Source organism: Kitasatospora sp. NE20-6 (assembly GCF_045862635.1).
In genome coordinates this window covers 1-56,502 of sequence record NZ_BPRL01000063.1, presented here as the reverse complement: position 1 = coordinate 56,502, position 56,502 = coordinate 1, and the positions used below count along the sequence as shown (strand labels likewise).

The following is a 56,502-nucleotide window of genomic DNA, read 5'->3' as shown; positions in this document are numbered from 1 at the left end:
CGGCCGAGCGGCTCGTCCCAGACCAGGCCGAGCAGGTTGAGCGCCTCACGCTCCTTCTTGTCGAAGGACGCGGCCTTCCAGCGGGTGACGAGGTCCGGCCGGTTGGCGAGGGTGCGGGCGAAGGCCTGCTCACGTCGCCAGCGCGCGATCTTGCCGTGGTGGCCGCTGAGCAGGATGTCGGGAACGACACGGCCACGCCACTCGGCGGGCTTGGTGTAGACGGGGCCTTCGAGCAGGTCCGCCATCGCACCGGGGGCAAAGGAGTCGTCCCGGTGGGACTCGGCGTTGCCGAGCACGCCCGGCAGGAGCCGGGCGATGGCCTCGACCATGACCAGGACGGCGACCTCGCCACCGGCGAGGACGTAGTCGCCGATGGAGGCCTCGACGACCGGCATGCGCTCGGCGGCCTCGTCGATGACCCGGCGGTCGATGCCCTCGTACCGTGCCGGCGCGAAGGCGAGCCACGGGCACGCGGCGAGCTCCTGGGCGAGCTCCTGCGTGAACGGACGCCCGCTCGGGGTGGGGACGACCAGGGTGGGGGTGTGGTCGGCAGGGCCCGCGTCGAGCACTGCGTCCAGCGCGGCGCCCCACGGTTCGGGCTTCATCACCATGCCGGGGCCGCCCCCGTAGGGGGTGTCGTCCACGGTCCGGTGCACGTCGGTGGTCCAGCTGCGCAGGTCGTGCAGGTGAACGTCCAGCTGGCCGCGCGCCCTGGCCTTGCCGACGAGGGAGACGTTCAGCGGTTCCAGGTACTCCGGGAAGATCGTGACGATGTCGATGCGCATCTCACTCATGCCCCGGCACCGTTCTCCGGCCGGTCGTCGTCGGTCGCGCGCGCCGGCGCAGCGCCCTCGGACCCGGCCTCCGCCGGCCCTACCCCTGCCTCTGCCGTGTCGGACGCGACCGCGTCGATGAGGCCCGGCGGAGGGGTGATCACGGCCCGCTGTTCCTCAAGATCGATCGTCGGCACGATCTGCTCGACGAAGGGCACCAGCACCTCGGTGCCGTCCGGCCGCGTCACGGTCAGCAGGTCCTGGTACGGCAGGTGCAGGACCTCGGTGAGCTCACCCACGAGGGTGCCGTCGCTCAGCACCACGTCGAGGCCGATGAGCTGGTGGTCGTAGTACTCGTCCGGATCGTCGGGGCTCTCCTCCGGGTCGACCTCCGCAATGAGGATCGTGCCGCGCAGTGCCTCGGCGTCCGTGCGGTCCTTGACGCCGGCGAAGCGGAGCAGCAGCCGGCCGCTGTGCACCTTGCCGCTCTCGACGGTGAGCGGGCCGGCGGAGGCGGGGTCGGTGAGCAGGACGGCGCCCGGCCCGAGCCGGAGTTCAGGTTCGTCGGTGCGGACTTCGACACTGACGTCGCCCCTGATGCCGTGGGCGCGGCCGATCCGACCGACGACGAGCTGCACGGTGATCGTTCTCCTGGGTCTTCCCGCGCCGCGGGGCGCGTGTGGTGTGTCTGCGCTGTTCCTGCGCGCCCTCTCCGGGCGCTCCTGCATGCTGCTGTCGGTGCGGCCGCGACCAGGGCCGCCGGGGACCGCTGCCGGCCCACCACCGAACCCCTTCCGGCCCGGACGGCCCGAACTGTCAGGTCGATCCGAACTGCCCGGACAATCCGGGCTGCCGGGCTGCCGGGCTGCCGGGCTGCCGGGCTGCCGGGCTGCCGGGCGATGCGAACCACCCGAACACGGCCCGGAAACGCCGGCAGGGGCCGGCCGGGACGACGTGCGTCCCGGCCGGCCCCTGAATACCTGACGAGTGTCCGGTGGCCTGGTGTCAGCGAAGGCTGTCCACGTCGACCAGGTCGACCCGGACGTTCCGGCCGCCGAGCGCTCCCACCACGGTACGCAGCGCGCGGGCCGTACGGCCTCCGCGGCCGATCACCTTGCCGAGGTCGTCGGGGTGCACCCGGACCTCGATGGTGTTGCCCCGGCGCAGGTTGCGCGCGCGCACCTGCACCTCGTCGGGGTGCTCGACAATGCCCTTCACCAGGTGATCGAGGGCTTCCTCGATCATGCTCAGGCCTCGGTGGAGGGGGCCTCGGCGTCAGCCTCGGCCTTGTCCGCCTTCTTGGCCTTCGGGGTGATGGCAACACCGGTGGTGCTGTCCTCGAAGCCCGCGACGGCCTTCGCGAAGAGGTGCGAGAAGTCCTCGACCTTGGGGGCGGCGACCTTCAGCGGCTCCGGGGCGGGCAGGCCCTTGAACTTCTGCCAGTCACCGGTGAGCTTGAGGATGGCGAGGACGGGCTCGGTCGGCTGGGCGCCGACGGACAGCCAGTACTGGGCGCGGTCGGTGTCGACCTCGATCTTCGAGGGGTCGTAGGTCGGCTGGTAGATGCCGATCTCCTCGATGGCGCGACCGTCACGCTTGGTGCGGGAGTCCGCGACGACGATGCGGTAGTGCGGGGCGCGAATCTTGCCGAGACGCTTGAGCTTGATCTTGACTGCCACGGGAGTGGATTCTCCTGGTGTTGACGTGGGTGAGCGGCCGCTGTCACCACGTGGGGTTGCGGCGACCGGCCGTTCAGTGGACACGCCAGCCGTAGGAGAGAGGGGTCCTGCTCGGCTGCCGAGTACTCAGCTGTCTATTCTGCCACAGCCCGGCCGAGCGCCCGACATGGCCCGCCCCGGCCCACCTGCCCCGGGCCCACTGCCCACCGGCGTCCGGGCGCACCGCCCCCTGCTCCACGTAGCCGGTCCATCGGCCCGGCGGCAGGGCCCGGGCATCACGAGCGGGGCATCACGGGCCTACCGCCTCAGGGGCCTACCGCCTCACGGCCCGCAGCGGTCGTGCACCGTCCGCGGCACCACACACACGTCACCGCACACACGTCACCACCCCACCGCGCCGCGTCGGCGGGCGGTGGACCTGCACGGACCACGGGTGGCGGACGTCACGGAGTCCGCCGACCGGTCCGCACTGCGGACCGGCCCGACCGAGGGCCCCCGCCCCCGGTAGAGCCGAGCACAGCGAACGACCACCGACGGCGCTGGGCCGCCGGTGATCATCAACCGATCTTGAACGGCTGCTGGCAGGCACCGCAGACGATGGACGCCTGGGCGAGCACCGACGGAACGACGCGGACGTTGCGGCCGCAGCCGCACACGGCCTTGACGCGCACACCGCCGCCCGACGAACCGTGCCGGGCCGCCGGACCGCGGAAGGCACGCTGGGTGCCCTCGCCGGTGACGGCGAGCTGGTGCGCGCCGAGGGCGTGCTCCAGCCGCTCGATGGTGTCGGCGTATCTCTCCTGGGTCTCCTGGAGCATGGTCACCTGGGAGAAGCCGCTGCTGGCGTGCGGCTCGACCGGGTGGGCCAGCCCGAGCTCGGAGGCGAGCATCAGGAAGCGCCGGTTGTGGTAGCGCCCGGCCCGGGAGGTGTCGCGGATCTCCCGTGCTGCGGCCAGGCCGTGGGCGGCTTCGTGCAGCAGGCGCTCGAATCCGAGCCGGGTGCCGCACGCCGAGGAGGACTCGCCGATCAGGGCCTCGGGAGAGGCGAGGTCGGGGAGGTCCTGGTGGTGGGCCTGGATGTCGCTCCAGGCGGCGGCCAGTTCGGCCGCCAGGACGAGGGGCTGTGTCGTGCTCACGCTGGACCAACGAGGGAGAGCGTGGCGATGTTCCGCGAGTTCCCGTTCACCGGGAATTCACAGCGATCTCCCAGGAATGCACATGTGCACCTGAATTGCGTTGTTCTGACCTGACGCAAGACCAACCCCCTGCATCTGTGGGCCCGTCGAATCTCGGCGGGCTCTCGGCTATCGCCCGGGACGCGCACGCCGCCCCCGGGCGGACGGCCCGCAGCCCCGGTCGAAATTGACAGGGCCACGGGCCGTACACCGTACCGCTTGTTCAGCACCGCCGGGAGTTGACCGGCGAGTAGTCTCAACAACCAGTATGCAAACCGGGGTTAACATTCCGCCGAATCACCGCGGAAATACAACGGAAGTGCATCGGGAAGCGCTCGGGGCTTGCAAACATTCCCTGTCGTCCGGTCAGTTCCGGGGGTCGTGGAACCCCTCCGGAACTCTCCGTTCCCCCGCGCACCCTCCACGAACCGAACCGGCCGAACCGAACCGGCCCCGGCGGACCCGGCGGACCCGACAGGGTCTCCAGCCGGGTCCGACCGGTCCGGGCCGGGCCGGGTGGCTCAGTACGCGCGGGCGACGATCGCGATGTTGCCGTCCTGGTCGTCCGTCGCCGGCACGGAGCCGTCGGCGGCGACGATGCAGCGCACCGAGACGCCCTGCTCGGCCAGCTTGGCCTCGCCCGCCGGGCCGAGGTCGGCCCAGGAGATGCGGCCCCAGCCGGTGGCGGCGGCCTCGACGGCCTCGTCGATCGAGGCGACGTCGACCGTGCGGGCGATGCGGCGCTCGCGGGACTGGCTGAGCAGCAGCGCCTGGTCCTCCTCCAGGATCCCGGGCACGAGGGTGGCGAGCGCCTCGACGGAGACGGGCTCCTTGCCGCCGGCGATCCGGCGGACCAGCATCGCGGTGCCGTTCTCCAGGTCGCGCGGGCCGACCTCGATGCGCAGCGGTACGCCCTTGAGCTCCCAGTCGACGGCGCGGCGGCCGAACGGGGTGTCGGTGCGGTCGTCGACGACGACGCGGACGCCGGCGGCCTCCAGCTCGGCCCCGATCTCGCGGACCTTGGCGAGCACGGCGTCGTCGCCCTTGATGGCGAGGACGACGGCCTGCACGGCGGCCAGGCGCGGCGGGACGCGCAGCCCGTTGTCGTCGCCGTGCGACATGATCAGGCCGCCGACCATGCGCGTGGAGACGCCCCAGGAGGTCTGCCAGACGTGCTCGCGCTCGGCGCCCTGCAGCTGGTAGGTGGTGTTGAACGCCTTGGCGAAGTTCTGGCCGAGCTCGTGGCTGGTGCCCATCTGCAGGGCCTTGCCGTCGCCCATCATGCCTTCGAGCGTGAGGGTGTTGATGGCGCCGGCGAACCGCTCGCGGGCGGTCTTGCGGCCGAGCACCACGTCGATGCCGAGGATGTTGGTCATGAAGTCGCCGTAGACCTCGGTGTGGATGCGCGAGGCGTAGGCGCGGGCGTCCTCGTAGGTGGCGTGGGCGGTGTGGCCCTCCTGCCAGAGGAACTCGGTGGTGCGCAGGAAGACGCGGGGGCGGAGCTCCCACCGGACGACGTTCGCCCACTGGTTGATCAGCAGGGGCAGGTCGCGGTGGCTCTGCACCCACTTGGAGAAGTACTCGTTGATGATCGTCTCGGAGGTGGGGCGGACGACGACCGGCTCGTCCAGCTCCTTGCCGCCGCCGTGGGTGACGACCGCGAGCTCGGGGGCGAAGCCCTCGACGTGCTCCGCCTCCTTCGTCAGGTACGACTGCGGGATGAACATCGGGAAGTAGGCGTTCTGGGCACCCGCCCGCTTGATGCGGGCGTCCATCTCCTGCTGCATCCGCTCCCACAGGCTGTACCCGTACGGTCGGATGACCATGGTGCCGCGCACCGGACCGTTGTCGGCCAGCTCGGCCTTGTTGATGAGGTCCTGGTACCAGCGCGGGAAGTCTTCCGCCTGGGGGGTGAGAACGGGTGCCTTAGCCATGGGGCAGATGGTACGGGGATCGGGGCGTGGACCGTGAATCCGTTTCACCGGCGCACTGCCGGGGCGCACGCCTCGGCGCACGGACACTCCCTGCACACCTCTGGACGGCAGGCTCCGGCCGCTGTTCGCTGGGAGGCGGGGCGGAGCACCACCGGGGGAGCCGGAGCATGGGATGCACACACCGAATGGGAGGCCGCGATGGCTTCAGCGCAGGTGACCGGTACGACCGTGCAGCGCCCGCACGCGGGTGGCGGAGCGGGGTCACGCGGTCGGGCGCGCGATTGGGCGGAGATCCAGGAGCGGATGCTCGTACCGCTCTACCAGGCGGTTCACCAGCGGCTGGAGGTCGGGCCGGCGACGAGCCTGCTCGGCCTCGGGTGCCGCTCGGGGCTCGCTCTGCTGCTGGCGGCGGAGCGGGGTGCCCAGGTCGCCGGGTTGGAGTCGGAGGCGGAGCTCCGGGAGCTGGCGGAGGGCCGGCGGCTGCGGGTGTCCGACGCCGAGGGCGTCGACCGTCCGGGGAGGCCCGTCGCCCGCTCGGCGTATTCGCTGGTCACCGTTTTCGAGGAGCTCGCGTACGTGGGTGAGCCGGCCCGTCTGGTCGCCGAGGCGGCCGCGCTGACGCTGCAGGGAGGTCACGTGGTGCTGGCCGGCTGGGGGCCGCCGGAGCGGTGCGAGAGCGCCGCGGTCCTGGACGTCGCCCGCCGCCGGTCGGGCCGGATCCCGGCGTGCGACCCGTTCGCCCTGAGCGCGCCCGGCGCACTGGAGGAACTGTGCGCCGGGGTCGGGCTCCGGGCCGCCGGCAGCGGCCGGGTCAGCTGCCCGTTCGCCTACCCCGACCTGGACAGCGCCGTCCGCGGCATGCTGTCGACCGGCCTGTACGAGGCCGCGATCGAGGAGTGGGGTCCGGCGCTGGTCACCAAGGAACTGGAGGAGGCGCTGCACCCGTACGTGCAGCGGGACGCCTCGGTGCGGATGGCCAACGTCTTCCGGTACGTCGTCGCGGAGCAGCCGCACTGACGGGACGCCGCACCGCCGCAACCGCAACCACAGCACCGACCGGGCGGGCGGGCGGGCCGGGCAACCGGTTCCCCGGCCGGTCGGCCGACCTCCGGGGCCGAGCCCACGACCCAAACCCGGGCCCCGGACCACCGGGGAACCGGAAGCTCGACACCGCACCGGCCTCAGCTGTCGAGCGGTGTCCACTCCTCCGCGGTGAGCGCGAACCGCTCGTGGTCGCGCCAGGCGCCGGCGAGGAACAGCATCCGCGGGGTGAAGCCCTCGTGGCGGAACCCGAGGCGCCGGGCCAGCGCGACGGAGCGGGCGTTGTCGGGCTGCACGTTGATCTCCAGGCGGTGCAGGCCGAGGCCGCCGCGCTCGGGCGGCGCGAAGCAGCGGTCGATCACCAGGCGCAGGCCTTCGGTCATCCGGCCGGTACCGGCGAAGGGCACGTAGGAGTCGTAGCCGAGTGCGGCGTTGCAGAACCGGCCCATGACCATGTTGGCGACGTTGCACTTGCCGACGAGGCCGCCGGTGGCGGTGTCCTCGATGAGGAAGGTGCGCAGCCCCGCGCCTTGGCGCTCGATCAGCTCCGGCAGGCCGTCGGGCTCCACCGGGTTCCATCGCCCGATGTGCTCGGCGGACCGGCGGACGGCTTCTGCGTAGGGGCCCGTGTCCGCGGGCCGGGGCGCCCGGATCGTCACTCGCACACCTCCATCATCGGTCATGCGTACGGCCCGGCGCCGACCGGGCCCCGGGTCGGATGCGGGCTGCGGCCGACCGCCGCGTGCCCGCATCCACGACCGCCGCCTGCAAGCACCGCGCGGCCGCCGGGCGCCCGACGGTGCCGCAGGACGCCGTGGGGCCCGGAACGCCGCCGGCCCGCGGCCCCGGGAGGGGCGGCGGGCCGGCGGGCACGGGCGGTGGCCCGGAGGACCTCAGAGGAGGTCCTTGAACTCCTTGGGGAGCTCGAAGTCGGACGGGCCCTTGCCCGCGCCGAGGCCGAACGCTCCGCCGGGGGCGGCGGGCTGCTGCCCGGCGGCCGGGCCGAGGGCGCGGCGCTCGGCGGCCGCGGCCTCCTCCTGCGCGCGCTTCAGCGGGTTGCCGGACTTGCGCTTGCCCTTGGCGGCTGGGGCCTTCTTGGCGGACTTCCTGCCGCCGCCCATCCCGGGGATGCCCGGCATGCCGGGGATGCCCTTGCCGGAGGCCATCGCCGACATCATCTTGCGGGCCTCGAAGAACCGCTCGACCAGGTTGTTGACCTCGCCGACCTGGACGCCGGAACCCTTGGCGATGCGCAGGCGGCGCGAGCCGTTGATGAGCTTCGGGTCGGTGCGCTCGGCCGGGGTCATCGACTTGATGATGGCGCCGACGCGGTTGACGTCCTTGTCGTCGATGTTGTTGATCTGGTCGCGGATCTGGCCCATGCCCGGGAGCATGCCGAGCAGCTTGGAGATCGAGCCCATCTTCTGGACCTGCTCCAGCTGGGCCAGGAAGTCGTCGAGGGTGAAGTCCTTGCCGCCGCCCTGGAGCTTGGCGGCCATCTTCTCGGCCTCGGCCTGGGAGAAGGTCTGCTCGGCCTTCTCGATGAGCGAGAGCATGTCGCCCATGCCGAGGATGCGCGAGGCCATCCGGTCCGGGTGGAAGGCGTCGAACTCGTCGACCTTCTCGCCGTTGGAGGCGAACATGATCTGGCGGCCGGTCACGTGCGCGACGGAGAGCGCGGCACCGCCGCGGGCGTCGCCGTCGAGCTTGGAGAGCACGACACCGGTGAAGTCGACGCCGTCGAGGAAGGCCTGCGCGGTGGTGACCGCGTCCTGGCCGACCATGGCGTCGACGACGAAGAGCACCTCGTCCGGGGAGACCGCGGCACGGATGTCGGCGGCCTGCTGCATCATCTCGGCGTCGATGCCGAGGCGGCCCGCGGTGTCGACGATGACGACGTCGTACTGCTTCTGCTTCGCGTACTCGATGGAGTCGCGGGCGACCTTGACCGGGTCGCCGACGCCGTTGCCGGGCTCCGGGCCGTAGAAGGCGACGCCGGCGCGCTCGGCGACGACGCCGAGCTGGGTGACGGCGTTCGGGCGCTGGAGGTCGCAGGCGACGAGCAGCGGGGTGTGCTTCTGGCTCTTGAGCCAGTGGCCGAGCTTGCCGGCGAGGGTGGTCTTGCCGGCGCCCTGGAGGCCCGCCAGCATGATCACGGTCGGGCCGCTCTTGGCGTAGCGCAGGCGCCGGGTCTCGCCGCCGAGGATGCTGATGAGCTCCTCGTTGACGATCTTGATGATCTGCTGGGCCGGGTTCAGCGCACCGGACACCTCGGAGCCGAGGGCACGGTCCTTGATCTGCTTGATGAACGCCCGGACCACCGGGAGGGCGACGTCCGCCTCCAGCAGCGCGATGCGGATCTCGCGGGCGGTGGCGTCGATGTCCGCCTCACTGAGGCGGCCCTTGCCCCGGAGGTTCTTGAACGTCGCTGCGAGGCGGTCGGAGAGAGTGTCGAACACGTCGGTCGCGGGTCCCTTGCGGCATCGGTTGGCTACGGTCGTCGTCCCCCAGGGTATCCGGCCGTCCGGCGAACGGTCTCCACCCGGTGTCGGCCCGGCTTCTCCACTCCGGTCCGGGGCCCCTCGGCGGCGGCCCGGAGACCTGCCGGACCCGGCCCGGCGGCCGCCCGGAGCCCGGGGAGCAGCCGCACGGGAAGCCGGGAGCAGCACCGCGGGGGCCCGGGCCCGGCGGTCCCGGGCCCGGCGTGCGGGCTCACCCGAGGGCGGCCTGCACGGCTTTCGCCACCTCGCGGGCGTGCGCGGGCTCCAGCGGCCGGCCGGCCGGGTCGGTGACGTAGAACGCGTCGACGGCGTCCGCACCGAGGGTGGAGACGTGTGCGGTGCGCACCCGTACGCCAGCGGCGTCCAGGGCCCGGCCGATGCGGTGCAGCAGGCCGGGGGCGTCGTGTGCGCGGACCTCCAGGATGGTGGCGCTGGAGGACGCCCCCGGGGCGACCGACACCACCGGCGGCGGGGTCGCGATGCCGCGCCGCTTGGGTGCCGCGGCGTCGCGTTCGGCGAGTTTGCGGGCGACGTCGAGCGAGCCGTCCAGGGCGCGCCGCAGGTCCGCGCGGAGCCTGGCCGCCTCCGGCAGCTCGCCGAACTCGGCGGCGACGGTCCACGACAGCAGCAGCACGGGCCCGGCGCCGACCGGGTCGAGCTCGCGCAGCCCGGCGGAGCGGACGGTCAGCCGGTGCAGGGCCAGGACGCCGGCGACGGTGCCGAGCAGGCCCGGCTGGTCCGGGATGGCGAGGGTCAGCTCGACGCCCATCGGCTCCGTGCCGCCCTCGCCCTGCTCGGCCTGGGCCAGCAGCGAGAGCGCGGGGGCGCCGGTGCGGCCCGCCTCGACCGCGAGGCGCTCCTCCTCGGCGGTGGGGTCGCCCGCCGGGGGGTACGTGACGCCGCCGGCGAGGCGGGCGGCGGCGAGCCCTGCCAGGTTGGCGACCAGCGAGGCCCGCCAGGTGCTCCAGGCGGCGGGGCCGGTGGCGGTGGCGTCGGCCTCGGTGAGGGCGTGCAGCAGTTCGAGGTGGGAGAGGGTGCCGACGACCTTGGTGATGGCGTCCACGGTGGCGGGGTCGTCCGGGTCGCGCCGGGTGGCGGTGTCGACCAGCGTCAGGTGGTGGCGCACCAGCAGCGCGAGGGTGTCGGTGTCGTCCTTGTCGAAGCCCATCCGCACGGCGACGTCGCGGACGATCACCTCGCCCGCCTCCGAGTGGTCGCCCGGCCAGCCCTTGCCGATGTCGTGCAGCAGCGCGGCGACGAGCAGCAGGTCGGGGCGGGCCACGCGCCGGGTCATGGCGGCGGCCCGTACGGCGGTCTCGATGAGGTGCCGGTCGACCGTCCACCGGTGCACGGCGTTGCGCTGGGGGCGGCACCGCACCCGCTCCCAGTCCGGCAGCAGCCGGGTGATCAGTCCTTCGGCCTCCAGGGCCTCCCAGACGGGCAGGCAGGCCTCGCCGGCGCCGAGGAGCGTGATGAGCTGTTCCCGGGCCTCGTCGGGCCACGGCACCGGCAGCGGGCGGGTCTCGGCGGCGAGGCGCCGCACGGTGGCGTACGAGACGGTGAGCCCGGCCTGGGCGGCCGCGGCGGCGGCGCGCAGCGGCAGCACCGGGTCCTGGGCGGGGCGGGCGCCCTGGGCGAGGACGGCCTCGCCGTCCTGCTCGACGACGCCCTCGGCGAGCGGGCGGCGGTCGACGGTGCCCTTGGCGACCGCGCCGGAGCCCCGGCCGACGCCGCTGAACGGGAAGGCGATCCGCGAGATCCGCCGACCGCGGCCGCTGCGGGCGGCGAGCACCCGGTCGACGGCGCGCCAGGTGACGTCGGAGGCGTAGGTGATGGTGCGGGCGGCTTCGTAGACCTGGCGGAGCAGGGTGTCGGCGTCGAGGACGCCGAGGCCGGCGGCCACCTGGTCCTGGTCCTGGAGGCTGAGGCGCTCGGTGGCGCGGCCGGTGGCGAGGTGCAGGGCGTCGCGGACGTCGGCGAGGCGGGCGGCGGCGGCGTCCAGGCCGTCGCGCGGGGCGTCGGCGAGCCAGGTGGCGGCGATGGCGTTGAGGGCGACGACGTCGCGCAGGCCGCCGCGGGCCTCCTTGAGGTCGGGTTCCAGGAGGAAGGAGAGCTCGCCGTGGCGTTCGGCGCGCTCCGCGCACAGCTGCTGGAGTTCGGGCAGCCGTCGGGCGGCGCCGGCGCGCCAGTCGGCGAGCAGGGTGGAGCGCAGGGAGGCGGTGAGGGCGGCGTCGCCGGCGATGTGCCGGGCGTCCAGGAGGCCGAGCTGGGCCTTGAGGTCCTCGGCGGCGACGGTGCGGGCCTCGTCGAGGGTGCGCACCGAGTGGTCGAGGGCGGCGCCGGAGTCCCAGACGGGGTACCAGATGCGCTCGGGCAGCTGCGGGTCCACGGGGCCCTCGTGCACGAGCAGGACGTCGAGGTCGCTGCGGGGCGAGAGTTCGCCGCGGCCGTAGCCGCCGACGGCGACGAGGGCGGTGCCGGCGGGGGCGCCCGCCTCCCGGTACAGCCCGGTGAGCCAGCGGTCGCTGAGACGGGACAGGGCGGCCCGGCGTGCCGCTCCTCCGAGGCCGGGCTCCGCGAGCAGCCGGGCGCGGGCGGCTCCGTGGTCGTCGGACCGGGCGGGGTCGGAGGGGTGGGCTTCGGTCGTGGTCACGTCGCAGATCCCATCCGTGGGGCGGGCGGTGCCGGATACGCGTCCGGCGGACCTGCCGGTGGGCAGGTCCGCCAAGAGCGTGTGGTGCAGATGCTAGAGCGCGTCGGGCCCGCGCTCGCCGGTGCGGACGCGCACCGCCGTGTCGACCGGGACGCACCAGACCTTGCCGTCGCCGATCTTGCCGGTGCGGGCGGCCTTCACGACGACGTCGATCAGCTGCTCCGCCTCCTCGTCCTCGACGAGGATCTCGATGCGCACCTTCGGCACCAGGTCGACGGTGTACTCCGCGCCCCGGTAGACCTCGGTGTGGCCGCGCTGCCGGCCGTAGCCGCTGGCCTCGGTGACGGTCAGGCCGTGGACGCCGAAGGCCTGCAGGGCCTCCTTCACGTCGTCCAGGCGGTGCGGCTTGATGACTGCGGTGATGAGCTTCATCAGGCGTCGACCTCGGCCTTCGTGGCGGCGGGGGCGGGGGTGGCGGTGACGGTGCGGGCCAGGCTCGCGCCGACGGCGGTGAAGTCGTAGGCGGACTCGGCGTGCTCCGACTGGTCGATGCCGGAGACCTCGACGTCCTCGGAGACCCGGAAGCCGACCGTCTTGTGGATGGCGAGGCCGAGGACGTAGGTGACGACGAAGGAGTACACCGCCACCGCGACGACGCCGAGCGCCTGCTTGCCGAGCTGGTCGAAGCCGCCGCCGTAGAAGAGGCCCTTGGCGGTCTGGCCGACGTGGCCGGTGGCGAAGAAGCCGATCAGCAGGGAGCCGATGACACCGCCGACGAGGTGCACGCCGACCACGTCGAGGGAGTCGTCGAAGCCGAGCTTGTACTTGAGGCTGATCGCGGCGGCGCAGGCGACACCGGCGATGAGGCCGATGGCGATGGCGCCGAGCGGGGAGACCGAGCCGCAGGCGGGGGTGATGGCGACCAGGCCGGCGACGGCGCCGGACGCGGCACCGAGGGTGGTGAAGGCGCCGTGCTTGATCTTCTCGTAGGCGAGCCAGCCGAGGACCGCGGCGGCGGTGGCGACCTGGGTGTTCATGAACGCCATGCCGGCCAGGCCGTTGGCGGCGAGCGCCGAGCCGGCGTTGAAGCCGAACCAGCCGAACCAGAGGAGGCCCGAGCCGAGCATCACCAGCGGGAGGCTGTGCGGACGCATCGGGTCCTTCTTGAAGCCGATGCGCTTGCCGAGCACGAGGGCGAGGGCGAGACCCGCGACACCCGCGTTGATGTGGACCGCGGTGCCGCCGGCGAAGTCGATGACGCCGTTGCGGTCGCCGAGCCAGCCGCCGTTGCCCTTGTCGAAGGCGAACACCCAGTGCGCGACCGGGAAGTAGACGACGGTGACCCAGAGGCCCACGAAGAGCGACCAGGCCGTGAACTTGGCGCGGTCCGCGATGGCGCCGCTGATCAGCGCCGGGGTGATGATGGCGAACATCAGCTGGAAGGCCGCGAACCCGGTGACCGGGATGGTGCCGCTGAGGTCGTTCATCCCGATGCCGCGGAAGCCGAGGAAGTCGAGGTTGCCGATCAGGCCGGCACCGGCGTCGGGGCCGAAGGCCAGGCTGTAGCCGTAGAGGATCCAGAGCACGCTGACGATCGCGAGCGTGATGAAGCTCATGACCAGCATGTTGAGTGTGCTCTTGACCCTGACCATGCCTCCGTAGAAGAAGGCCAGGCCCGGGGTCATCAACATGACCAGGGCCGCACAGATGAACACAAAGGCGGTATCGCCCGCGCTGAAGCCGTCCGGCATCGGCGTCTCCTCGTGAATGGAAGCCGCACCACACCCGGGACCCTGTCCCGTACAACCCGGGGTGTCGGCGATGTGAAGGAGAGTGCCGAAGGCTGATTTCGGCCGATGCGGCTCGGTGTTTCGTGGCCGTGACGCGAGCGACGGACGCGTTACGACCACGTGAACCACGGCCGTGCCATGACAGATCTTGCGCTACCGTGCCGCGCACACGACAGCAGGTAGGCGGATGATCACCGACCGTGGAGGCCCGCGGCCCAAGGGGCGGGGGAGCCCGTACGGTGACGGGGCCGGGGAGGCCTCCACGGTCGGGGTTCGGGGGCGGGGGTGGCCGAAAGCGGCTCCCGCAGGGGCGGTGCGGCGCACACCGCAAATCCGGACGGGGCGACCGGACGGACGGGGCCGGCCCCGTCCGTCGGGTGCGTGCGGACGGTCAGACCGCCGAGGCGAACTCCGGGATGTCCTGCACGACGCGCTCGGCCAGCCGGGAGATCCCGGGCACGCCCGTGAACTGCCGGTTCGCGGCCTCGGAGGTCTTGCGGACGCGGGTGTTCAGCCGCTCGGAGCGCACCTTCGCGGCGATGTCGACGGCCTGCTCGGCCATCACCGCGGCCTGCTCGGGCTCGTTCTGCAGCAGGTGGACGCTGGCCATGCCGATCAGGTTGAAGGCGTAGCTGCGGACGTGCTCGCCGTCCTGCCGGAAGAGGTCGACGGCGCGTTCCATGACCGGCGCCGACATCGACGCGTACAGCTGGCTGCGGCTGGAGTGGTAGGCGAGGTCGCGGTAGGAGTGCGCGTTCTCGGCGTTGAGCTCGGCCTCGGAGAAGAACTTCAGCCAGTTCGGGTCGCCGTCGCCGGCACGGCAGTCGCTGAAGGTGTCCTCGGCGAGCCGGGCGGCCCGGGCGCAGCGGTTGACCTCGCCGATGGTGGCGTAGGCGCGGGCCTCCATCGCGTACAGCAGGGCCTGCTGGCGGGGGGTGGCGGTGTCGCGGCTGCCGTACTGGGCGAGGTGGATGAGTTCGAGCGCGTCCTCGCCGCGGTTGAGGTGGATCATCTGGCGGCTCATGTCGGTGAGGATGAGCGCGCCGAACGGCCGGTCGCCGGCCTCCTTCGCGGCGTGCAGCGCCAGCACGTAGTACTTCTGCGCACTGGGGTGCATGCCGACGTCGTACGACATCCAGCCCGCGAGGTGGGCGAGTTCGGCGGTGAGGCGGAACAGCCGCTTGGTGGTGGGTTCCGGGTACGACTCCTGCAGGAGGTCGGTGACCTCGTGGAGCTGGCCGACGACGGCCTTGCGGCGCAGGCCGCCGCCGTTCTGCGCGTCCCACTGGCGGAACATCACGGTGGTCTGCTCAAGGAGTTGGAGCTCCGGCTCGGAGAGCCGGCCTGTGTGCGGCTCGCCGCCGTTCGCGGCGGTGAGGATCGGGGTGGGAGCGCCGGACGGGCCGGGAGTGAGCCAGCGCTGCATCGGTTCGATGAGCGCGGCACCGGCCGTGAGGGCGAGTGAAGTGCCAAGGAAGCCACGGCGGTTGAGCATGAGGTCGCTGCGCGAGTACTCGCTGATCAGCTGGACGGTCTGGTCGCCGCTCCACGGGAGGTCGACGCCGCCGCCGACGGTCGAGACCGGCACGGCCGGCCGCAGGCCGAGGTCCTCGACGGAGACGACGGAGCCGAAGCGCTCGGAGAACAGCTCCGACATGATCTTCGGGATGGGTTCGCGGGGCTGTTCGCCGTCGAGCCATCTGCGCACCCGGGACGTGTCCGTGCTGACGTGGTGCGCGCCGGTCTGCCGGGCCCGGCGGTTGACCTGCCGCGCCAGCTCGCCCTTGGACCAGCCGCTGCGGGCGAACCACGACGTCAGCTTCTCGTTCGGTTGCTTCTCACCCATGGGAACGTCCCCATCCCGCCCGGCCCCGCCTCGGGGCCCCGCTCGTGGTGCCCGACGGTTCGGGCGCTTGCTCGACGTACCGTGCTGCTCGACTGCCCAGGACCGCACGGGAATCCAGGCCACTGTGGACTCTCCGCTGCGATCCGCGTGCCGAACGTAACGCGATTTCCGCCATCCGGGGGAGCACTGCCGTGGAAACGCCACCTTTCGCCACCCCTGCGGGTGAAGAAACGGTGACCTGGGCGCGCTTCACTGGTAACCGGGTCGGGTTGACCCCGGCACATGCCCGACGACTGGGCCACCCGCCCCATGGACGGATCAACTGCCGCCGATGCTACCGGCTTTGACGGCACCGGAGACGACGGAGGAATCCTCGTGCGAACGCGACGACCGGGTATCCGCAGCTCCGGGGCACGCCTGCTGCTGGAGCGCGCGACACGAATCGGAGCACGCCGCACGGCGCGCGCCGCCGGTGCGCCACCCGCACCGCCACGACCCTCGGACCGGATGTCACGGTCCCGTAACCACGGACCGGCAGAACCTGTTGGGGGAGGCATGGACAACCTGTTCGGCGAACTCCGGCTGCGGCACCTGCGGCTGGCGCCGCGCGGCACCCTGCGGCGCACCCGGGCCACGGCCCTCGACGCGGCCGGCGACTACACCGCCCGCCTCGGCTGGACGGTGGCCGCCGGCCGGGCCCGCGCCGCGCACCGCTCCACCACCGCCTGCGACTGCGGCACCCCGCACTGTGCGGCGCCGGGGCTGCACGTGCTCGCCGGCCCGAAGGCCGCGCCCGGCACCCCGGCGCACGAACTCCGCACCCTCTGGGCGTCCGACGCGCCCGTCCTCCTGCCCGCGGGCCTGCACTTCGACCTGCTGGACGTCCCCGAGCAGGCCGGCCTGCAGGCCCTCGTCCGGCTGGAGCGGATGGGCACCCAGGTCGGTCCGGTGATCTCCTCCCCCACCGGCCGGATGCTCTTCTTCGTCGCCCCCGGCACCGCCCGTCGGCTGCCCGAACTCCTCTACCGGACGGGCTGGGACGACGCCGCACTCGACCTCGTCTGCCACGGCGCCGGCACGTACGTCGCCGCTCCGCCGACCGTGCTCGACGGCCTCGGCCCGATGCGCTGGCTGCGCCGCCCGACCCGGGAGAGCGCCGCCTGCCCGCCCGAGGCACGGCTGCTGCTCGGCACCCTCGCGTACGCGTGCCACCGCGGCCGCCTCCGCAGCGCCGAACCGGCCTGGCCCGCCGCCTGATCCCCTCCTCCCCGCTCCTCCCCCGCACCGAGGACCGAGGACCGACCGGACCGGAAGCACCGGACGGCCGGAGACAGGCAGGACGGCCGGGGAGGCAGGACGGCCGGGGAAAAGCAGGACGGGCCGCCTCCCGCAGGAGACGGCCCGCCAGGACGGACGGTGGCGGACTCAGTCGCCGATCAGCGCGTCCACGAACGCGGCCGGCTCGAAGGGCGCCAGGTCGTCCGCGCCCTCGCCGAGGCCGATGAGCTTGACCGGCACGCCGAGTTCGCGCTGCACCGCGATGACGATGCCGCCCTTGGCCGTGCCGTCCAGCTTGGTCAGCACGATGCCGGTGATGTCGACCACCTCGGCGAACACCCGGGCCTGCACGAGCCCGTTCTGACCGGTGGTGGCGTCGAGCACGAGCAGCACCTCGTCGACCGGGCCGTGCTTCTCGACGACGCGCTTGACCTTGCCGAGCTCGTCCATGAGCCCGGTCTTGGTGTGCAGGCGGCCGGCGGTGTCGACGAGCACGGTGTCGACGCCCTCGGCGATGCCCTGCTTGACCGCGTCGAACGCGACGGAGGCCGGGTCGCCGCCCTCGGGCCCGCGCACGGTGTGGGCGCCGACCCGCTCGCCCCAGGTCTGCAGCTGGTCGGCGGCGGCCGCACGGAAGGTGTCGGCGGCGCCGAGCACCACCCGGCGCCCGTCGGCGACGAGCACCCGGGCGAGCTTGCCGGTGGTGGTGGTCTTGCCGACGCCGTTGACGCCGACGACGAGGACGACGGCCGGCCCCTCCTCGTGCTTGGTGGAGCGCACGGTGCGGTCGGTGTCCGTCCCGATCAGGGCGACGAGTTCCTCGTGCAGCAGGGCCCGCAGCTCCGCGGGGCTGCGGGTGCCGAGCACCTTCACGCGGGTGCGCAGGTTGTCCACGAGCTCCTGGGTGGGGGCGACGCCGACGTCCGCGGTGAGCAGGATCTCCTCGATCTCCTCCCAGGTGTCCTCGTCGAGGCGGTCCCGGGAGAGCAGGGCCAGCAGGCCCTTGCCGAGCGTGTTCTGCGAGCGGGAGAGCCGGGAGCGCAGCCGCACCAGGCGGCCGGCGGTGGGCTCGGGCACCTCGACGGCGGGCGGGGCCGCGGCCTCCGCCGGGGCCTGCTCCTCGGCTTCGGGGAGCGGCACCTCCTCGATGGTCTGGGCCGGCGCCTCGGTGGGCGGGGCGGACTCCTCGCCGACCTGCGGCTCGCGCGGCGGCGTGATGACGGGTGCCTCGGGCCTGGGAGGCAGCGGCTTGCGTCGTCTGCCGGTGACGACGAGGCCCGCGATCGCGCCGATGGCGACCACGGCGATGACTACGGCAAGGATCACGTATTCCATAACCCCCCCAGTATCGGCGACGCCCGCAAGGGCGGGGAGCAGCCGGACGGTGTGGCTCAGCCCGCGGGTGCCGCCGCGGGCCGTTCCCGGTGCCCGCCCCCGGCCGGGCGGGCGGGGGGCGTCCCCGTGCGCAGCCGCTGGCTGATCACCTGCGAGATGCCGTCGCCCTTCATGGTGACGCCGTAGAGGGCGTCGGCGGACTCCATCGTGAGCTTCTGGTGGGTGATGACGATCAGCTGGGAGCTCTCCCGGAGCTCCTCCATGATCGAGACGAGCCGGCGCAGGTTGGTCTCGTCGAGGGCCGCCTCCACCTCGTCCATCACGTAGAACGGGCTGGGCCGGGCCTTGAAGATCGCCACCAGCAGGGCGACCGCGGTGAGCGAGCGTTCGCCGCCGGAGAGCAGCGAGAGCCGCTTCACCTTCTTGCCGGGCGGGCGGGCCTCCACCTCGACACCGGTGGTGAGCATCGACGCGGGGTCGGTGAGCAGGAGGCGTCCCTCGCCGCCGGGGAAGAGGCGGGAGAAGACGCCTTCGAACTGTGCGGCGGTGTCGTGGAACGCGGCGGTGAAGAGCTGTTCGACCCGGGTGTCGACGTCGCGGACGATGTCCATGAGGTCGCGCCGGCTCTTCTTCAGGTCGTCGAGCTGCTCGCCGAGGAAGCGGTGGCGTTCCTCCAGTGCCGTGAACTCCTCCAGGGCCAGCGGGTTGACCTTGCCGAGCTGCTGGTAGGCGCGTTCGGCCGTCTTGAGCCGCTTCTCCTGCTCGGCCCGGTCGTACGGGCGCGGCTCGCCGGGCTCCTGGCCCTCCTCGGGGGTGGGCGGCGGCACCGGGGTGTCCGGGCCGTAGCCGTCGAGCAGTTCCTGGCCCTCGATGCCGAACTCGTCGAGTGCGCGGCCCTCCAACTGCTCGATGCGCAGGCGTTTCTCGGCGCGCATCACCTCGTCGCGGTGGCCGACGTCGACGAGGCGGTCGCGTTCGGCGATGAGGCCGCGGCCGTGTTCGCGGGCGGTGCGCAGCTCGGCCTCGCGGCCGGTGCGGTCCTGCTCGACGGCGGTGCGTTCGGCGTCGGCGGCGGCGAGGGAGGACTCCACGGCCGCGAGCAGTCGGCGGGCGCCGTCGGCGACGGCGGCGGCCGACTCGGCGTCCTCGCGGGCGCGGCGGCGGTGTTCGGCGGCGCGGGCGCGGCTCTCGCGTTCGGCGGCGGCGGCGCGGTCGAGCTGGTCGGCGCGGCCGGTGAGGGAGCGGGCGCGTTCCTCGTGGGTGCGGACGGCGAGCCTGGCCTCCAGTTCGCCCTGCCGGGCTGCGGTGCCGGCGGTGGCGAGGCGGTCGCGTTCGGCGGTGTCGGGCTCGTCCTCGCCGTCGGCGGCGAGTTCCTCGGCGGCCTCCAGGCGGGCGGTGAGTTCCTCCGCGGCCCCGGTGGCCTCGGCGAGGCCGAGTTCGGCGCGGTCGGCGGCGGCGGTGAGGCGTTCGGCCTCGCCCTCGGCGGCCCTGGCCTGGCCGGCGGAGCGGCCGAGGGAGCCGGCGAGCCGGGCCCGTTCCTTCTCGGCTCCGCGCCGGGCGGCGGTCAGCTGCTCGTGGGCGAGGGCGAGTTCGCGGCGGCGTTCGCCGGCGGCGGCCAGTTCCCCGGCCGACTGTGCGCAGCGGGTGTCGAGTTCGTCGATGAGGCGGGCGGCTTCGGCGACCTGGGCCTGGGTCTCCAGCAGGCTGGGGGCGCCGGCCGAGCCGCCCTGGACGAAGCCCGCCGTGAGGAGGTCGCCGTCCAGGGTGACCGCGGTCAGCCCGGGGTACCGGGTGACGAGCCGGTGGGCGGCCGCGAGGTCGGCGACCACGGCGGTGCCGGCGAGCAGGGCCGCGACGGCGCCGCGCAGGGCGGCCGGGGCCTCGACCGAGTCGGCGGCCCAGGTCGCGCCGTCGGGGAGGCCGGGTGCGGCCGGGGCGAGCGCGGGGGCGTCGGCGACGAGCAGGGCGGCCCGGCCGGCGTCCTGCTCGCGGAGCTGCCGCACGGCCGCGGCCGCGGTGTCGAGGCCGTCCACGGCGACGGCGTCGGCGGCGGCGCCGAGTGCCGCGGCGAGGGCGGTCTCGTGGCCCGGGCGGACGGTGAGGAGTGCGGCGGCGGAGCCGAGCACGCCGGGTGGTCCTCCGGCGGCGAGCAGGGTGCCGCTGCCGTCCTTGCGGCGCAGGCCGAGGGCGAGCGCCTCGTGGCGGGCGGTGAGGCCGGCGCGTTCGCGTTCGGCGGCGCCGGCGGCGTCCCGGGCGGCGGCGAGGGCGTGTTCCGCGTCGGCGAGCGCGGCGCGGGTGCGGGCGTCGGCGCTGTCGTGGTCCTCGTCGGCGGCTGCCAGGCCGTCCGCCTCGTCCTGGAGCAGCCGGTGCTCCTGCCGGGCGGCCTCGGCGCGGTCGAGGGCGGCGTCGCGGGCCTCGGCGAGCCGGCCGATCTCGGCGCCGGCGGCGGTGGCGCGGGAGCGGGCGGCGGCGACCTGGCCCTGGAGGCGGGCGAGGCCTTCGCGCCGGTCGGCGATGGCCCGGGCGGCCGTCCGGAGCCGTGCCTCCTCGGCGGTGAGGTCGCGTTCGAGGGTGCTGCGGGTCTCGACGGCCTCGGCGAGGGCGTACTGCGCCTCCTCCAGTGCGTCGGTGAGGGCTGCCTCCTCCTCGCGGACGCGGGCGGCCTCGGCGGCGAGTTCCTCGGGGTCGCGGCCGCGCCGCTCGTCGGTCCGGGCGGCGGTGCGGGCGTGGCGGACGCGGGCCTCGGCGAGGCCGATGGTGCCGCGGGTGCGCTCGGTGAGGGCGGAGAGGGCGTACCAGGTCTGCCGGACGGCTTCCAGGCGTGGTCCGAGCTGCCCGACCTGGGCCTCCAGGACGGCCTCGCGCTGGACGGCGGCGGCGAGTTGCTGCTCGACGGTGGTGCGGCGCAGTCTGACGGCGAGTTCGTCGGCGATCTCGGCCTCGACGGCGCGGCGCAGGGTGAGGAGGTCGTCGGCGAGCAGGCGCAGCCGGGCGTCGCGGAGTTCGGCCTGGATGCCGGCGGCGCGGCGGGCGATCCTGGCCTGCCGGCCGAGCGGGCCGAGCTGGCGGCGGAGTTCGGCGACGAGGTCCTGCACGCGGTTGAGGTTGCCCTGCATCGCGTCCAGTTTCCGCAGCGCCTTCTCCTTGCGCTTGCGGTGCTTGAGGACGCCGGCGGCCTCCTCGATGAAGGCCCGGCGGCCCATCGGGTCGGCCTGGAGGACGGAGTCGAGGCGGCCCTGGCCGACGATGACGTGCATCTCGCGGCCGATGCCGGAGTCGGAGAGGAGCTCCTGGATGTCGAGCAGGCGGCAGACGGTGCCGTTGAGCGCGTACTCGCTGCCGCCGTTGCGGAACATCGTCCGCGTGATGGTGACCTCGGAGTAGTCGATGGGCAGGGCGCCGTCGGTGTTGTCGATGGTGAGGCTGACCTCGGCGCGGCCGAGCGGGGCGCGCCCGCCGGCGCCGGCGAAGATGACGTCCTCCATCTTGCCGCCGCGCAGCGACTTGGCGCCCTGCTCGCCCATGACCCAGGAGAGGGCGTCGACGACGTTGGACTTGCCGGAGCCGTTGGGCCCGACGACGCAGGTGATGCCCGGTTCGAAGCGCAGCGTGGTCGCCGAGGCGAAGGACTTGAACCCGCGCAGCGTCAGGCTTTTCAGGTGCACCCGTCCGACCTCCTCGCCCGTGCGCCGGCGCCCTTCCGGCGACTGTATCCGGCCGGGTGCGGGACAGAAGGTGAGGAGGCGGTTTGGCCACGCCGTGGCAGGGGCAGCATTGGCGCGGGGAGGGCTGCCGGACACGACGAAGGGACGCCACACCGGACGTCCCTTGCAGGCTGCGATCCCTTTCGGGAAGCTCAGTGCACCGACTGCGTCGATCGTTCGGACGGGATCAGGTGAGCGCGGGCTCCCGGTGATCCATGCCGATGCTGGAGAGCAGCGAGTGCTCGTCAGCGACAGCGGCAAGAGCGTCGTTCTCGGACTGGAGGCGGGTGAGCTCGGCCTCCAGGTCCTGGACGCGCTGCTGCAGCCGTCGCATCTCGGAGAGCATTCGCGGGTCGGGGCCGCCGACGTACCCGAGAAGCGCCTTTGCCATGATGTATGGTCCTCCACGCTGAGTGACCGAACCGTTTTGCGGTACTGGTCTAGGGGGGAAGGGTGCGCACCCGTCCTCGCCCCGGGCGTGCTGGCTGGGCACATCAGGACGGCCGCAGTGAGCTGGGCACACGGCGACTCGACCCTTCCGGGGAAACGCAGACTGGTGCGCGGGCTTTCAGCGTCTCACCAAAGACCCTACGGGTCAACACGATCACCGCACGCTACCGCGCGCCTCTCACCTGCATGGCGGGACGGTCACACCACGGGCGGGGCGGGCCACCGGAGCCGGTGGATCACTGCTGGTGCGGAGTCAACCACGAGTCCGCCCGGATGGCAACCGGATGACACCGGCAGTTGCCGGAGGGTCTCTCCACCCTCCGGCAACTGCGGTGTGCTCAACGGATCGCGAACCCTTCGTACCCGCCCCCGGTCGCGGTCCAGATCTCGGTGACACCGCTGACCTGGCCCGGAGTGCCCGGGCCGCGCAGCAGGGCGAGCAGCGCCTCGCACTCGGCGTGCAGTCCTTCGGCCACGACCTGGACGCGCCCGTCGGCGAGGTTGCTCGCGTACCCGGTCAGTCCGATCTCCAGGGCCCTGGCCCTGGTCCACCACCGGAAGCCGACCTCCTGGACGCGCCCGCGGACCCACGCGGTGGCCCGGACGGGCCGGCGGAGGTCGAGCAGGTGGGCGTGGTGGCTGTCGTGACCGTGCATGCCACGACCATAGTCGGGCGTGGCGGGGGCGGGTCCGAGGGGTTTCACGGCACGTCCACCGCTCCTCCCGGACCTCCGCGCGCGAACGGCGGGTTTCACCCGGCCGGGTGCAGCGGGGGCCGGGGGCACCCGGCCGGGTGAAACGGAATTCGGGGCACCCGGCCGGGTGCAGCGGGGCCCGGGGCGCACCCGGGGCCGGGTCAGAAGCCGCCGCCGAAGTCGCCGCCTCCCCCGCCGTCGAAGCCTCCGCCGCCGCCGAACCCCCCGAAGTCGCCCTGCTGGAAGTCCGCGCCGGAGTAGTCGCCCCCGTCGGGGCCGCCGTCCGCCGCCCATGCGCCGGACGGGGACAGCACCGAGCCCATGACGGTGCCCGCGACCAGGGCGGGCAGCAGACCGGTGCCGTAGTAGCCGCCGGCCCAGGGGCCGTAGACCGGGCCGGCGTTCCAGTACGGTTGGCGGCCGCGCGCGGTCTGCACGGTGCGGGCGTCCGGTTCCTCGCCGGCCGCGAGCCTGAGCGCGTCGCGGGTGCAGACCGGCACCGCGCGCGGCGCACCGCCCTCCGGCGCCCAGTCGGCGTCCTTCACGGACGGGCCGTGCCGCGGGTCGAAGAAGCAGGGCGGGCGGCGCTCGGGGGGCGGGCGGCCCTCGCGGCGGAAGGCGAGCGCCACCAGGGCGAACCTGCCCTCCGCGAGCTCCTCGGTGACGGGTCCGACCTCCTGCGGCCGGGTCGCGGCGTCCATGCCGCGTCTGGCCTGCTCGTACGCGTCGAGGGCGCGGGCGTAGTCGGCGCGCTGGGCGTCGTCGGCGCCGGGGGCCGCGGGGTCGAAGTCGAGCCGGTCGAGTTCCTCGCCGAAGGCGGTGATGTCCTCGTCGACGACGGTGCGCAGCCGGGCGAGGTCGGCGCGGTTCTGCTCGTCCCGGCGCCGGCGGGACCGGCGCACGAGCAGGAACGCACCGGTGCCGGCGAGCGCGAGGAGCACCAGCGGTACGACGATCGCCGCCGTGCTCACGCCGCCGGAGGCGACGCCGTGGCCGCGGGTCTGGGCGACGGCCTGGGCGGTGAAGTCGTCGAGGGTGCCGGCGATGTCGCCGGGGTGGGCGCGGGCCGCGGCGTCGGCGATCCGGTCGGCGGCGGCGGGCGCGAGGGCCGCACGGTCGGAGAACGCCCGGAACTCGTCGCCGCGCCAGATCCCGTACACGCCGACGATGCCGGTCTCGGTGCGCAGGTCGCGGGCGACCGTGGCGGCGGGGTAGTCGTCGTCCGCGGGGACGACGGCAACAAAAACGGGCTTGTCGGCGTCGGCGATCGTGCGGGTGAGGGCGGCCGCGCGGGCCTCGGGGTAGCGGTCGGCCATCGCGGGGTCGACGTACACCTGTCCCTGTCTCAGGGCTGCGGCGGCGTCCGACACCCCGGCGTGCGCGGTGGCGGGCACCAGGAGCAGCAGCAGCCCGGCCAGCAGCGCGACGAGCGCCGCCGCCGGTCCACGCGAAACGGTTCTCATACCTCCGACGCTACGCCGGTCGTCGCCCGGGGCCCCCGGACGCGCGGCCGACGTACGACCCGGGGCCGGGACCACCCCCGCCGACCGGCCGGAATCCCCGCCGGTGCGTCCGCGCGGGGCCGCTGGCCCGGCATAGTGGTGCCTGCCCGTCCCGCCCTGATCGGAGTCCTCCTTGTTCATCGGTCTTGCCACCGCCGTCGCGGCCTCCGTCTGCTACGGCACCGGGTCGGTCCTGCAGGCGGTGGGCGCCCGCAGGTCGGCGCGCGAGGAGGCGGCCCGGGCCGGCGGGGCGTCCGCGGTGACGCAGCACGGCGGCCCGAGCCTCGCGTCGACCGCCAAGGCGGCGGTGACGTGGGAGTTCATCCTCGGCACGGTGCTCGACTTCGTGGGGTTCATGCTGGGGGCGCTGGCGGCGCGGCTGCTGCCGCTGTTCCTGTCGCAGACGATCATCAGCGCCAACCTGGTGATCACCGCGCTGCTCAGCGTCCGGCTGCTGGGCCTGCGGCTCAAGGGGATGGAGTGGGCGTCGATCGGCGTGCTGTGCGGTGCGCTGGTGATGCTCGCCGTGGCGGCCGGCCCGGAGGGGGAGCACCACGCGGCGCGGGCGGTGCACTGGTGGCTGCTGGCCGTGACGGTGCTGCTGATCGCGGGCGGCAGCCTGCTGGTGCGGCGGCTGGGGCGCGGTGCGGCGGTCGTGGCGGGTCTGCTGTCCGGTCTGGGGTTCGGCGCGCTGGGTGTCGGGGTGCGCATCCTGGACGGCGTCGAGCCGTTCGACCTGGTGCGGCTGCTGGCGGACCCGGCGCTCTACGCGGTCCTGGTGGGCGGCCTGGGCGGGATGTACCTGCACACGGTGGCCCTGCAGGTCGGTTCGGTGAACGCCGCGACCGCGGCGCTGGTGGTCGGCGAGACGGTGGTGCCGGGCGTGGTCGGCGTGCTCTGGCTGGGCGACTCGGCCAGGGCCGGGCTGGGCTGGCTCGCCGTGTTCGGCTTCGTGCTCGCGGTGGCGAGTGCGGTCGGCGTGGCCTGGTTCGGTGAGGACGAGGGCGCGCTGCACGGCGTGGAGCCGCAGCAGGAGGCGGCGCGGGCCTGACCGCGGGTACGGCGCCGCCCCCGGGCCGGGGGCGGCCGGGGGTCAGACCGCGCGGGGCGGCCGCTGGCAGCGGGGGCAGAAGTAGCTGGAGCGGTTCATCCAGGCGGCGCGCCGCATCGGCGTGCCGCAGCGGTGGCAGGGCTCGCCCTCGCGGCCGTAGGCGTCGAGGTCGCGGGAGAAGTAGCCGCTCTCGCCGTTGACGTTGACGTAGAGGCTGTCGAAGGTGGTGCCGCCGACGGCGAGCGCCGCGTTCATGACGTCCCGGGCGTGGCCGAGGAGTTCGGCGGCGCGGGGGCGGGGCAGGGAGGCCGTCGGCCGGTCGTAGTGCAGCCGGGCGCGCCAGAGCGACTCGTCGGCGTAGATGTTGCCGACGCCGCTGATCAGGGTCTGGTCGAGCAGGGCGCGCTTGACGGTGGTGCGCCGGGCGCGCAGGGCGGTGAGGAACGCCTCGTCGTCGAACCGCTCGTCGAGCGGGTCGCGGGCGATGTGCGCGAGCGAGCGGGGGGTGGCTTCCGGGTCGCCCGGTTCGGCGTCCTCGACGGCGAGGCCGCCGAAGGTGCGCTGGTCGACGAAGCGGAGTTCGCGCCCGCCGTCGGTGAAGCGGAAGCGCACCCGCAGGTGGGTCTCGTCGGGGGTGGCCGGGTCCTGCACGAGCAGCTGCCCGCTCATGCCGAGGTGGCCGACCAGGGTGTGGCCGGTGCCGTCGAGCGGCACCCAGAGGTACTTGCCGCGCCGCCGGGCCTCGCCGAGCGTGGCGCCGGCGAGGCGGTCGGCGAAGTCCTGGCCGCCCGCGAGGTGCCGACGGACGGAGCGCGGGTGCAGCACCTGGACGTCGGCGACCGTCCGCCCGCTCACCCAGCGGGCGAGCCCGCGGCGGACGACCTCGACCTCGGGGAGCTCGGGCATGGCGGCGGCCTCAGGCGGTGGTGTCGGGCGTGCTCTCGGCGTACTTGGCCTTGATCTCGCGCCAGGCGCTCTCGGCGGCCTTCTGCTCGGCTTCCTTCTTGGAGCGTCCGCTGCCGTGGCCGTAGTCCTGGCCGGCGACGCGGGCGGCGGCGTCGAAGTTCTTCTGGTGGTCCGGGCCCGACTCGGTGACGACGTACTCCGGCACACCGATGCCGACGGCGGCGGTGAGCTCCTGGAGGCTGGTCTTCCAGTCCAGTCCGGCACCGAGCTGCGAGGACTCCTCGATCAGCGGGTCGAACAGCCGGTGCACGAAGTCGGTGGCGGCGTCGAGGCCCCGGTCGAGGTAGACGGCGCCGATCACGGCCTCGACGGTGTCGGCGAGGATCGACGACTTGTCGCGGCCGCCGGTGCCCTCCTCGCCCTTGCCGAGGCGGATGAAGGCCCCGAGCTCCAGGGTGCGGCCGACCTCGGCGAGCGCGCGGGAGTTGACCACCGCGGCCCGGAGCTTGGCGAGCGTGCCCTCGGCGACCTCCGGGTGGAGGCGGTAGAGGGTGTCGGTCACCACGAGGCCCAGCACCGAGTCGCCGAGGAACTCCAGGCGCTCGTTGGTGGGCAGCCCGCCGTTCTCGTACGCGTACGAGCGGTGGGTCAGGGAACGCACCAGAAGGGCGCGCTCGAGTACGTACCCGAGGCGCCCTTCCAGGACGTCGTAATCGGTCGAAGCCGGCCCGCCGGGCCTGCCCCCGTTCGAGGGAGCCGACTTGCGGGAAGAGTTACCGTCCGACATCGATCCGTACACCCGCCGATCAGACCGAGAGGACCTGGCGACGGTTGTACGTGCCGCAGCTCGGGCACGCGATGTGACCCAGCTTCGGCTCGTGGCAGCGGTCGCACGCCACGAGGGCCGGAACGACGGCCTTCCAGTTGGACCGGCGGTGGCGCGTGTTGCTGCGCGACATCTTCCGCTTCGGAACAGCCACGGCTACTTCTCCTGGTTCTCGGCGAGACCCTCACGGGTGTCGCTGTTCTTGATTCCGTCACCCTCGTCGCCGGGGGCGGCGGAGAGTCCCTGCAGAGCCGCCCACCGGAGGTCGGCGGCCTCGTGGTGGTGGTCCGGGTCGTCGCTCAGGCGTGCCCCGCAGGCGGAGCAGAGGCCCAGGCAGTCGTCCTGGCACACCGGCTGCAGCGGCAGTGCGAGCACCACCGCGTCACGCAGCACCGGCTGGAGGTCGAAGAAATCGCCCTCCAGGCGGTAAGTCTCCTCGTCCGACTCCTCGTCGAGGACGTCGGCGACCGGCATCCGGGCGCGGTGGCGCTCCTCGGACTCCGGGTAGTAGTAGAGCTCCTGGAAGTCGACCTCCAGGTCGTCCTCCACCGGCTCCAGGCAGCGCGAGCACTCGCCCTCGACGTGCGTCCCGGCCGTGCCGGTGACCAGCACGCCCTCGACGACCGACTCCAGGCGGAGCTCCAGCGTGATCGGGCTCTTCCCCGGCACCCCGATGACGTCGGCGATGCCGAGGCCCTCGGGCGCCTCCAGGGTCCGGGACACCTTGCGCATCGAGCCGGGGCGACGGCCGAGCTCGTGCGTGTCGAACACGAGGGGGTCGCGGTGGTCGAGGCGGTTCAAGGTGTCCTGACTTCCTGTGGCGGCGCGCATCCCTGCGCGGCGCGGATCGTTCATGCGGTGTGCACGGCCCTGCGGTGTGCACGGTCCTGCGGTGGACGCGCAGCCCGTGTGCGGGCACGCGACGAGGCCGGTACGAACAGGCCGGAGTGGTCAGACTACCCGAGACTCCGGCCAGGCCCAAAGTCGGTGCCCGGCCCCCGCGTCAGCGGCCGCCCAGCTCCCGCAGCCTGGTCATGTCGATCATGCTGGTGTCGAAGAAGCTCGTCTCGTCCAGCCCGGGCTGCTGCTGGTGCGGCATCGGCGCCTGCTGCTGGGGCTGCTGCGGGTAGCCGTAGGCGTTGCCGTACGCGTCGGTCTGGTAGCCCTGTTGCTGCTGCTGGTAGTAGGGGTCGACCCCCTGCTCCTGGCCCTGGTAGGCCTCCTGCGCCGGGTAGCCGTCCTGCCCCTGGTACGCGGCGGCGGGCTGCTGGTAGCCGTAGCCGCCGTACGGGTCGGCCTGGCCGCCCGCCGCCGGGTCGTAGCCGCCGTTGTAGGCGTCCGCGTACTGCGGGGCGCCCTGGCTCGCGTACGGGTCCTCGCCGGGAGCCTGCCAGCCGGCCGCGGCCGGGGTCCGGTCGGGCCAGCTCTGCTGCTGCGGGATCTCCTCGCGGTACCAGGGCTGCTCCTCGCCCTCGGCGGCGAAGCCGGAGGCGACCGCCTCGGCGCGGTCCTTCGCCTGCTGCGCCTCGTCGGCGGCGGCGAGGTAGGCGCCGAGCTCGTCGATCGGGGCCTTGCCGAGCAGCTTGTCGCGACCCTTGCCGACCGCCTCCAGGGTCGCGCCGAGCACGGCCTGCAGGGTGGCGAGCTTCACGTCGACGTACTCGTCGGCCTCGGGGCTGGGGCTGACCCGCGGCTGGAACTCCTCGCCGTCGGCGTCGGCGTCCGCGTCCGGCTCGTAGACGCCGGCGCCGCGCAGCTTCTGCCGGCCGCGGCCGACGGCGCCGAGCGTCTTGGTGAGGACGACCTCGAAGTTGGCGAGCTTGGAGTCGACGTAGTCGTCGGCCTCGGCGCGCTTGGTCTCCACCTCGGCGCGGGCCTCGGCCAGGATGCGGTCGGCCTCGTTCTGCGCGCGCAGCACGACCTCGGTGTCGGAGATGAGCGAGCCGCGCTCGTCGTGCGCACCGCGGATGATCTGGTCGGCCTGGGCCTGCGCGTCGGCCACCACCTGCTGGTGGTCGGCGACGACCGACTGGGCCTGGGCGAGCTCGGCAGGCAGGGCGCCCTGGAGGTCGCGGAGCATCGAGACCAGCTCGGCGCGGTTGACCACGCACGAGGCCGACATCGGCATCGCGCGGGCGTTCTCGACCGACGCGACGATCTCGTCGAGTTTCTGCTGCACGTCCACGGGCGCTTCAGTCTTTCCGTGTGCCGCCTGGCTAGTGGCGGAGGCAGTCCCCGACGACACGGCGGCGCCGCGGGGCAGGACTACAGACTGTACGACCACAGGGGCCGCGGCTCACAACGTCCGGCACGGCCGGGCTGCGCCACCGCGGGCGGATTGCGACGGTTGACCGGAACTGTCCGTTTCAGCCCCGGCGTTCGGCGATCCGGTCGACCAGCCGGCGGTGCACCGTCTCGGGCAGCAGGTGCGAGACGTCGCCGCCGAGCGAGGCGACCTCCTTGACGAGGGTCGAGGAGAGGAAGCTGTACGTCGGCGAGGTCGGCACGAAGAGCGTCTCGACACCCGTGAGGCCGTGGTTCATCTGGGCCATCTGCAGCTCGTAGTCGAAGTCGCTGACCGCCCGCAGGCCCTTGATGATCGCCGGGATGCCGCGCTCCCGGCAGAAGTCGACCAGCAGGCCGGTGTGCGACTCGACCACGATGTTGCCGAGCTTGGCGGTGGTCTCCTCGATCAGCGCGATGCGCTCCTCGATGGTGAACATGCCCTGCTTGTTCTGGTTGACCAGCACGGCGACATGGACGACGTCGTAGAGCTTCGAGGCCCGCTCGATGATGTCGAGGTGTCCGTTGGTGATGGGGTCGAAGGATCCCGGGCAGACGGCGCGGCGCATGTCGTGTGCTCCCTAGGGGGTAACCGGTGCTACGAGTGTCGGTCGGCCTCGTCGGCGGCGCGACCGTACCAGAGCGTGCCCTCGCCGTACCGGCGCGAGCGCAGCGCGTCGAAGCCCTCCGGCCAGTCGAACTCACCGCCGCGTGTGCTGCGTTCCACGGTGACGAGTGCGTCCTCCGCGATCCAGCCCCCGGCACGGAGTGTGATCAGCATCTCGCACAGCTCCTCGTCCGTCACGGAGTACGGCGGATCGAGGAACACCAGGTCGTACGGGGTCTGCGGGGCCGGCCCGGCCGCCACCCGCTCGGCCCGGTCCGCCCGGACCTCGGCGCCCGGCAGGCCCAGGGTGCGGACGTTGTCACGGATGACGCGGGCCGCGACCGCGTCCGACTCGACCAGCAGCACGTGCTCGGCGCCGCGGGAGAGCGCCTCCAGGCCGACCGCCCCGGACCCGCCGAACAGGTCGAGCATCCTGGCGCCCTGCACGGTGCCGCGCAGCGCCGCCAGGGTGGAGAACATCGCCTCCCGGGCCTTGTCCGAGGTGGGGCGGGTGGAGCGGCCGGGCGGGACGGCCAGCCGGCGGCCGCCGGCGACACCGGCGATGACGCGGGTCATGGGGAGTGCGGTCCTTACGTGTGGTGGGGCGTGCCGGGCGCGGCGCGTCCGGCACGGCGGGAGCCCCGCCGGCAGGCCGGCGGGGCTCCCCCATTCAAGCGCGCCGGGCGGCGCGGTGCGTCACTCGGCGGGCGCGGTGGCCCCCAGCAGGGCGGGCGAGGCGAACCGCGACCACGACAGGCAGCCGTCGGGCGGGCAGTACTCGGGGCGGCGCGGGTCGTGGCCCAGCTCGCGCAGCTTGGTGCGGACGGAGTCGGGGGTGCGGCCGTACCGTGCGGCGATCCGGGCGACGGTGTCGCCCTCGTGGAACCGGCGGACCAGCTCCTCCTCGTGCTGCGGCACCCACGGCGCGCCGTGTCCGGGGTAGAGCTCGCGGAGCACGTCGCGGTCGGGGATCGGCTCGGAGACGTCGGCGACGATCGCCAGCGCCCGCAGCGCGCGGTTGAGCGCGATCCGCAGGCTGGCGACGTCCTCCACGGGCAGGCGGATCCTGCCGGAGGCGAGCGGGGTGGCGGACGCGCCCTCGCGCCAGCCGGCCAGGGTGAGGGTGACCTCGCGGTCGTCCTCGCTGGCGAGTTCGATCCGGAAGATCTTGTCGCCGAGCGGGAGCTCGTTGAGATGACGGAATGCCATGGGCTGGACCCCCAAGTGTCGTGCCGGGAACACACCTTGGGGGTGCGTCCCGAACACCTCCATTCTCCCTCCGGGCACTGACAATCCGCCCCGGCGGCCGGTGCGGCGCCGGGTCAGCCCTTTTCGAGGTACTCGGCGCGGTCCTCGTCGAGCAGGCTCTCCAGGGCGGTCCGCAGCTCCGGGTGGTCGGCCAGGTCGGGGTCGGCGGCGACCAGCCGGGCGGCCTCCGTCCGGGCGGTCGCGATGACCTCCTCGTCGTCCAGCACGGACAGCACCTTCAGCGAGGACTTCACGCCGGACTGCGCCTGGCCGAGCACGTCGCCCTCGCGGCGCTGCTCCAGGTCGATCCGGGAGAGCTCGAAGCCGTCCAGGGTGCCGGCCACCGCGTCGAGCCGTGACCTCGCCGGGCTCGCCGCGGGCATGTCGCTGACCAGCAGGCACAGGCCCGCCGCACTGCCGCGGCCGACCCGGCCGCGCAACTGGTGCAGCTGCGAGACGCCGAACCGGTCGGCGTCCATGATGACCATCACCGTGGAGTTGGGCACGTTGACGCCCACCTCGATCACCGTGGTCGCGACGAGCACGTCGACCGCGCCCGCCGTGAAGCGCCGCATCACGTCGTCCTTCGCCTCCGGGGCGAGCCGGCCGTGCAGGATCTCCACGCGCAGCCCGGCCAGCGGTCCCTTCGCGAGCATCTCCGCCGTCTCGACGACCGCCAGCGGAGGCCTGCGGTCGTCGGACGCCGCGCCCACGTCCTCCAGGTCGTCCCCCGCGGCCTTGCGCTTCTTCCCCTGCTCCTCCGGCTCGTCCCCGATCCGCGGGCAGACGACGTACGCCTGGTGGCCCTTGCCGACCTCCTCGCGCACCCGCTCCCAGGCGCGGGCCAGGAAGTTGGGCTTCTCCAGCGCGGGCACGACGTGGGTGGAGATCGGCGAGCGGCCGGCCGGCAACTGGTCGAGGACGGAGGTCTCCAGGTCGCCGAAGACCGTCATGGCGACCGTCCGCGGGATCGGCGTCGCCGTCATCACCAGCAGGTGCGGGGGGCGCTCGCCCTTGGCCCGCAGGGCGTCGCGCTGCTCCACGCCGAAGCGGTGCTGCTCGTCGACCACCACCAGCCCGAGGTCCTGGAACTGCACCTTGTCCTCGATGAGGGCGTGGGTGCCGATGGCGATCCCGGCGTCGCCGCAGGCCATGTCGAGCAGGGCCTGGCGGCGGGCGGGCACCCCCATCGAGCCGGTCAGCAGCACCACCTTCGTGCCGAGGTCGGAGCCGCCGAGCATGCCGCCCTCGGCGAGGTCGCCCATCATCTCGACGATCGAGCGGTGGTGCTGCTGGGCCAGCACCTCGGTGGGGGCGAGCAGCACGGCCTGGCCCCCGGCGTCGACCACGGTGAGCATCGCGCGCAGCGCGACCAGGGTCTTGCCGGAGCCGACCTCGCCCTGGAGCAGCCGGTGCATCGGGTGCTCGGCCGCGATGTCGTCGAAGATCTCCGCGCAGACGGTCTTCTGGCCGTCCGTCAGTTCGAAGGGCAGCCGTGCGTCGAAGGCGTCGAGCAGGCCGCCGGTGCGGCGGTGCCGCGCGGTGGCGGGCAGCGCGGAGTCCGCGGCGCGGCGCCGGGCGAGGGCGACCTGCAGGACGAACGCCTCGTCCCAGCGGAGGCGGCTCTGCGCGCGTTCGCGGTCGGCCTGGCTGCGCGGGCGGTGGATGAGTTCGAGCGCCTCGGCGAGCGGCAGGAGGTCGTGCTCGGCGCGGAGTTCGGGGGGCAGCGGCTCGCCGACGTCGCCGAGGTGCGTGTCGAGCGCCATCTCGACGCACTTCACCAGCTTCCAGCTGGGCAGTTGGGCACTGGCCGGGTAGACGGGGATGAGCCGCCCGGCGAAGGCCGTCGCGGTGCCGGAGTCGGCGTCCTCGTCGAGCAGCTGGTAGTCCGGTCCGGCGAGCTGCCGGGTGCGGTTGAAGAGCCCCACCTTGCCGGCGAACAGCCCCTGCGCGCCGGGGCGGAGGTCCTTCTGGCGCCAGCCCTGGTTGAAGAACACCAGGGTGAGCCGGCTGCGGCCGTCGGTGACGATCACCTCCAGCCGGTCGCCCTTGCGCCCGCGGAAGGGGATCAGCGTCACCTTCTCGATCCGGGCCAGCACGGTGACGTGCTCGTCGACCTCCAGCTCGTCGAGGCTGGTGAGCTGACCGCGTTCCACGTACCGGCGCGGGTAGTGGTGCAGCAGGTCGCCGACCGTGCGCAGCTTGAGGGAGTCGGCGAGCACCTTCGCGGTGCGGTCGCCGACCAGCTTGGTCAGTGGTTCATCGAGAGCGCCCATCAGGCCCTATTGGACACCACGGCGGCGACAGAACGGGCTACTCGACGCCGATGAGCAGCAGCTCGGACTCCTGGCCGCCGCGGTAGACGACCGTGTCGACCTCCGGACGCTGCCGCCGGGCGTGCGCGACGAGGTCGTCCGCCAGGCCGCCGGGGGCGCCCGCGCCGAGGACGAGGGTGACGAGTTCACCGCCCGAGGCGAGCATGCGCTCCAGCAGGGTGCCGGCGACGGCGGCCGGGTCGGCCCCGATGAGGACGACGTCGCCGTCGATCAGGCCGAGCACCTCGCCGGCCTGGCAGACGCCGGCCATCGTCCAGGACTCCCCCTCGGCGACGGCCAGTTCGGCGTAGCGGGTGGCGCCGGCGGCGGAGGTCATGGCGACCACGTCCTCGTCGAAGCGGCGCGAGGCGTCGTGGACGGCGAGCGCGGCCAGGCCCTGCACCGGCGAGCGGGTGGGCAGGACGGCGATCCGCAGGCCCTCCGCGCGCAGCTGGTCGGCGGCGGCGCCGGCGGCGGCGCGCAGCTCCGGGTCGTTGAGCAGCACGACGACCTCGGGGGCGGCGCAGCGGCGCACGGCGTCGGCGAGTTCGGCGCTGGCGGGCGGGCGGTCCGGGTCGGCGTGCAGCACCGCCGAGCCGGCCTGCTCGCAGAGCTCGGCGAGACCGTCGCCGCTGACGACGCTGAGCACCGCCCGGCCGGGCGCGGACGGCTCCGGGCGGCGGCCCGCCTCGCCGGCCCGCGCGGCGGCCTCGGCGAAGTGCGTGATCCGGATCCGGTAGGGGCGGCCCGCCCCGACGCCGGCCTCGACGGCCGCGCCCGCGTCGTCGACGTGCACGTGGACCCGCCACAGGCCGTCGCCGCCGCCGACGACCAGCGAGTCGCCGAGTGCGGCGAGCCGGTCGCGCAGGGCGGGCAGCGCCTCGTCCGGGGCCTCCAGCAGGTAGATCACCTCGAAGGCGGGGTGCCCGGCCGGGCGGGCGTGGCCCTCGCAGTGGCCGGCGTGGTCGGTGTGGCCGCCGTGGTCCGGGTGGCCCGTGGTGGGCAGGTCGGCGGCGTGCCGCAGGGCCATCGGGCCCATCGGCGTGTGGCCGAGCACGGTGTCGGCGAGCGCGCCGAGCACCGTGACGAGGCCGCGGCCGCCGGCGTCGACCACGCCTGCCTCGGCGAGCACGTCGAGCTGTTCGGGGGTGCGCAGGAGGGCGGTGCGGGCGGCGATGCACGCGGTGCGGGCGGTGTCGGCGAGGGTGCCGTCCTGGTCGGCGGCGGCCAGGGCGGCGGCGGCCGCGACGCTCAGCAGGGTGCCCTCGACGGGGTCCGCGACGGCCTGGTAGGCGGCTTCGGCGGCGCGCGGCAGGGCGCGGCGCAGGGTGGCGGCGTCGCCGCCCTCGGCGAGCACCTCGGCGAGGCCGCGCAGCCACTGGGCGAGGATGACGCCGGAGTTGCCGCGGGCGCCGATCAGGGCGCCGCGGGCCATCGCGGCGGTGGCGGGGCCGGGGCCGCCGCCCCCGGCGGGCTCCCCGGCGGCGGCGCCCGCGCTCTCCACGGCCTCGGTGGCGGCCTCCACGGTCAGGTAGAGGTTGGTGCCGGTGTCGCCGTCGGGGACGGGGTAGACGTTGAGCGCGTCGATCTCCTCCCGGGCCTGGCCGAGGGCGGTCAGCGCCAGGCGGCACCAGGTGCGGACGGCCGTGGCGTCGAGCGTGTCCAGCACCAGGTCTCCTCCGGGTGAACGCCACGGGAACGCGGACCGGCGGGGTGACGGCCGGACGCGGTGGGGTGGGGCGATGCTGGCAGGTTATCGGGGCCGCTCCCGGCCGTCGCGGCCGGGAGCGGGCCGGGGCGGGCCGTGTCCCGGCCGTGCACCGGCCCGTGCACCGGGCCGGGAGCCGTCCCCGGTGCCGGACCCCCGGGCGGGGCCCCGGCCGCACCCGCACGGCCCCGGCGCCAGCGACCACCACCCCCTCCGACGTGGTAGTTTCTTGGGGCGGGAACAGCCGTTGTATGCTCTTCCGGTTGCCTGGAACAACCCGGGCTCCCCCTTGATCCGATTCGCACCACGTGAGTGGTGCCGGTGGGTTCAGCCGGGGTTTTCGAACGTAACTGATCTGAAGTCTTGGAGTGACTCCTGTGGCTGCCAACTGCGACGTCTGCGGCAAGGGGCCGGGCTTCGGCAACAGCATCTCCCACTCTCACCGCCGTACCCCCCGTCGTTGGAACCCCAACATTCAGACGGTGCGCGCTGTGATTGGGCGGACGCCGAAGCGGCTCAACGTCTGCACCTCGTGCATCAAGGCCGGTAAGGTCTCGCGCTGACGCGCAGACCGGTACGCCGGTCCTCCGGCAAGCCGATCCACCCTCGGGTGGGTCGGCTTTCCTGCGTTGCCCCGGCCCCGGGAACCACCCCGGAAACCGTCCCGGGCGCCGGTACGAACACCGCCCCGGGCGCCGGCACGGACCCGCGCGGGGGAACCGGCGCCGGCCGGGGAACGGGCGCGGCCCGGGCCCGGTGAGACCGGACCGCGGGCCGGAGCGGCTCAGCGCGTGCGCCACGCGTGGTCGACGGGCCCGATGCCGGCCCCCAGGGCGAACCCGGCCCGGATCGCCCCCGTGACGTACTCCTTCGCCGCCGCGACCGCCCCGGGCACGTCGGCGCCCTTGGCGAGTTCCGCGGCGACGGCGCTGGCCAGGGTGCAGCCGGTGCCGTGGGTGTGCCGGTTGTCGTGGCGGGGCGCGCGGTACCAGTGGCGCTCGCCGTCGGCGCCGTACAGCAGGTCGGCGGCCTCGCCTTCGAGGTGTCCGCCCTTGACGAGCACCCAGCGCGGGCCGAGCGCGAGCACGGCCTCGGCGGCGGCGGGCATGTCGCGCTCGCCGGTGACCGTGATGCCGGTGAGCTGCGCCACCTCGTGGAGGTTGGGGGTGGCCAGGGTCGCGACCGGCAGCAGCAGTTCGCGGACGGTCGCGACGGCCTCGGCGGCGAGCAGCGCGTCACCGTGCTTGGAGACGCCGACCGGGTCGACCACCACCGGGGCGTCGACGCCGGCGAGCAGCTCGGAGACGGTCTCGACGAGCTCGGTCGAGGCCAGCATGCCGGTCTTCACGGCCTGCACGCCGATGTCGTCGACGACGCTGCGGAACTGCGCCCGGACGGCCTCCGCGGGCAGCTCCCAGTAACCCTGCACGCCCAGCGAGTTCTGCGCGGTGACGGCGGTGATCACGCTCATGCCGTGCACGCCGAGGGCGAGCATCGCCTTGAGGTCGGCCTGGATGCCGGCCCCGCCGCCGCTGTCCGACCCCGCCACGGTGAGCACGCGGGGCGGCGCGGCGGAGCCGGCGGAGGTCGGGACGTGGGGCGCGGCGGCGGTCGGTTCCATGACCGACAACCTACCGGGGGCCGGTCAGAGCACGGCCTCCGACTCCAGCCAGCGGTCCTCGGGCACGGTCTTCAGCTCGGCGACCGCGTCGGCGATCGGCACCAGGTCGATGTCGGTGCCGCGCAGGGCCGTGAAGTGCCCGAAGGCACCCTTGTGGACGGCCTCGACGGCGTGCCAGCCGAAACGGGTGGCGAGCACCCGGTCACGTGCGGTGGGCGTGCCGCCGCGCTGGGTGTGGCCGAGGATGACCGGCCGGGCCTCCTTGCCGAGCAGGTCCTCCAGCTCGTGCGCGAGCCGGTTGCCGATGCCGCCGAAGGTCTGGTGGCCGAACTGGTCGACGCCGCCGTGGTCGAAGCGCAGCGTGCCGGGCATCGGCCTGGCCCCCTCGGCGACCGCGATGATCGCGAAGGTCTTGCCGCGGCGGAAGCGGTCCTCGACCATGCGGGCCACTGCCTCGATGTCGAAGGGCTTCTCGGGGATGAGGATGCCGTGGGCTCCGCCCGCGACGCCCGCGGTGAGGGTGATCCAGCCGGTGTGCCGGCCCATCAGCTCGACGACCATCACCCGCTGGTGCGACTCGGCGGTGGTCTTCAGCCGGTCGATCGCCTCGGTGGCGACGTGCACGGCGGTGTCGAAGCCGAAGGTGACGTCGGTGGCGTCGATGTCGTTGTCGATGGTCTTGGGCACGCCCACCACGGGCAGGCCGGCGTCGCTGAACTTCCGCGCGGCGGTCAGCGTGCCCTCGCCGCCGATGGCGATCAGCGCGTCGATGCCCAGCCGGTCGGCCAGCGGACGGCACTCGCGCACGGCCTGCTCGATCCGCTCGCGCTGGACACGGGCCGAGCCGAGGATCGTGCCGCCGAGGGTGAGCAGACCGGTGACGTCGTCGTGCGAGATGGGGCGGGCCCGGCCCTCGATGAGGCCGAGGAAACCGTCCTCGATGCCGACGATCTCGTCGCCGTGGACGTCGGTGCCGCGATGCACCACGGACCTGATCACCGCGTTGAGGCCGGGGCAGTCGCCGCCACTGGTGAGGACGCCGATTCGCATGGTGGCCTGCTCTCCTTCGGGGCCGGCGGCCCCGATTCCGTACGGCCCGGGCCGGTCGGCACCGGGGCGGCCGGGCGTGGCGGACTCACCCGCCCGGCTCCAGCGCAAGACTACGCGCTGCGGCGGGGGCTTCCGGACCCAGCGCGCCCGGGTGCGGCCTGCCGGCCGGCGGTCACTGCTCCGCGAAGTGGTCCCAGCCGCCGGCCCGCTCCCACGGGGCGCCGTCGACGGTGACCCGGCCGCCGCGGCCGGGGCGGGCGGTGCGCGCCACCTCGCCGACCACCCGCCAGCGGGCCGGGAGTTGGACGCTCCGCGGGAAGGTCGCGACGATCGCGTGGTCCTCGCCGCCGGAGAGCACCCACAGCAGCGGGTCGACGCCGACGGCCTGCCCGATGTCGGCCATCTGCGCGGGCACGTCGAAGTCGGCGGCGTGCAGGTCGATGTCGACGCCGCTGGCGGCGGCCACGTGCCCGAGGTCGGCCACCAGTCCGTCGCTGACGTCGACCATGGCGGTCGCGCCGAGGTCCGCCGCGGCGGGGCCGGCGTGGTACGGCGGCTCGGGCCGCCGGTGCGCCTCCACGAAGGCGCGCGGCGAGCGGAAGCCCCGCTGCAGCACGGTGAGGCCCGCGGCCGACCAGCCCAGCCAGCCGGTGACCGCCACGACGTCGCCGACCTGGGCGCCGGAGCGCAGCACCGGGGAGCGGCCCTGGAGGTCGCCGAGGGCGGTGATGGCCAGCGTGACCGTGTCGCCGCGCACCACGTCGCCGCCGACGACGGCGGCCCCGGCGACCTTGCACTCGTCGCGCAGGCCGTCCATCAGCTCGGTGGCCCAGGTGGCGGGGAGGTCGGCGGGGGCGACGAAGCCCAGCAGGATCGCGGTCGGCACGGCCCCCATCGCGGCGACGTCGGCGAGGTTCTGCGCGGCGGACTTGCGGCCGACGTCGTAGGCGGTGGACCAGTCGCGGCGGAAGTGCCGGCCCTCGATGAGGACGTCGGTGGTCGCCACGACGCGCCCGTCGGGGGCCTTGACCACGGCGGCGTCGTCCCCGGGACCGAGTACGACGGCGGGCGTCGGTGTCAGCCGGGCGGTGAGCTCCCTGATGAGTCCGAACTCGCCGAGTTCGCCCACGGTCCCCTGCATCTGCCGTCCTCTCGACTCGAATGAAGCGGTGTTCGCGCGCCCCCGCGCGCAGCGTACGCCCTCCGGCGGTGCACGGGTCTCCCCTCCCTGCGGAGGGGAGCGGTAGCGTGGTGATCAGGCTGGCCCGCCCACCCCCAGCCGCCCGGAGGTCTCCCGTGGTACAGGCGTACATCCTGATCCAGACCGAAGTGGGGAAGGCCACCTCCGTGGCCGAGTCCATCGCGAAGATCCACGGCGTGGTCCAGGCCGAGGACGTGACCGGCCCCTACGACGTGATCGTCCGGGCCGAGGCCGACTCGATCGACGACCTGGGCCGGCTCGTGGTCGCCCAGGTGCAGCAGATCGAGGGCATCACGCGGACGCTGACCTGTCCGGTGGTGCGCCTGTAGCGCGCGGCTACCATCGGCGGGTGGCCCTCTCGCGTCCGTCCTCCCTGCCCGCCCCCGTCCGCTGGCTCGCACCGCCCGCGGCGCTGCTGGGCTGCGGCCTGCTGCTGCTCGGCAACCTCGGTTCCGGGGACGTCGCGCCGCCGGTGCCGCCGGCCGGTGCGGCGCCGCTCTGCGCCGCGCTCGACCGCGCCCTTCCGCAGAGCGTGCAGGGCCACCGCCGGCAGGACCCGTCGCCGGCCTCGCCGTACACGGCCGCCTGGGCGAGTTCGCCGCGGACGGTGCTGCGCTGCGGCATCGCCCGCCCGGACTACCTCGACGACGACCCGCTGGCCAACGCCCCGGAGATCAACGGCGTGCAGTGGGGCTTCACCTCGGACGGCGCGGGCGGCCACCGCTTCGTCACGACGCTGCGCAGGGCCTACGTCGAGGTGACGGTGCCCGAGGGCGCCTACCCGAACTACGCGGACCCGCTGCCCGCGCTGTCCGACGCGGTGAAGGCGACGGTGCCGGAAGGGCTCTAGCCCGCGGAACGGCCCGCGCCCCGCCGGAGGGCGGGGACGCGGGCCCGTGGTGCGGGGCGGGCGTCAGCGCAGGCCGGTGGAGCGGCGCAGCGCGGCGGCCAGCAGGCGGTCGATCAGCTCGGGGTAGGGCACGCCGGTGGCCTCCCACATCTTCGGGTAGGCCGAGATGGGGGTGAAGCCGGGCATGGTGTTGATCTCGTTGACCATCCAGCTGCCGTCCTCCAGCAGGAAGAAGTCGACCCGGGCGAGGCCCTCGCAGCCGAGCGCCTCGAACGCGGCGACGGCCTGGCGGCGGATCTCGGCGGTCTCCTCCGCGCCGAGCTTCGCGGGGATCTCGACGTCCGAGGAGTCGATGTACTTCGCCTCGAAGTCGTAGAACTCGAAGTCGCCGCCGACGAGGATCTCGGCGGGCACGCTGGCGCGCGGGCCGTCCTCGAACTCCAGCACGGCGCATTCGATCTCGCGGCCGGTGACGCCGCGCTCGACGATGACCTTGGGGTCGTGCCGGCGGGCCTCCTCGATCGCGGTGTCGAGGTCGGCGAGGTCCTTGACCTTGGTGATGCCCATGGACGACCCGGCCCGGCAGGGCTTCACGAAGAGCGGCAGGCCCAGTGCGGCGATCCGCTCGCGGGCGGCGGCGCGGCCGTCCTCGCTCTCCCACTCGCGCGGGCGGACGACGGTCCAGTCGCCGACCCCGATGCCGTGCGAGTCGAGGACGCGCTTGGTGAACTCCTTGTCCATGCCGACCGCGCTGGCCAGCACGCCGGAGCCGACGTACGGCACCCCGGAGAGCTCCAGCAGGCCCTGGAGGGTGCCGTCCTCGCCCCAGGGGCCGTGCAGCAGGGGAAGCACCACGTCGACGTCGCCGAGGGCCTTGGGGGCCTCGCCGGGCTCGCTCCAGACGACCTCGCGGCTGCCCGGGGAGAGCGGCAGGGAGACCTGGCCCTCGACGGACTCGGCGACCTGGGCGACGTCGGGCATCCGCCCGTCGGTGATGGCCATCCGGGACGGCTCGTCACCGACCAGCGCCCAGCGGCCCTCGTGGGTGATGCCGATCGGCAGCACCTCGTACTTGCTGCGATCGATGGCGCGCAGCACGCTCGCGGCGGTGACGACCGAGACGCCGTGCTCGGAGCTGCGGCCACCGAAGACGATCGCGACCCGGGGCTTGCCGGGCTGGTTCAGGGAGGTCTGTTCGATGCTCATATCGGCTGTGAGACTACCGTGCGACCGCCGCTGTTCCCGTCACCGTCGCTCCGCCTTCGCCGAGCGCGCCATGAGGCCGGCCAGCACCTCCTGGGTGGGGCGGCCGTTGTGCACCACGTCGACGACGGCCTGCACGATCGGCATGTCGACGCCGTTGCGCCGGGCCAGGTCGAGCACCGACTCGCAGGACTTCACGCCCTCGGCGGTCTGCCGGGTCGCCGCGACGGTCTCCTCCAGGGTCATGCCGCGGCCGAGGTTCATGCCGAAGGTGTTGTTGCGCGACAGCGGGGAGGAGCAGGTCGCGACGAGGTCGCCCATGCCGGCGAGGCCGGCGAAGGTGTGCGCGTCGGCGCCGAGCGCCAGCCCGAGCCGGGTGGTCTCGGCGAGGCCGCGGGTGATCAGGGTGGCCTTGGTGTTGTCGCCGAGCCCCATGCCGGCCGCCATGCCCACCGCGAGGCCGATGACGTTCTTGACGGCGCCGCCGAGCTCGCAGCCGACCACGTCGGTGTTGGTGTAGGGGCGGAAGTACGGCGTGTGGCAGGCCTTCTGGAAGCGCTGCGCGACGGACTCGTCGGTGCAGGCGACCACGCTCGCGGCCGGCTGGCGGCGGGCGATCTCCGGCGCCAGGTTGGGGCCGGAGACGACGGCCACCCGCTCCGGGCCGACCCCGGCGACCTCCTGGATCACCTCGCTCATCCGCTCGGCGGTACCGAGCTCGATGCCCTTCATCAGGCTGACGAGCACGGTCTGCGGCTCGATCAGGGGCGTCCAGGCGGCGAGGTTGGCGCGCAGGGTCTGCGAGGGCACGGCGAGCACCGCGAAGTCGGCGCCGGCCAGCGCCTCGGCGGCGTCGGTGGTGGCCCGCACGGACGGCGGCAGCGGCACGCCGGGCAGGTAGTCGGGGTTCTCGTGGGTGGCCCCGATCGCGTCCACCAGCTCCTTGCGGCGGCCCCACAGCACGACCTCGCAGCCGGCGTCGGCGAGGATCATCGCGAAGGCGGTGCCCCAGGAGCCCGTCCCGAAGACGGCGCAGCGCGTCACTCGGCGCTCCCCTCGGCGTCGCTCGTCCTGGCCCGGTCGCCCTTGGCCGCCGCGGCGGCGGCACGCTCCCGGGCGGCCTTGCGCATGTCGTAGCGCTCGGCGGGGGCCTCCTCGCCGCGGATGTCCTCCAGGACGGCGGTGATGGCGTTCATGATGTCGGTGGTGGCGTCCCGCAGCACCTGGGCGGTGAGTTCCTGGCCCTGGTAGCGGCTCAGGTCGACGGGCGGGCCCGCGGAGACGATCACCTTGTGCCGGGGGAAGAGGTTGTACTTGTTCGGGCCGCGGCCGTACGGCGGGACGATCTCGTGCGCGCCCCAGTGCGCCACCGGGATGACGGGTGCGCCGGTCATCAGCGCCACGCGGGCGGCGCCGCTCTTGCCGGTCATCGGCCAGAGGTCGGGATCCCGGGTGAGCGTGCCCTCGGGGTAGAACTGCACGCACTGGCCGCCGTTGACGGCGTCGATCGCGGCGCGGAACGCCTCCGCCGCGTCGGTGGACTCGCGGAACACCGGGATCTGGCCGGTCTTGCGGAGCATGAAGCCGATGAACGGCACGGAGAACAGCTGGGACTTGCCGAGTATCCGCGGCGGGCGGCCGCTGTTGTACTGCCAGTGGGCGTAGAACACCGGGTCGACCACCGAGTTGTGGTTGACGACCGCGAGGAAGCCGCCCTTCTTCGGCAGGTGCTCCCAGCCGCGCCAGTCGGTCCTCGCCAGCGCGTTGGTCACCGGCTTCACGAGCACGGCCGCGAAGCGGTACCAGATCCCGTAGTCGGCGTTGCCGAACTTGGCGTACGAGCGGCGGGCCACTCCAGCTCCTGTCCATCCGTGCGGCACGCGGTGCCGCGGTCGTCCGTCGCCTCCCGGTGTCCCGGCAGGGCCCCGGTGCACTCCCGGAGCGGCGTTCGCCGCCGCGTCCGGGCGATGTGACCTGCGGCTCCCCGGCCGGGGGCCGGGAGGCCCGGGGGCGCCGACCAGTCTCACCCGCGGGCGGACCGGCTGTCGAGCAGCCGCCCGGCCGGGCGCCGGGCGAGTGACCAATCGCACGCAGGAGGCGGTTGCCTGGTCAGGGCCTGGCAGCCGGAGCCACAATGGCGCCGATGACCGAGGACACCGTACGCCCCGCCGGGCCTCCTGCGCTGCCACCCGCCCGGCCCGGCTGGTCGCTCGTACTGCCGGTGAAACCGCTCGGGCTCGCCAAGAGCCGGCTGGCGGACTTCGCCGGCGCGCACCGGCCGCGACTCGCCCTGGCCTTCGCCCTGGACACCGCCGCGGCGGCGCTGGCCTGTCCGGCGGTGGCCCGGGTCCTGGTGGTGACCCGGGACGACGAGGCGGCCGCGCAACTCTCCCGGCTCGGGGTGCTGGTGGTCGGCGACGAGCCGGGCGGCGGGCTGAACGCCGCCCTCGCGCACGGCGCGGCCCGGGCCGCGGCGATCGCCCCGCACGCCCCGGTGGCCGCCCTCTCGGCCGACCTGCCGGCGCTGCGGCCGGAGGAGCTGGCCCGGGTGCTGGCCGCGGTGCCGCCCGCCGCGCGCGCCTTCCTGCCGGACGCCCCCGGCCTCGGCACGACCCTGCTGGCCTGCCCGCCCGGCGGTCCGCTGCGCCCGGCGTTCGGCGACGGCTCACGGGCCCGGCACGCCCGCGGCGGGGCGCGCGAGCTGAGGCCCGCGCAGGTCGCCTCGGTGCGCCGGGACGTGGACACCGGCGACGACCTGATGGAGGCGCTGGCGCTCGGGGTGGGCCCGCGGACGGCGGCCGCGGCGGCCGCCCTGGTCTGAGCCCCGCCGCACGGCCGCTCGCTATGCTGTCGGCCATGCAGGCCACCGCGTTCACCTTTGACCCCGGCACCCGGGCGGGCTCCGTGCTCCTCGACGACGGCACGCCGGTGCCCTTCGACTCCGCGGCCTTCGACGCCGGCGGCCTGCGACTGCTGCGGCCCGGCCAGCGGGTGCGGATCCGCACCGAGGGCGAGGGCGCCGGGCGCCGGGTGGTCTTCGTGACCCTGCAGACGTTCCCCGACCCGGGCGCCGAGGGCTGAGAGCGCCCGCTCCCGGACGAGAAAATGCGGCGGCCCGCACCCGGTGTCCCGGTGTGCGGGCCGCCGCAGCCGTCGCCGAGCTCTGACCGGCCGTCGCCCGAGGGGCCGGCAGAGGCTACTTGGCGGCGGTCTTGCGCGCGGTGGTCTTGCGCGTCGTGGTCTTCTTCGCGGGCGCGGTCTTCTTGACCGCCGCCGTGGCCTTCTTGGCGGTGGCGGTGGTCTTCTTGGCCGCCGCAGCCGTCGTCTTGGCGGGAGCCGCCTTCTTGGCGGTGGCGGTGGTCTTCTTGGCCGCCGCAGCCGTCGTCTTGGCGGGAGCCGCCTTCTTGGCGGTGGCGGTGGTCTTCTTGGCCGCCGCAGCCGCCGTCCTGGCGGGAGCCGCGGTCCTGGCAGGAGCCGCCTTCTTGGCGGCGGTCTTCTTGGCGGCGGCGGTGCCGGCGGCGGCCGCGACGCGCTTGGTGGCGGCGCGCTTGGCCGCAGCGGTGGTGGCACCGCTCTTGCCCGGGGTGAGCGAGCCCTTGGGGGCCTTCTTGACCGACGGACCCTCCTTCGGCAGCTTCTTCGAGCCGCTGACGAGGTCCTTGAAACCCTGGCCCGGGCGGAAGCGCGGCACCGAGGTCTTCTTGACCTTCACGCGCTCGCCGGTCTGGGGGTTGCGGGCGAAGCGCGCGGAGCGCTCCACCTTCTCGAAAGTGCCGAAGCCGGTGACCGAGACCCGGTCACCGGCCACGACGGCACGCACCATGGTGTCGAGCACTGCGTCGACGGCCTCTGCGGCAGCCTTGCGACCGCCCAGCTGCTCGGCCACCGCTTCGACAAGCTGAGCCTTGTTCACGTCTTCCCCTTCGGAAACGGGCGCCGGATGAATCCATCCGTTCATTTCGCACGTTAGGTATGTATCTGCGGACTTTCAATTACCAAACGCGTGAATCACCCTAGTGTCGCAATGGATTTGCGCGTTCGCGACCTCAGCCGAGCGGCGGGCGCCCTGCGTCGAGGTCCTGCACAAAGCGACTCAACCGCCGGGCCGCCCCCGGGAGATCACGCTTGGCGGTCTCCGTGACGATCAGCAGTTGACGGGTGAGAGCGGTCTTTGCATCCGTTGACACGTTCAGCGCAGATACGCGAGCGTGCGCTTGCTTCAACCGCTCGGCCACGAGCGCGTAGAGCGCCGCGACTTCCGGGTCGTCCGGTTCCTCGGCAGGTGAGGTCTGGTCGTCCGTCCGGTCGTCGTTCCGACCACCGGCAGCACCGCCGTTGCCCTCCGGATGCGCGGGTTCGCCACCCGCGTACGGAGGTTCATCGTGCCGGTGCATGCAACGATTGTGCCATCTGTTGCGAGATGCCCTGCGCAAGGGGCCTCTTGGGCAAATGCCCAGTCCTATCCGGAGTGCGTGTCAGACCCGAACTCCGGCCCGAACTCCGGCCCGGGCCCCGCTCCCCCGGTCGGCGGTACCGCCCCCCGCGGCACCCCGAACGGCGGATGGCCCGCCCCCCCGAGGGGAGCGGGCCATCCGGCGTACGTACGGGAGTGCGGGCGGTCAGGCCACCGGCAGCGTGCGCGGCTTGAAAGAGGGCCGGGTCGCCTCGAAAGCGGCGATGTCGCCCTCGTTCTGCAGGGTGATGCTGATGTCGTCCAGACCGTTCAGCAGCCGCCAGCGGACGTTGTCGTCCAGCTCGAAGGAGGCGACGATGCCCTCGGCACGGACCTCGCGGGCCTCCAGGTCGACGGTGATCTCCGCCGTCGGGTCGGCCTCGGTCAGCGCCCACAGCTGCTCGACGGTCTCCTGCGGGAGGACGACCGTCAGCAGGCCGTTCTTCAGCGAGTTGCCGCGGAAGATGTCGGCGAAGCGCGAGGAGACGACGGCCTGGAAGCCGTAGTTCTGCAGCGCCCAGACGGCGTGCTCGCGGGAGGAGCCGGTGCCGAACTCCGGGCCGGCGACCAGGACGCTGGCGCCCTGGCGCTCCGGGCGGTTGAGGACGAAGTTCTCGTCCTTGCGCCACGCCTCGAACAGCCCGCCCTCGAAGCCCGACCGGGTGACCTTCTTCAGCCAGTGGGCCGGGATGATCTGGTCGGTGTCGACGTTGGAGCGGCGCAGCGGGACGGCCCGGCCGGTGTGGGTGGTGAACTTCTCCATGGCTGCTCAGACCTCCACAGCGACGTTGGACGACAGGTCGGAGGGCGACGCGAGCGTGCCCAGCACCGCGGTCGCCGCGGCGACCTGGGGCGACACCAGGTGGGTGCGGCCGCCCTTGCCCTGGCGGCCCTCGAAGTTGCGGTTCGAGGTCGAGGCGCAGCGCTCGCCGGGGGCCAGCTGGTCCGGGTTCATGCCGAGGCACATCGAGCAGCCCGCGTGGCGCCACTCGGCGCCGGCGGCGGTGAAGACCTTGTCCAGGCCCTCCTCGACGGCCTGCAGGGCGACGCGCACCGAGCCCGGCACGACCAGCATCCGCACGCCGTCGGCGACCCGGCGGCCGTCGAGGACGGCGGCGGCGGCCCGCAGGTCCTCGATCCGGCCGTTGGTGCAGGAGCCGACGAAGACGGCGCCGACGGCGACCTCGCGCAGCGGGGTGCCGGCCTCCAGGCCCATGTACGCCAGGGCGTTCTCGGCGGCGATCCGCTCCTGCGGGTCCTCGAAGGACGCCGGGTCCGGCACCGAGGCGCCGAGCGGGGCGCCCTGGCCCGGGTTGGTGCCCCAGGTGACGAACGGCGTGAGCTCGTCGGCGTTGATGAAGACCTCGGCGTCGAAGACGGCGTCCTCGTCGGTGGTGAGGGTCTCCCAGTACGCGACGGCGGCGTCCCAGTCCTCGCCCTTGGGGGCGTGCGGGCGGCCCTCCAGGTAGTCGAACGTGGTCCGGTCGGGGGCGATCATGCCGGCGCGGGCGCCGGCCTCGATCGACATGTTGCAGATGGTCATCCGGGCCTCCATGGAGAGGCTGCGGATCGCCGAGCCGCGGTACTCCAGGACGTAGCCCTGGCCGCCGCCGGTGCCGATCTTGGTGATGATGGCGAGGATCAGGTCCTTGGCGGTGACGCCCTCGGGCAGTTCGCCCTCGACGGTGATCGCCATGGTCTTGAAGGGGGCCAGCGGCAGCGTCTGGGTCGCCAGCACGTGCTCGACCTGGCTGGTGCCGATGCCGAACGCCAGCGCGCCGAAGGCTCCGTGGGTGGAGGTGTGCGAGTCGCCGCAGACCACCGTGGTGCCGGGCTGGGTCAGGCCCAGCTGCGGGCCCACCACGTGCACGACGCCCTGCTCGACGTCACCCAGCGAGTGGATGCGCACACCGAACTCGGCGGCGTTGCGACGCAGCGTCTCCAGCTGGACCCGGGAGACCGGGTCGGCGATCGGCTTGTCGATGTCGAGGGTGGGGGTGTTGTGGTCCTCGGTCGCGATCGTGAGATCGGTACGGCGGACCGGTCGGCCCGCCAGCCGCAGACCGTCGAAGGCCTGGGGGCTGGTGACCTCGTGGAGCAGGTGCAGGTCGATGAACAGGAGGTCGGGCTCGCCCTCGGCGCGCCGGACGACGTGGTCGTCCCAAACCTTCTCTGCGAGTGTCCGTCCCATCGCTTTCCCTCCAGCCGGCCGCATTGCCGGCCTTCTCGTGTGTCCGAGGTCTTGTCCCATGCCGCCCTGGTGAGGCTCGCTGCGAGGCGTGACCTGCACACCGGATCGTCGTGTCCAGGATGTGGACACCTTGGTGAGGGTCGATCCTGGACGTCTCCCGGGCTGCTCCATCAAGAGTGACGCTTTTCTCGGCAGATTGAACTTGCGTCTCGCCCACTGAGACTGCAGTATCGAGACATGGACAACACTAGCGGCGTCGGCGTTCTCGACAAGGCCGCTCTGGTGCTCAGCGCACTGGAGTCGGGCCCCGCCACGTTGGCGGGGCTGGTCGCCGCCACCGGTCTGGCGCGGCCCACGGCCCACCGGCTCGCCGTCGCACTCGAACACCACCGCCTGGTCACCAGGGACATGCAGGGCCGCTTCATCCTCGGCCCCCGACTCGCCGAACTCTCCGCCGCCGCGGGCGAGGACCGGCTCCTCGCCACCGCCGGGCCGGTGCTCACGCACCTGCGGGACGTCACCGGCGAGAGCGCCCAGCTCTACCGCCGCCAGGGCGAGATGCGGATCTGCGTCGCCGCCGCCGAGCGCCTCTCGGGTCTGCGCGACACCGTGCCGGTCGGCTCCACGCTGCCGATGAAGGCCGGCTCCGCCGCCCAGGTGCTGCTCGCCTGGGAGGAGCCCGAGCGCCTGCACCGCGGCCTCCAGGGCGCCCGCTTCACCGCCACCGCCCTGAGCGGCGTGCGGCGCCGCGGCTGGGCCCAGTCGATCGGCGAGCGCGAGCCGGGCGTGGCGTCCGTCTCCGCCCCCGTGCGCGGCCCGTCCAACCGCGTGGTGGCGGCCGTGTCGGTCTCCGGTCCGATCGAGCGGCTGACCCGCCACCCGGGCCGGATGCACGCCCAGGCCATCATCGAGGCCGCGAACCGCCTCACCGAGGCGCTGCGCCGCGGCTGACCGCCCGGCGCGTCCGGCGCACCCCGCGCGGAGGCCCGTACCGGAAAAGGACCCGTACCGGAACACCGGACGGGTCCTTCGGCGCGCTCCGGAACCGTTCGGGGGCCCGGGCCGGAAAAACAAAAAAGCCCCGGTTTCCCGGAGCTTCATTGGCTGGGGTACCAGGACTCGAACCTAGACTAAATGAACCAGAATCACTCGTGCTGCCAATTACACCATACCCCAAAAGTACCCCCGACCGGATTCGAACCGGCGCTACCGCCGTGAGAGGGCGGCGTGCTAGGCCACTACACAACGGGGGCCCGCACCATCACTGGTGCTGAGTACCCCCGACCGGATTCGAACCGGCGCTACCGCCTTGAGAGGGCGGCGTGCTAGGCCACTACACAACGGGGGCATACTCGTATTCACTCTGCAATTGTAAGAACTGCGTACCCCCGACCGGATTCGAACCGGCGCTACCGCCTTGAGAGGGCGGCGTGCTAGGCCACTACACAACGGGGGCGTGTACTGCTCTGTACTGCGCTGGGGTACCAGGACTCGAACCTAGACTAACTGAACCAGAATCAGTCGTGCTGCCAATTACACCATACCCCACCAGAGTTCAACCCCTGCGGGCCTTCCTCGGTGTCTCGCGCCACCCTGCCCGGGCGGCGCAGAAAGAACATTACCCGCCCCCGGGCCCCGCGCCAACCCCGCGACGCGCCGGCAGCGCCCCCGGCGGCTGCGGGCCTGGTCAGCGACCGGGCCCGCAGCCGCCGGGAGAAGGGCTCAGGAGGCCGGTACGAGCTCCAGCGCGGCGGCGAGCCGGCGCAGCGTCTCGGCGCGGCCCAGCAGCTCCATCGACTCGAAGAGCGGCGGGGAGACCCGGCGGCCGGTGACGGCCACCCGCAGCGGCGTGAAGGCGAACTTCGGCTTGATGCCGAGCCCGTCCACCAGGGCCTCGCGCAGCACGGCCTGGATCGGCTCCGGGGTGAAGTCCTCCAGGGCCTCCAGCGCGGCGACCGAGGCCTCCAGCACCGGGCGGGCGTCGGCGACGAGCACCTTGGCGGCGTCGTCCGGGTCGACGGCGAAGTCGTCCGGGCCGACGAAGAGGAAGCCCGCCATGCCGACGATCTCGCTCAGCACGACCATGCGCTCCTGCGTGAGCGGGGCCACCTTCGCGAGCAGGTCGAGCTGCTCCGCGGTGGGCTCCGCCGGCAGCAGGCCGGGGGCCTGCAGGTACGGCACCAGGCGGCGGACGAAGTCCTCCGGGGCCAGCGCGCGCAGGTGCTCGGCGTTGATCGCCTCGCACTTCTTGAGGTCGAAGCGCGCCGGGTTGGCGTTGACCTTGGAGACGTCGAAGGCCGCGACGAACTCCTCCATGGAGAAGCGGTCCTGGTCCTCGGAGAGCGACCAGCCCAGCAGCGCCAGGTAGTTGAGCAGGCCCTCCGGGATGAAGCCGCGCTCGCGGTAGAGGTTGAGCGAGGCCTGCGGGTCGCGCTTGGAGAGCTTCTTGTTGCCCTCGCCCATCACGTACGGCAGGTGGCCGAAGAGCGGGGTGGCGCCGGGGCCGACGCCGATCTCGGCGAGCGCGGCGTACAGCGCGATCTGACGCGGCGTCGAGGAGAGGAGGTCCTCGCCGCGCAGCACGTGGGTGATGCCCATCAGCGCGTCGTCGACCGGGTTGACCAGCGTGTAGAGCGGTGCGCCGTTGGCCCGGACGATGCCGTAGTCGGGCACGTCCTTGGGGTCGAAGGTGACCGGGCCGCGCACGAGGTCGTCGAAGGTCAGCGCGGTGTCGGGCATCCGGAAGCGGAGGATCGGCGTGCGGCCCTCCTGCTCGTACACCGCGACCTGCTCGTCGTCCAGCGCACGGCAGTGGCCGTCGTAGCCGGACGGCCTGCCGGCCGCGCGGGCGGCCTCGCGGCGGGCGTCGAGCTCCTCGGTGGAGCAGTAGCAGCGGTAGGCGTGGCCGGCCTCCCGGAGGCGGCGGGCGACGTCGGCGTAGACGTCCATCCGCTGCGACTGCCGGTACGGCGCGTGCGGGCCGCCGACCTCGGGGCCCTCGTCCCAGTCGAAGCCGAGCCAGCGCATGGCGTCGAGCAGCTGGTCGTAGGAGTCCTCGGAGTCGCGGGCCGCGTCGGTGTCCTCGATCCGGAAGACCAGCGTGCCGCCGTGGTGGCGGGCGAAGGCCCAGTTGAAGAGGGCGGTGCGGACGAGCCCGACGTGCGGGTTGCCGGTCGGGGACGGACAGAAACGGACCCGGACGTCGGAGCCCTGGGCGGAGTTAGCCACGCTTGATCACCTTGTTGGCGAGAGTGCCGATGCCTTCGACGGAGACGGCGACCTCGTCGCCGACGTTGATGGGTCCGACGCCCGCGGGGGTGCCGGTGAGGATGACGTCGCCGGGGAGGAGCGTCATCGCCTCGGAGATGTGGACGATCAGTTCGGCGATCGAACGCACCATCAGGGAGGTGCGGCCGGCCTGCCGCAGCTCGCCGTTGACCGTGCACGTGACGGCCAGGTCCGACGGGTCGAGCTCGGTCTCGATCCACGGGCCGAGCGGGCACGAGGTGTCGAAGCCCTTGGCGCGCGCCCACTGGCCCTCGCGCTGCTGCACGTCGCGGGCGGTGACGTCGTTGGCGCAGGTGTAGCCGAGGATCACCTCGGGCACCCGCTCCGCCGGCACCTCGCGGCACATCCGGCCGATCACCACGGCGAGCTCGGCCTCGTGCTGCACGTCCGAGGAGAAGGGCGGGTAGGCGATGGCCTCGGTCGGGCCGATCACCGACGTGGACGGCTTGAAGAACGTCAGCGGCACGTCCGGCACGTCGTGGCCGAGCTCCGCGGCGTGCGCCGCGTAGTTGCGGCCGACCGCCACGATCTTGTTCGGGAGCATCGGGGTCAGCAGCCGGACGTCCTGCATCCGGTAGCTCTCACCGGTCAGCTGCGGCGGACCGAAGGGGTGGCCGGCCAGCGCGTGGACGACCAGGGAGTCGGGTTGCGCCGCATCGCCCTCGACGACACCGAAGGAGACGCTGCCCGCGGCAGGACTCCCTTCCCGGACGGAAAACCTGGCGATTCGCACCCTGCAGCCTCTCGGTTCGTCGACCTGCTCGATCGTCCCCAGGCTATCGCGTGGGCCGCCCCCCGCCGGGCCGCACGGGCCCGGGAGCACGGCGAGGGGCACGGGCCGTACGGCCCGTGCCCCTCGGTGTGCGCCGGCGCCCCCCGGGGGCGCGCCCGCGGCGGTGCGATCCTTCGGCCGCTCAGTCCTGCGGAGCGCGCGGGGCCGGGGCCACCGTCAGCTGGGTGCGCCGCGGGTTGGCGGTGACGGCGGGCAGCTCCAGCCCGTACTCGCGGGGCTCCTGCGAGGCGGCGACGCCGGGGAGGAGCGCGAGGTCCTCGACCGCGGCCAGGGTCGTCCGACGCGGGTTGGCGGTGGCCTGGTCGGAGAGCGTGGACTTCGTGGCCGTGGTCGGCTGCGACATGGGCGGGGCACCTTGGTTTCCGGGAGGAGGACTTTTACGGCGACGGGAGCCGGGCAGGCTCCCCGCGACCGTGCCAAGGGTAAGGATCTCCTGTCACAGGAGCCGTGACCAAAGCTACACATCAAGCTGTGACTTTGCTCACAATTTGGCATGCATTTCGGTCGCGCAGGGCATTCTGCATCGCCTCGACATTCCGACATTCAGTACATCTCGGACATTTTTCGCACATGGCGGGACGCCGCAGACTTGGCATGCAACCGCTGGGTGTCCGAAAAAGGCCGTATTACCGACCGGTTACCACACACTCCGTGAGATGGTGCGCGCGGTCAGTAGCTCAGGACACCGTGTCATAACGCCCCTTGTTGGACTTCCCGCGCTGTGCTGGAATGCCACGGAAAAACTCGACACCGTCCCCCTCCGCGCCAGCGGGGAGGGGCGCCCGGTCCAGAGGTTGCGACGCCAGTGCAGGGACGTTTCAAGAAGGGCAGCGGCGCCGCGGGTGACCCGGAGTCGCGCGAGCCCGCCGCAGGCCCCCACCAGGCAGCGCCGATGACGGGCCAGGGCGACCGGCCGCCCACCGGCAGCGCCGAGCCGGCCACCGACACCGTCACGGACGGAAGTGATCAAGCCGACAAGCGGGACGCCCGCGGGCGGCTCCGCAGCACGCTCACGTACCGCCGGGCCACCGGCCTCAACAGGTTCGCCCTGCGCAACTGGCGCATCCGGACGCGCCTGATCGCGCTGCTGCTGCTCCCCGTGATGGTGGCCCTCGTGCTCGGCGGCCTGCGGGTGCAGGTCTCCATGGAGAACTCCCGCCAGCTCGCACAGATGACCGACCTCGCGGACCTCGCCCGCAAGGCGACCGCGCTGGCCGACGCGCTGGAGACCGAGCGCGACATCAGCGCCGGCCCGCTCACGGTGAACCAGGGCAACCGCCAGGACCCGGACATCGTCGACTCGCAGAAGACGACGGACCAGCTGAGCAAGGCCTTCGCCGCCAGCGCCGACAAGTTCGACGAGCTCGACCTCGCCGGTGGCAAGGCGCTGCTGCTGCAGGTCCGCAAGGACCTCAACCAGCTCTCCGAGGCCCGTGGTTCCGCCTACAGCAACCACGACAACATCCAGGCGACCGTCCTCAACTACGACGTGATCATCAAGGGTCTGATCGGGATCACCGAGGAGATCGCGATCGCGTCGAACTCCACCGAGCTGATCAAGATCACCCGGGCACTGAGCCAGTTCGCCCTCTCGAAGGAGAACAGCTCCATGCAGCGGGCGCTCATCGCCGCTGCCCTGGCGCGCCCCGAGAAGGCCGACCTCACCGGTTCCGACGAGACCTTCGGCATCCGCCTCCAGGTCTCCGAGGAGAGCGCCCTCGCCAACTTCACCGCCATCTACGGCGATGCCGAGGCCCGCAGGCTGCGCTCCAGCCTCAGCTTCAACCAGACGATCGCGGACACCGACCGGTACACCCAGCAGGTGCTGAACACCAACGGCATCCGCCAGACCGACCCGCGCAGCTACCAGGACTGGTACGAGGCCGCCAGCGTCAAGATCAACGCCGAGCAGCGGATCGAGAGCCAGCTCCTGGAGGTGCTGGACGGCAAGGCCCAGCAGCTGCAGTCCAACGCCGACACCGAGGCGCTGCTCAACGCCGCGCTGATCGCCGTCGTGCTCATCGTCGCCATCGCCGGCGCGGCGATCGTGGCCCGCTCGATGGTGCGCTCGCTGACCCGCCTGCAGGCCGCGGCCGAGGACGTCGCCGAGCGGCGGCTGCCCGAGCTCGTCAAGACCCTCTCCGAGAGCGACCCGCACGACGTCGACGTCACCGTCGAACCCGTCGGCGTCGACTCCGCGGACGAGATCGGCCACGTGGCCCACGCGTTCGACATGGTGCACCGCGAGGCCGTCCGCCTCGCCGCCGAGCAGGCCCTCCTGCGAGGCAACATCAACGCGATGTTCACCAACCTCTCGCGCCGCAGCCAGGGCCTCATCCAGCGCCAGCTGTCGCTCATCTCCGAGCTGGAGAGCCGCGAGGCCGACCCGGACCAGCTGGCCAGCCTCTTCAAGCTGGACCACCTCGCGACCCGTATGCGCCGCAACGGCGAAAACCTCCTCGTCCTCGCGGGCGAGGACCCGGGCCGCCGCTGGACCCGCCCCGTCCCGCTGGTCGACGTGCTCCGCGCCGCGGCCTCCGAGGTGGAGCAGTACGAGCGCATCGAACTCGCCGCGGTGCCGTCGACCGAGGTCGCCGGCCGCGTCGTCAACGACCTCGTCCACCTGCTCGCCGAGCTGCTGGAGAACGCGACCTCGTTCTCCAGCCCGCAGACCCGCGTCCGGGTCACCGGCCACGCGCTGCCCGACGGCCGCGTGCTGGTCGAGATCCACGACACCGGCATCGGCCTCAGCCCCGACGACCTCGCGGACATCAACGAGCGTCTCGCCAGCCCGCCCACCGTGGACGTCTCCGTCTCCCGCCGCATGGGCCTCTTCGTGGTCGGCCGCCTGTCCCTGCGACACGGCATCCGCATCCAGCTGCGCCCCAGCGACTCCGGCGGCACCACCGCGCTGGTCATGCTGCCCGTCGACGTCACCAACACCGCCGACCGCCGTGGCGCGGGCCGTCCGGGCGGTGCGGCCGGCAAGGGCCGCGGCGCCGGCCCGACGCCCCGCCAGCAGGGCCGTGCCAGCACCGCCGAGGCGCTCGCCGGACGGGCCGCGGCCGCGCTCGGCCAGTCCCCGGCCGCCCCCTCCGGCGGCCCCGGTGGCCGGCCCCAGCTCGGCCAGGGCCCGATGGGCGGCCAGCAGGGTCAGCAGAGCCAGCAGGGCCAGCCCCCGCAGCAGCAGGCACCGCAGCAGCCGCAGGGCGGCCGTCCCGCCGGCGGCCTGCCGACCCGTGAGGTCGGCCAGGCGATGCGCGAGGGTGCCGCCCCCGGGCAGCAGCCGCGCCGCGTGCCCGGCGCGTCCGGTGCCCCGGGTGGTCCCGGCGCCCAGGGCGGTCCCGGTACGCAGGGTGGCCCCGGTGCCCAGGGCGGTCTCCCCCGCCGTGGCCAGGAGCAGGCGCCCGGCGCCCGCCGTCCGATGCCCGAGCGCCAGCGGCCGGCCGACGGTCCGGAGACCCGCGGGCAGCGCCCCGGCATCCCTGCCCAGCAGGACCCGCAGCGCCGCCCGCAGGCGCCGCTCCCCCAGGGTTCCGACGACCAGCAGCCGGTCGACTCGACCGTGCAGTTCTCCCGCCCGCGCTTCGAGGCCAGCGACATCGACCCGCGCGACCCGCTGGGCCTCGGCCTGGTCGCACCGGTCCTGCCGGACCCGTCGCAGGCGTCCGGCCCCGGCCAGGCGTACGGGCAGCAGGCTCCCCAGCAGGCCCAGCAGCAGGCTCCGCAGCAGCAGAACCGGCCGATGGCCCTGCCGACCGGCCCCGAGGACACCCAGCAGTGGTTCCGTCCCGAGGACGCGGCCCAGGGTGCCCCGCAGCAGTCCCGGCCGCGGCCGCAGCAGGAGCAGGAGCAGCAGTACCGTCCGCAGCGTCCCGGCACCACCTCGCCGGCCGCTGCCCCGCAGGGCCGCCCCGCCCCGCAGCAGCAGGCGCCCGGTCGGCCGCAGGCCCCGCAGCGTCCGCAGGCTCCTCAGCAGCAGCCGCCGCAGGCCCGCCCGCAGGGCGGTCCCCAGGGCGGTCCCCAGGGCGGTCCCCAGGCCCGCCCGCAGGGTGGTCCGCAGGGTGGCCCGCAGCAGGGTCAGGGCCGGCCCGGCGGCGAGCCGCAGCGGGACCGTGAGGCGGCGGACGCCCCGTGGCGTCCGTCGGCGAACGACGAGCGCTGGCGCCGTGCCGAGCAGGTGCGCGAGCCCTCGACCGGTGGGCTGACCACGTCGGGCCTGCCCCGGCGCACCCCGCAGGCCAACCTGGTCTCCGGCACCGCCGAGGCGGCACCGCTGACCGGCCCGCAGGTCTCCCGGAGCCCCGAGGAGGTGCGGGGCCGTCTGACGAACCTGCGCCGGGGCATCCAGCAGGGCCGGCAGGCAGGCCAGGGACAGGGACAGAACTTCGGCCAGCAGCCGCAGGGCTTCGACGGCTTCGGCCAGAACCACCAGGAGCGATGAGTTGAGTCAGATGAGCCAGGCCGCACAGAACCTGAACTGGCTGATCACCAATTTCGTGGACAACACCCCCGGGGTGTCGCACACGGTGGTGGTCTCCGCAGACGGTCT

Annotated in this window: 51 protein-coding genes and 5 tRNA genes (1 of these 56 only partly in view); 11 read left to right on the top strand and 45 right to left on the bottom strand. The window is 73.6% G+C overall.

What is annotated here, in order from left to right:
- The 6 genes from trmD to proS all read right to left on the bottom strand — a co-directional run.
- Nucleotides 1-785, bottom strand: partial view of a tRNA (guanosine(37)-N1)-methyltransferase TrmD gene (gene trmD / locus SNE206_RS32155; protein ID WP_407917075.1) — the 5' portion only. The gene continues 34 nt to the left of window position 1, outside the view; 785 of the gene's 819 nt are visible here — the first part of the coding sequence; its start codon is at nt 783-785; the stop codon falls past the left edge of the window.
- A 5-nt stretch (nt 786-790) separates the two neighbouring features.
- Nucleotides 791-1,411, bottom strand: a complete 621-nt coding sequence (gene rimM, locus SNE206_RS32150; protein WP_407917060.1) for a ribosome maturation factor RimM — start codon at nt 1,409-1,411, stop codon at nt 791-793.
- Between the two features lie 367 nt (nt 1,412-1,778).
- Entirely contained in the window at nt 1,779-2,018 is a 240-nt protein-coding gene (locus SNE206_RS32145) for an RNA-binding protein (protein ID WP_405011419.1), read from the bottom strand.
- 2 nt (nt 2,019-2,020) lie between these two features.
- Nucleotides 2,021-2,452 carry a 30S ribosomal protein S16 gene (rpsP, locus tag SNE206_RS32140; protein WP_405011420.1) on the bottom strand — a complete coding sequence of 144 codons (432 nt, stop codon included), beginning with the start codon at nt 2,450-2,452 and terminating at the stop codon, nt 2,021-2,023.
- Nucleotides 2,453-3,009: 557 nt separating this feature from the next.
- A complete protein-coding gene (locus tag SNE206_RS32135; protein ID WP_407917059.1) occupies nt 3,010-3,588 on the bottom strand; it encodes a hypothetical protein in 579 nt (192 codons plus the stop codon).
- Nucleotides 3,589-4,148: 560 nt separating this feature from the next.
- Entirely contained in the window at nt 4,149-5,561 is a 1,413-nt protein-coding gene (gene proS / locus SNE206_RS32130; protein ID WP_407917058.1) for a proline--tRNA ligase, read from the bottom strand.
- Nucleotides 5,562-5,759: 198 nt separating this feature from the next.
- Between proS and SNE206_RS32125 the strand changes: the two genes are divergently transcribed.
- Nucleotides 5,760-6,578: a class I SAM-dependent methyltransferase gene (locus SNE206_RS32125; RefSeq protein WP_407917057.1), complete on the top strand. Its 819-nt coding sequence runs from the start codon at nt 5,760-5,762 to the stop codon at nt 6,576-6,578.
- Between the two features lie 164 nt (nt 6,579-6,742).
- Here the strand turns inward: SNE206_RS32125 and SNE206_RS32120 are convergent, their stop codons facing one another.
- From SNE206_RS32120 to SNE206_RS32095, 6 genes are all read right to left on the bottom strand, one after another.
- Entirely contained in the window at nt 6,743-7,285 is a 543-nt protein-coding gene (locus SNE206_RS32120; RefSeq protein WP_407917056.1) for a GNAT family N-acetyltransferase, read from the bottom strand.
- Between the two features lie 210 nt (nt 7,286-7,495).
- A complete protein-coding gene (ffh, locus tag SNE206_RS32115; protein WP_407917055.1) occupies nt 7,496-9,061 on the bottom strand; it encodes a signal recognition particle protein in 1,566 nt (521 codons plus the stop codon).
- 253 nt (nt 9,062-9,314) lie between these two features.
- Entirely contained in the window at nt 9,315-11,756 is a 2,442-nt protein-coding gene (locus SNE206_RS32110; protein ID WP_407917054.1) for a [protein-PII] uridylyltransferase, read from the bottom strand.
- A gap of 93 nt (nt 11,757-11,849) precedes the next feature.
- Nucleotides 11,850-12,188: a P-II family nitrogen regulator gene (locus SNE206_RS32105; protein WP_407917053.1), complete on the bottom strand. Its 339-nt coding sequence runs from the start codon at nt 12,186-12,188 to the stop codon at nt 11,850-11,852.
- A complete protein-coding gene (gene amt, locus SNE206_RS32100) occupies nt 12,188-13,507 on the bottom strand; it encodes an ammonium transporter (protein WP_407917052.1) in 1,320 nt (439 codons plus the stop codon). Before amt ends, SNE206_RS32105 begins: the two co-directional genes overlap by 1 nt.
- Nucleotides 13,508-13,937: 430 nt before the next feature.
- Entirely contained in the window at nt 13,938-15,392 is a 1,455-nt protein-coding gene (locus SNE206_RS32095) for a hypothetical protein (RefSeq protein WP_407917051.1), read from the bottom strand.
- 555 nt (nt 15,393-15,947) lie between these two features.
- Here SNE206_RS32095 and SNE206_RS32090 point away from each other — a divergent pair.
- Complete coding sequence (locus tag SNE206_RS32090) at nt 15,948-16,649, top strand: bifunctional DNA primase/polymerase (protein WP_407917050.1); 702 nt, start codon at nt 15,948-15,950, stop codon at nt 16,647-16,649.
- Between the two features lie 168 nt (nt 16,650-16,817).
- Here the strand turns inward: SNE206_RS32090 and ftsY are convergent, their stop codons facing one another.
- From ftsY to SNE206_RS32065, 5 genes are all read right to left on the bottom strand, one after another.
- Complete coding sequence (ftsY, locus tag SNE206_RS32085; RefSeq protein ID WP_407917049.1) at nt 16,818-18,005, bottom strand: signal recognition particle-docking protein FtsY; 1,188 nt, start codon at nt 18,003-18,005, stop codon at nt 16,818-16,820.
- Between the two features lie 56 nt (nt 18,006-18,061).
- Nucleotides 18,062-21,670: a chromosome segregation protein SMC gene (gene smc, locus SNE206_RS32080; RefSeq protein WP_407917048.1), complete on the bottom strand. Its 3,609-nt coding sequence runs from the start codon at nt 21,668-21,670 to the stop codon at nt 18,062-18,064.
- A 226-nt stretch (nt 21,671-21,896) separates the two neighbouring features.
- A complete protein-coding gene (locus SNE206_RS32075; protein ID WP_407917047.1) occupies nt 21,897-22,100 on the bottom strand; it encodes a hypothetical protein in 204 nt (67 codons plus the stop codon).
- Between the two features lie 397 nt (nt 22,101-22,497).
- Nucleotides 22,498-22,815 (bottom strand): acylphosphatase, encoded by a 318-nt coding sequence (locus SNE206_RS32070; RefSeq protein ID WP_407917046.1) that lies wholly within the window; start codon nt 22,813-22,815, stop codon nt 22,498-22,500.
- 200 nt (nt 22,816-23,015) lie between these two features.
- A complete protein-coding gene (locus SNE206_RS32065) occupies nt 23,016-24,317 on the bottom strand; it encodes a hypothetical protein (RefSeq protein WP_407917045.1) in 1,302 nt (433 codons plus the stop codon).
- 172 nt (nt 24,318-24,489) lie between these two features.
- Here SNE206_RS32065 and SNE206_RS32060 point away from each other — a divergent pair, with 172 nt between their 5' ends.
- A complete protein-coding gene (locus SNE206_RS32060; protein ID WP_407917044.1) occupies nt 24,490-25,407 on the top strand; it encodes a hypothetical protein in 918 nt (305 codons plus the stop codon).
- A 42-nt stretch (nt 25,408-25,449) separates the two neighbouring features.
- Here the strand turns inward: SNE206_RS32060 and mutM are convergent, their stop codons facing one another.
- The 10 genes from mutM to SNE206_RS32010 form a co-directional block, all read right to left on the bottom strand.
- Nucleotides 25,450-26,313 carry a bifunctional DNA-formamidopyrimidine glycosylase/DNA-(apurinic or apyrimidinic site) lyase gene (gene mutM, locus SNE206_RS32055; protein WP_407917043.1) on the bottom strand — a complete coding sequence of 288 codons (864 nt, stop codon included), beginning with the start codon at nt 26,311-26,313 and terminating at the stop codon, nt 25,450-25,452.
- 10 nt (nt 26,314-26,323) lie between these two features.
- Nucleotides 26,324-27,100: a ribonuclease III gene (rnc, locus tag SNE206_RS32050; protein ID WP_407917042.1), complete on the bottom strand. Its 777-nt coding sequence runs from the start codon at nt 27,098-27,100 to the stop codon at nt 26,324-26,326.
- 19 nt (nt 27,101-27,119) lie between these two features.
- Nucleotides 27,120-27,293 carry a 50S ribosomal protein L32 gene (gene rpmF, locus SNE206_RS32045; RefSeq protein ID WP_030056747.1) on the bottom strand — a complete coding sequence of 58 codons (174 nt, stop codon included), beginning with the start codon at nt 27,291-27,293 and terminating at the stop codon, nt 27,120-27,122.
- A gap of 2 nt (nt 27,294-27,295) precedes the next feature.
- Nucleotides 27,296-27,970: a YceD family protein gene (locus SNE206_RS32040; RefSeq protein WP_407917074.1), complete on the bottom strand. Its 675-nt coding sequence runs from the start codon at nt 27,968-27,970 to the stop codon at nt 27,296-27,298.
- A 172-nt stretch (nt 27,971-28,142) separates the two neighbouring features.
- Nucleotides 28,143-29,324 (bottom strand): ATP synthase F0 subunit B, encoded by a 1,182-nt coding sequence (locus SNE206_RS32035; protein ID WP_407917041.1) that lies wholly within the window; start codon nt 29,322-29,324, stop codon nt 28,143-28,145.
- Between the two features lie 181 nt (nt 29,325-29,505).
- A complete protein-coding gene (coaD, locus tag SNE206_RS32030; protein WP_405011440.1) occupies nt 29,506-29,991 on the bottom strand; it encodes a pantetheine-phosphate adenylyltransferase in 486 nt (161 codons plus the stop codon).
- Nucleotides 29,992-30,020: 29 nt separating this feature from the next.
- Nucleotides 30,021-30,605: a 16S rRNA (guanine(966)-N(2))-methyltransferase RsmD gene (rsmD, locus tag SNE206_RS32025; protein ID WP_407917040.1), complete on the bottom strand. Its 585-nt coding sequence runs from the start codon at nt 30,603-30,605 to the stop codon at nt 30,021-30,023.
- Nucleotides 30,606-30,725: 120 nt separating this feature from the next.
- A complete protein-coding gene (locus SNE206_RS32020) occupies nt 30,726-31,238 on the bottom strand; it encodes a hypothetical protein (protein WP_407917039.1) in 513 nt (170 codons plus the stop codon).
- 113 nt (nt 31,239-31,351) lie between these two features.
- Nucleotides 31,352-33,553 carry an ATP-dependent DNA helicase RecG gene (gene recG / locus SNE206_RS32015; protein WP_407917038.1) on the bottom strand — a complete coding sequence of 734 codons (2,202 nt, stop codon included), beginning with the start codon at nt 33,551-33,553 and terminating at the stop codon, nt 31,352-31,354.
- A 37-nt stretch (nt 33,554-33,590) separates the two neighbouring features.
- Nucleotides 33,591-35,261, bottom strand: a complete 1,671-nt coding sequence (locus tag SNE206_RS32010; protein WP_407917037.1) for a DAK2 domain-containing protein — start codon at nt 35,259-35,261, stop codon at nt 33,591-33,593.
- A 416-nt stretch (nt 35,262-35,677) separates the two neighbouring features.
- Between SNE206_RS32010 and rpmB the strand changes: the two genes are divergently transcribed.
- A complete protein-coding gene (gene rpmB, locus SNE206_RS32005) occupies nt 35,678-35,863 on the top strand; it encodes a 50S ribosomal protein L28 (protein ID WP_014138233.1) in 186 nt (61 codons plus the stop codon).
- Between the two features lie 221 nt (nt 35,864-36,084).
- Here the strand turns inward: rpmB and thiD are convergent, their stop codons facing one another.
- The 3 genes from thiD to SNE206_RS31990 all read right to left on the bottom strand — a co-directional run bounded on the left by thiD (nt 36,085) and on the right by SNE206_RS31990 (nt 39,112).
- Nucleotides 36,085-36,921 (bottom strand): bifunctional hydroxymethylpyrimidine kinase/phosphomethylpyrimidine kinase, encoded by an 837-nt coding sequence (gene thiD, locus SNE206_RS32000; RefSeq protein ID WP_407917036.1) that lies wholly within the window; start codon nt 36,919-36,921, stop codon nt 36,085-36,087.
- Nucleotides 36,922-36,945: 24 nt separating this feature from the next.
- Nucleotides 36,946-37,971: a 6-phosphofructokinase gene (locus SNE206_RS31995; protein WP_407917034.1), complete on the bottom strand. Its 1,026-nt coding sequence runs from the start codon at nt 37,969-37,971 to the stop codon at nt 36,946-36,948.
- A gap of 172 nt (nt 37,972-38,143) precedes the next feature.
- Nucleotides 38,144-39,112, bottom strand: coding sequence for a thiamine-phosphate kinase (locus tag SNE206_RS31990; RefSeq protein WP_407917032.1), 969 nt, complete (start codon nt 39,110-39,112; stop codon nt 38,144-38,146).
- A gap of 155 nt (nt 39,113-39,267) precedes the next feature.
- Here SNE206_RS31990 and SNE206_RS31985 point away from each other — a divergent pair, with 155 nt between their 5' ends.
- Nucleotides 39,268-39,501: an Lrp/AsnC family transcriptional regulator gene (locus tag SNE206_RS31985; protein WP_405011448.1), complete on the top strand. Its 234-nt coding sequence runs from the start codon at nt 39,268-39,270 to the stop codon at nt 39,499-39,501.
- A 20-nt stretch (nt 39,502-39,521) separates the two neighbouring features.
- Complete coding sequence (locus SNE206_RS31980; protein WP_407917031.1) at nt 39,522-40,022, top strand: DUF3515 domain-containing protein; 501 nt, start codon at nt 39,522-39,524, stop codon at nt 40,020-40,022.
- Nucleotides 40,023-40,085: 63 nt separating this feature from the next.
- Here the strand turns inward: SNE206_RS31980 and SNE206_RS31975 are convergent, their stop codons facing one another.
- Genes SNE206_RS31975 through SNE206_RS31965 form a run of 3 tightly spaced genes read right to left on the bottom strand, consistent with a single transcriptional unit; the run spans nt 40,086 to nt 43,078 of the window.
- On the bottom strand, nt 40,086-41,228 hold the full coding sequence (locus SNE206_RS31975; protein ID WP_407917030.1) for a D-alanine--D-alanine ligase family protein: 1,143 nt from the start codon (nt 41,226-41,228) through the stop codon (nt 40,086-40,088).
- A gap of 39 nt (nt 41,229-41,267) precedes the next feature.
- Nucleotides 41,268-42,269 (bottom strand): NAD(P)H-dependent glycerol-3-phosphate dehydrogenase, encoded by a 1,002-nt coding sequence (locus SNE206_RS31970; RefSeq protein WP_407917029.1) that lies wholly within the window; start codon nt 42,267-42,269, stop codon nt 41,268-41,270.
- A complete protein-coding gene (locus SNE206_RS31965) occupies nt 42,266-43,078 on the bottom strand; it encodes a lysophospholipid acyltransferase family protein (protein WP_407917028.1) in 813 nt (270 codons plus the stop codon). The genes SNE206_RS31970 and SNE206_RS31965 overlap by 4 nt, the downstream gene beginning before the upstream one ends.
- A 290-nt stretch (nt 43,079-43,368) precedes the next feature.
- Here SNE206_RS31965 and cofC point away from each other — a divergent pair, with 290 nt between their 5' ends.
- The gene (cofC, locus tag SNE206_RS31960) at nt 43,369-44,046 is read left to right on the top strand and encodes a 2-phospho-L-lactate guanylyltransferase (RefSeq protein WP_407917027.1); all 678 of its coding nucleotides are present in this window, start codon (nt 43,369-43,371) and stop codon (nt 44,044-44,046) included.
- A gap of 35 nt (nt 44,047-44,081) precedes the next feature.
- Nucleotides 44,082-44,306, top strand: a complete 225-nt coding sequence (locus SNE206_RS31955) for a hypothetical protein (protein WP_405011454.1) — start codon at nt 44,082-44,084, stop codon at nt 44,304-44,306.
- Nucleotides 44,307-44,421: 115 nt separating this feature from the next.
- Here SNE206_RS31955 and SNE206_RS31950 read toward each other — a convergent pair whose 3' ends face one another.
- The 4 genes from SNE206_RS31950 to leuC all read right to left on the bottom strand — a co-directional run bounded on the left by SNE206_RS31950 (nt 44,422) and on the right by leuC (nt 47,869).
- On the bottom strand, nt 44,422-45,138 hold the full coding sequence (locus tag SNE206_RS31950) for an HU family DNA-binding protein (RefSeq protein WP_407917026.1): 717 nt from the start codon (nt 45,136-45,138) through the stop codon (nt 44,422-44,424).
- A gap of 133 nt (nt 45,139-45,271) precedes the next feature.
- Entirely contained in the window at nt 45,272-45,460 is a 189-nt protein-coding gene (locus SNE206_RS31945) for a hypothetical protein (RefSeq protein WP_405015396.1), read from the bottom strand.
- A 384-nt stretch (nt 45,461-45,844) separates the two neighbouring features.
- Nucleotides 45,845-46,441, bottom strand: coding sequence for a 3-isopropylmalate dehydratase small subunit (leuD, locus tag SNE206_RS31940; protein WP_407917025.1), 597 nt, complete (start codon nt 46,439-46,441; stop codon nt 45,845-45,847).
- Between the two features lie 6 nt (nt 46,442-46,447).
- Nucleotides 46,448-47,869, bottom strand: coding sequence for a 3-isopropylmalate dehydratase large subunit (gene leuC / locus SNE206_RS31935; protein ID WP_407917024.1), 1,422 nt, complete (start codon nt 47,867-47,869; stop codon nt 46,448-46,450).
- 237 nt (nt 47,870-48,106) lie between these two features.
- Here leuC and ndgR point away from each other — a divergent pair, with 237 nt between their 5' ends.
- Nucleotides 48,107-48,820, top strand: a complete 714-nt coding sequence (gene ndgR / locus SNE206_RS31930) for an IclR family transcriptional regulator NdgR (protein ID WP_100888419.1) — start codon at nt 48,107-48,109, stop codon at nt 48,818-48,820.
- A 150-nt stretch (nt 48,821-48,970) separates the two neighbouring features.
- On the opposite strand, the gene SNE206_RS31925 is transcribed toward ndgR, so the two are convergent.
- The 8 genes from SNE206_RS31925 to SNE206_RS31890 all read right to left on the bottom strand — a co-directional run bounded on the left by SNE206_RS31925 (nt 48,971) and on the right by SNE206_RS31890 (nt 52,293).
- Nucleotides 48,971-49,045 (bottom strand) — tRNA-Gln (locus tag SNE206_RS31925).
- A 4-nt stretch (nt 49,046-49,049) separates the two neighbouring features.
- Nucleotides 49,050-49,122 (bottom strand) — tRNA-Glu (locus tag SNE206_RS31920).
- A gap of 22 nt (nt 49,123-49,144) precedes the next feature.
- Nucleotides 49,145-49,217: transfer RNA gene (locus SNE206_RS31915), tRNA-Glu, on the bottom strand.
- 35 nt (nt 49,218-49,252) lie between these two features.
- Nucleotides 49,253-49,325, bottom strand: a tRNA-Glu gene (locus tag SNE206_RS31910).
- A 20-nt stretch (nt 49,326-49,345) separates the two neighbouring features.
- Nucleotides 49,346-49,417, bottom strand: a tRNA-Gln gene (locus SNE206_RS31905).
- A gap of 174 nt (nt 49,418-49,591) precedes the next feature.
- Nucleotides 49,592-51,097 carry a glutamate--tRNA ligase gene (gene gltX / locus SNE206_RS31900; RefSeq protein WP_407917023.1) on the bottom strand — a complete coding sequence of 502 codons (1,506 nt, stop codon included), beginning with the start codon at nt 51,095-51,097 and terminating at the stop codon, nt 49,592-49,594.
- Entirely contained in the window at nt 51,090-51,890 is an 801-nt protein-coding gene (locus SNE206_RS31895) for a fumarylacetoacetate hydrolase family protein (RefSeq protein WP_405011459.1), read from the bottom strand. Before SNE206_RS31895 ends, gltX begins: the two co-directional genes overlap by 8 nt.
- Nucleotides 51,891-52,071: 181 nt before the next feature.
- Nucleotides 52,072-52,293 carry a hypothetical protein gene (locus SNE206_RS31890; protein WP_407917022.1) on the bottom strand — a complete coding sequence of 74 codons (222 nt, stop codon included), beginning with the start codon at nt 52,291-52,293 and terminating at the stop codon, nt 52,072-52,074.
- Nucleotides 52,294-52,755: 462 nt separating this feature from the next.
- Here SNE206_RS31890 and SNE206_RS31885 point away from each other — a divergent pair, with 462 nt between their 5' ends.
- A complete protein-coding gene (locus tag SNE206_RS31885; protein ID WP_407917021.1) occupies nt 52,756-56,394 on the top strand; it encodes a nitrate- and nitrite sensing domain-containing protein in 3,639 nt (1,212 codons plus the stop codon).
- Nucleotide 56,395: 1 nt separating this feature from the next.
- Nucleotides 56,396-56,502: roadblock/LC7 domain-containing protein (locus SNE206_RS31880; protein WP_407917073.1), on the top strand; the 107-nt coding region annotated here is incomplete at its 3' end.

Excerpts from the sequence above, each read along its gene's own strand:
- SNE206_RS32145 (WP_405011419.1), bottom strand. The coding sequence starts at position 2,018 with ATGATCGAGGAAGCCCTCGATCACCTGGTGAAGGGCATTGTCGAGCAC.
- proS (WP_407917058.1), bottom strand. The coding sequence starts at position 5,561 with ATGGCTAAGGCACCCGTTCTCACCCCCCAGGCGGAAGACTTCCCGCGC.
- SNE206_RS32125 (WP_407917057.1), top strand. The coding sequence starts at position 5,760 with ATGGCTTCAGCGCAGGTGACCGGTACGACCGTGCAGCGCCCGCACGCG.
- SNE206_RS32120 (WP_407917056.1), bottom strand. The coding sequence starts at position 7,285 with ATGACCGATGATGGAGGTGTGCGAGTGACGATCCGGGCGCCCCGGCCC.
- SNE206_RS32105 (WP_407917053.1), bottom strand. The coding sequence starts at position 12,188 with ATGAAGCTCATCACCGCAGTCATCAAGCCGCACCGCCTGGACGACGTG.
- amt (WP_407917052.1), bottom strand. The coding sequence starts at position 13,507 with ATGCCGGACGGCTTCAGCGCGGGCGATACCGCCTTTGTGTTCATCTGT.
- SNE206_RS32095 (WP_407917051.1), bottom strand. The coding sequence starts at position 15,392 with ATGGGTGAGAAGCAACCGAACGAGAAGCTGACGTCGTGGTTCGCCCGC.
- SNE206_RS32090 (WP_407917050.1), top strand. The coding sequence starts at position 15,948 with ATGGACAACCTGTTCGGCGAACTCCGGCTGCGGCACCTGCGGCTGGCG.
- ftsY (WP_407917049.1), bottom strand. The coding sequence starts at position 18,005 with ATGGAATACGTGATCCTTGCCGTAGTCATCGCCGTGGTCGCCATCGGC.
- SNE206_RS32075 (WP_407917047.1), bottom strand. The coding sequence starts at position 22,100 with ATGGCAAAGGCGCTTCTCGGGTACGTCGGCGGCCCCGACCCGCGAATG.
- SNE206_RS32070 (WP_407917046.1), bottom strand. The coding sequence starts at position 22,815 with ATGCACGGTCACGACAGCCACCACGCCCACCTGCTCGACCTCCGCCGG.
- SNE206_RS32065 (WP_407917045.1), bottom strand. The coding sequence starts at position 24,317 with ATGAGAACCGTTTCGCGTGGACCGGCGGCGGCGCTCGTCGCGCTGCTG.
- mutM (WP_407917043.1), bottom strand. The coding sequence starts at position 26,313 with ATGCCCGAGCTCCCCGAGGTCGAGGTCGTCCGCCGCGGGCTCGCCCGC.
- rnc (WP_407917042.1), bottom strand. The coding sequence starts at position 27,100 with ATGTCGGACGGTAACTCTTCCCGCAAGTCGGCTCCCTCGAACGGGGGC.
- SNE206_RS32040 (WP_407917074.1), bottom strand. The coding sequence starts at position 27,970 with ATGCGCGCCGCCACAGGAAGTCAGGACACCTTGAACCGCCTCGACCAC.
- coaD (WP_405011440.1), bottom strand. The coding sequence starts at position 29,991 with ATGCGCCGCGCCGTCTGCCCGGGATCCTTCGACCCCATCACCAACGGA.
- rsmD (WP_407917040.1), bottom strand. The coding sequence starts at position 30,605 with ATGACCCGCGTCATCGCCGGTGTCGCCGGCGGCCGCCGGCTGGCCGTC.
- SNE206_RS32020 (WP_407917039.1), bottom strand. The coding sequence starts at position 31,238 with ATGGCATTCCGTCATCTCAACGAGCTCCCGCTCGGCGACAAGATCTTC.
- recG (WP_407917038.1), bottom strand. The coding sequence starts at position 33,553 with ATGGGCGCTCTCGATGAACCACTGACCAAGCTGGTCGGCGACCGCACC.
- thiD (WP_407917036.1), bottom strand. The coding sequence starts at position 36,921 with ATGGAACCGACCGCCGCCGCGCCCCACGTCCCGACCTCCGCCGGCTCC.
- SNE206_RS31995 (WP_407917034.1), bottom strand. The coding sequence starts at position 37,971 with ATGCGAATCGGCGTCCTCACCAGTGGCGGCGACTGCCCCGGCCTCAAC.
- SNE206_RS31990 (WP_407917032.1), bottom strand. The coding sequence starts at position 39,112 with ATGCAGGGGACCGTGGGCGAACTCGGCGAGTTCGGACTCATCAGGGAG.
- SNE206_RS31975 (WP_407917030.1), bottom strand. The coding sequence starts at position 41,228 with ATGAGCATCGAACAGACCTCCCTGAACCAGCCCGGCAAGCCCCGGGTC.
- cofC (WP_407917027.1), top strand. The coding sequence starts at position 43,369 with ATGACCGAGGACACCGTACGCCCCGCCGGGCCTCCTGCGCTGCCACCC.
- SNE206_RS31955 (WP_405011454.1), top strand. The coding sequence starts at position 44,082 with ATGCAGGCCACCGCGTTCACCTTTGACCCCGGCACCCGGGCGGGCTCC.
- leuD (WP_407917025.1), bottom strand. The coding sequence starts at position 46,441 with ATGGAGAAGTTCACCACCCACACCGGCCGGGCCGTCCCGCTGCGCCGC.
- leuC (WP_407917024.1), bottom strand. The coding sequence starts at position 47,869 with ATGGGACGGACACTCGCAGAGAAGGTTTGGGACGACCACGTCGTCCGG.
- ndgR (WP_100888419.1), top strand. The coding sequence starts at position 48,107 with ATGGACAACACTAGCGGCGTCGGCGTTCTCGACAAGGCCGCTCTGGTG.
- SNE206_RS31890 (WP_407917022.1), bottom strand. The coding sequence starts at position 52,293 with ATGTCGCAGCCGACCACGGCCACGAAGTCCACGCTCTCCGACCAGGCC.